Genomic DNA, 56978 nt, shown 5'->3' on the forward strand with positions numbered 1-56978 from the left:
CCGCCGCCCACGCCGCCGCCACACACATCGACAACACACTCGACGACTACCGCAGAGAGATCCAGCAGCGCCTGTTCTCCCCCTCCGGCTGATCCCTGCCGATGCCCGCACTCCGTGCTCCCTGCCGACGCCCGCACTCCGTGCCGACGCGGGGTGGGGCTCAGACGCCGGCGTCGGCCGCGGAAGGCGTCGTCCCGCCCCGGAGACCGCTCGGTGAAGAGCCGCCGGTCACGGCGAGAAGCCGCCGCCCGGCGTGCTCCGGCCGGATGTTGGGGCCCTTGGCGGCCCCGGTGTTCGGCCGGCGCGCGAACGTGTCGATCGCCTGCTCGTCGATCGTGATGCCGAGGCCCGGCGTGTCTCCGAGGACGAAGGCGCCGTTCTCGACGTACAGGTCGAGCGACATCCCGACCGGCGGGTAGAGGTCCTGCAACTCACTCGCCATGTGGTTCGGCACCGACGTCGCGGCGTGCAGCAGCGCGACCGGTGTGGTGCCGATCGGGCTGACCGGCAGCTCATGGGCGTGCGCCAGGGCGGACACCCGGAGGAAGTGGGTCACCCCCCAGACCGCGGCCGTCTGGACGATGTCGACTGCTCCCGCGGCGAGCAACGGACGGAACTGCTCGAGCCCGGTCAGGTTCTCCCCCGAGGCGACGGAGGCCCGGATCCCCCGGCCGACGACGGCCAGACCTTCGGCGTCCCACCGCCGGACCGGCTCTTCGATCCAGGTGAGATCCAAAGTGCGCTCGAGCTCGCAGACGTGCCGAACCGCCTGCTTGCGGGTCCATGCCTCGTTCACGTCGAGCATGAGGCCCGGCCGCAATCCCTGCCCGGCCTCCGTCAGGACATCCCGCACCAGCGTCAGGCGATGCCGGTCGCGTTCGATGTCGAGGCCGCCCTTGAGCTTGGCCGCCCGCAGACCGTGCTGGGCGTAGACCTGGTAGACGGAGACGAGCTCGTCGTCGGTCAGGCCGATGTCGAGGCCCGAGGCGTAGGCGGGAACCCGCCTGTCCCGTCCGCCCAGCAGACGCCAGAGCGGTTCACCGGCCGCCTGTGCCTTGATGTCCCACAGGGCGGTGTCGAGTGCTCCGATCGTGCCGAACACGGCGCCCGCGTGCCCCGCCTTGAAGGTCTGCCGCAGCATCCGGTCGTAGAGCGCCGTCACGCCGCGCGGATCCTCGCCCTCGATGGCGGCGAACACGGCGTCGATTTCCACGTGCGGCCCCAGGCCGACGCCGGTGATCCCCTCGTCGGTGTCCACCATGACGATCGGCGTCGAGACGACTCCGTCGGGGAAGACACCGTTGGCGTCACCGACGGGACGGCCCCATTCCTGGACCGTCGTCATGGTCCGATACCCCGTGATCCGCATGTCAGCCCTTCGTGGAACCGGCGGTGACGCCGTCGGCGATCTGGCGCTGGAGGAAGAGATACAGCATCAGCACGGGTATCGCGGCGATCAGGACTCCCGAGGCGAAGGTGGGAATGTCGTCGGAGTACTGTCCGCGCAGTGAGTTGACACCGATCATGAGGGTCCGATGCTCGGGCGACGGCATCATCAGCAGGGAGATCAGCACATCGTTCCAGCAGAACAGGGTGTCGAGGATTCCTACCGAGAGCAGCGCCGGAACGCCCAGCGGGAGCATGATCCGCCGGTACACCCCGTACACCGTGTTTCCGTCGATCCTGGCCGCGTCGACGATCTCCGCCGGAATGGTCCTGTAGTGGCTCGTCATCAGGAAGATGGTGAACGGGAGGAACTGCGCGACGTAGGCCAGGATCAGTCCCGGGTAGGTGTCGACGAGCCCGCTGTCGGCCATGATCCTGGTGAGCGGCACCATGATCACCTGGAACGGAATGAACAGCCCCGCGAGACAGCCCAGGAAGATCACCGAAGAGCCGCGGAACCGCAACTGGCTCAGCGCGAAGCCGGCCATCGACCCCAACAGCAGCAGCAGGGCCACGGCGAACGACACGACGATGAACGAGTTGGCGAAATACCGCGCCATTCCGGCGCCGGTCCACGCCTCGGCGATGTTGTCCCAGCGCAGGGAATCCGTCGGGGAGAACCGGTCGAGGATGTAGTCGCGCCGGGTCTTCATCGCGACGTTGGCGGTGAAGACGAGAGGATAGATCGTCGCCAGCGCGAGGGCGGCCATCGGGACGGCGGCCACCCATCTGGCCAGACGCCTGCCGGGCATCAGTCCTGCCTCCCCGCGCGGCGGAGCAGAGTGATCTGCAGGAGCCCCACCACGAGCATGACGACGAAGAGAACCGTCGAGGCGGCCGAGGCGAGCGCCGGCCGGTTCATCTGTCCCTGCTGATGCCAGATGTAGTACTCCGGCAGGTAGGTCGATCCCTCCGGTCCCCCGCTGGTCATGACGAAGAGCAGGCCGAACATGGACGTCAGCATCCCGATCATCGTGGTCACGAAGACGAACTGGATGGTGCGCGTCAGACTCGGGATGATCACGTGCCAGATGACCTGGCGGAGCGACGCGCCGTCCACGCGGGCGGCGTCCAGAAGCGAGGCGTCGAGGGTGCTGAACCCGGCGAGGAACACCACCAGCGCCATCCCGAACGTCGCCCAGACGTGCACGCCGACGACCGTGAACATGGAGATGCCCGGATCGCCGAGCCAGTCGACCGGGCCGACGCCGATCGCCCCGAGCGCGGCGTTCAGCGGGCCGTCGAACCCGAGCATGAGGTTGAAGATCGCACCGACGATCACCGGGGAGAGCACAGCCGGGAAGAAGTAGACGCTGCGGTAGACCCGGTGTCCCGGAACGCGCAGATAGATGAAGGTGGCGAGCAGGCCCGGAATCGCCACCGCCACGGGAAGCAGCAGCACCAGCAGCCCGACGTTGCGCAGCGAGGTGTGGAACAACGGGTCGCCGGCCAGCTCCAGGTAGTTGCTCAGGCCGACCGGGGTCCCGTTGAGCTCGCCGTCGCCCGTGAAGGAGAAGTTGACCCCCAGGACGAGCGGCCACAGCCGCAGCAGCACGATGATCAGTACGGCCGGGGCCACCAGGACGTAGGGGGCGAGGCGTTCCGCGCGCGCCCCACGAGAGGCCGGCCGGGTAGCCGCCCCCTCGCGAGGTCCCCGCTGCTTCGTCGTCTCTCCGCCGGCCCGCCCGGAACCTGCCGGTCGGACCAACGGCGACGAACCTCCGAGCGGCACGCGATCAGCCCGCCCGGTCGGAGGCGGCCAGCTGCTCCACCGCCTTGTCCACCGTGGTCGACCCGCTCAGGAGCTGCTGGGACAGCCTTCCCATCAGGTCCAGGGTCTTGGAGGACAGCGCGACGTGCAGGGCGGGCTTGCCTGTTTTGATCTCGGACACGATCGCGGCGACGGCCGGGCCGGCCTGCGAGACGTCGATCGTCGTGTCGGACGCGATCGCACCGGCCTTGGAGTAGAACGCGGTCAAGGCGTCGGTCGAGGTCAGGGAGCGCACCAGATCGGCGGCCAGCCCCGGATCCTTCGTCCACTTCGCGACCGCGTAGCCGATGCCGCCGTCGTACGGAAGGCTCGGGGTGGCCCCGTCGGCGACGACGGGGGCCTGCATGACGCCGATCTTGTCGGGCGGCAGGAACTCGCCGAAGTCCTTCCAGTGCCCGATATCCGACATCAGCCCGATGATGTGGGCGGCCTTCCCGGTCTCGAAGACTCGGAAGATGTCGGTGAACATCGCGGTGGAGTTGGCGCCCTTGTTGTTCAGCCCCTTGTCGTTGGCGTCCTTCCACAACTCGAAGATCCGCTTCACGTGGGGAGAGGTCCAGTCGCGCTTCCCGCCGATCCAGTCGTCGTACTCCTGCGGCGTCAGGATGCCGGATCCGAGGCCCGACATGAAGAACTGGATCCCGAAGCCTTCCTTGTTGCCGAGCGCGAAGCACGACGCCCCGGTCGCCTTCTTGATGGCGGCGCAGTCGCCGGCGAACTCGTCCCATGTCTTGGGCGGGTTCGCCGGGTCGAGACCGGCCTTCTCGTAGAGCGCCTTGTTGTAGTAGATCGGGTGTCCCTGCAGGGTCACCGGCGCGGCGTAGATCTTGCCGTCCTTGCTGAACGCGTCCCAGCCCGCCAACCGGCTCTTGTCCCCGGCCACGTACTGGTCCAGCGGAAGGAGCGCGTCGACCCGGTCACGGATCTGCCCGCCGCCGTTGAAGAGCATGACGTCGGGCCCCTTGTTGGACTGGATGGCCGTGCCCAGCAGGGTGTAGTACTGGTCGAACGGCTGGGCGACGAACTCGACGGTGACCCCGGGATGCCGCTTGGCGAAGTCGGCCTTCGCCTTCTCGATATATGCCGCCGCGGTCGGTTCACTTGATTTCCAGTCCCAGACCACGAGCTTCTGCTGCTTCTGCTGAGAGTCTCCGGACGGGGACTCCGTCCGTGCCGCGCTCCCGCAGCCGGCCACGGTCAGTCCCGCGACCATCACCGCCGACCACAAGGCTCTCTGCTTCATCGCTGCTCTCACTCTCCGAGAGCGGCCGGCGGACCCGGCCGTGTCCGGCGAAAGGTAACTCGTATGACGTCTGACGTCAATAGACGTCGCGTATACTGGCGCGGTGGCGCTCCTTGGCCAGGGCCACCGGAGGGGGATATGACGGCATCGCAGGAAACGGCCGGCGGTACCCCGGCGCCACCGGCCTGGGTACGACGCCCGGCCAGCCTCGCCCGAGCGGTGACCGCCGAGCTGGTGGAGCGTATCGTACGCGGCGTGCACCCGCCGGGGACGCCGCTGCCCCCCGAGCCCGCGCTGTGCGAAGCCTTCTCCGTGAGCCGCACCGTCGTCAGGGAGGCCGTGAAAGTCCTGCAGGAGAAGGGGCTGGTGCAGGTCCGCCAGGGCGCCGGCACGATGGTGACCCCGCCCGCGATGTGGGACATGCTCGACGAGCTCGTCCTCGCCGCGACCATCGCCGAGGACGAGAGCCTGGCGATTCTCGACGACCTCGTCGTGACGCGGCGTGTGCTCGAGTCCGACATGGCGAACGTCGCCGCCCGCCTGGCCGGGCCGGACACGGTCGAGCGGTTGCGCGCGCTGGTGGACCAGATGGACGAGCTCGTGGACGACCCCGCCACGTACGCGGAGAGCGACCGCGCCTTCCACGACACGATCATGCAGGCGTCGGGAAACCGCATCGCCCGAGGCGTCGTACGGGCACTGGAGAGCCAGGTCGTGAACACCGCCCGCTACATGGGCCGGACCGAGCGAGCCCTGTGCGTGGCGTCGAACCTGGGCCACCGGCGCATCTACGAACGCATCGCCGCCCACGATCCCGAGGGCGCCTCCGAGGCGATGTTCAACCACATCACCGAGGCCTGGCTCGTCCGCCGCAGCGGACCGGCCGATCCCGTACGGCTGCGGCGTTAGGCCGCGTCCCCGCGCTACCGCCCACCCCCGCCGGGCAGGGCTGGGGTGGCCGGCCGGCCTGACCGCCCGTTCGCGTCCTCCGGAACGATTCGATCGCCGGGCGGTGAAAGTTTCATCGTGGCACGCCGGTGGTGACCACGGGCGCTCCCCTGGTCAGACGCGGGAGCGACGGCTCGTCTCGGGCAAGGGTCCCGCCGCGCCGGAAAGACCCGATGTTGACAAATCTTGTCACGGTCATATTTGCTCCGCTGCACCACAGGCTCCAGCCTCCCGGAAGAAAGGAGTTTCGATCACGGCGCCTGATGTGAGCGCTAACATGACCTGCGGCGACCGGTCTGTCCCTGGGCGCCAAACCGGCGGTTTCGATAGGCGGAACGCGCGCGCCGGGTCGACCCGCATATTCACCGGTTCACCGACCGGAAAATTCGGCTGACCGACGCGGTCACCCCAGAAAAGGTGCAGGCAAGAATGACTCCCCCATCTACGTGTGTCACCACGGGAACGGCAAAGGAACTTGCGTGATGTCGAGGCACAGGTCCCTCTTCACCGCTGTCGCGACCGCGGCATTGCTCGTTCTGGCCACTGCGCAGACGGCGCTGGGCGACAGCGCGACCACGTCGCTCGCCAGGAAGAGCGCCCTCGCGGCCACCGCGGGATGCGGCAAGACTCCGACGCTGAGAAGCGGTACGCAGTCGATTACCACCAGCGGGAAAAATCGCAGCTACATCCTGAGAATTCCCGACAACTACAACAACACGACCCCCTACCGGTTGATCTTCGGATTCCACTGGAACGGTGGCACCGCAAATGACGTCGACTCGGGTGGAACCAGCGGGTACCCGTGGTCCTATTACGGGCTCAGGGCGTTGTCGAACAATACGGCGATCTTCGTCGCGCCGCAGGGTGTCAACAACGGCTGGGCCAATTCCGGCGGTGAGGACATCACTTTCGTCGACGACATGATCCGGCGGATCGAGGCGGACCTCTGCGTCGACACGACGCAGCGCTTCGCCATGGGTTTCAGCTACGGCGGCGGCATGAGTTACGCGCTCGCCTGCGCCCGGTCGACGGTCTTCCGCGCCGTGGCGGTCTACTCCGGCGCACAACTCAGCGGGTGCAGCGGCGGCACCCAGCCCATCGCCTACATCGGGCTGCACGGCCTCAGGGACCCGGTGCTCAACATCTCTCTGGGCCGAGGGCTGCGTGACACGTTCGTCAGGAACAACGGCTGCACGCCCCAGAACCCGCCGGAGCCGGCGCAGGGCAGCCTGACGCACATCGTCACCTACTACTCGGGGTGCCGAGCCGGGTATCCGGTCGCGTGGGCGGCGTTCGACGCGGGTCACACGCCGAATCCCGTGGACGGGAAGTCCGGCGACCTCGAACCTGGCGAGAACTCCTGGACCAGGCCAGTGGTGTGGAATTTCTTCGCGCAGTTCGCAGGCGACAACCCGCCGGCCTCACCCTCTCCCTCGCCGACGGCTTCTCCTACCGGCAATCCGCCGGCGACGAGCGCACTGAAGGGCGTGGCGTCGGGGCGGTGCCTGGACGTCAACGGCGCATCCCAGGCCAACGGCGCCCAGGCGCAGATCTGGGACTGCAACGGGCAGGCCAACCAGCAGTGGACCTCCACCAGCGCCGGTGAGCTGCGCGTCTACGGCAACAAGTGCCTCGACGTCAACGGCGGCGCCACGGCCGACGGCACCAGCGTGATCATCTGGGACTGCAACGGCCAGAACAACCAGAAGTGGCGCCTCAACACCGACGGCACCATCACCGCCGTCGGCGCGAACAAATGCCTGGACGTGTCCGGCGCCGGCACCGCCAACGGCACCAAGACGCAGATCTGGGCCTGCCACGGCGGCACCAACCAGAAATGGACCCGCACCTGACCCGCAATCCCTTACCGGAGCGGCCTGATCGCCGTCCCGCGCGGGCGAGAGCCTCACACGAGCCGGTCCGCCCGAAATCCGCGCGGACCGGCTCGCCTTTTCCACGTGCCACACGGCCTGGCGCCGCCCAAGCGTCCCGCCCACCCGCCGCCATGCCTCGTCGGTGCCGGCCTCGTGGTCGTACCGGACGAAGGCCGTCCGCCCCGCAACCCATGCGTTTGGAGAACCTCAATGGCTGATGTATCGCGAAGGCAACTGCTGAGACTCGGTGCGATCGGCGCCGGAGCCGCGATGCTGCCGGTGCAGTGGACGGCCACTGCGCGGGCTGCGTCGGCGCCGCCGCCGGAGGTACGCGCCGCCAACGATCTGGCGCTGTGGTACGACGCGAGCGCCGGCACCGATTGGCTGCGTGCGCTGCCGATCGGTAACGGCCGCCTGGGTGCCATGGTGTTCGGCAACGTCGACACCGAGCGGCTGCAGCTCAACGAGGACACGATCTGGGCCGGGGGGCCGTACGACCAGAGCAACACGAAGGGCGCGGCGGCGTTGGGGCAGATCCGGCAACTGGTCTTCCAGAACCAGTGGAGCCAGGCCCAAAGCCTGATCGACCAGAACATGCTGGGCAATCCCTCCGCTCAGCTGGCGTACCAGACCGTGGGCAATCTGCGGCTGACCTTCGGCAGCGCCAGCGGCGTCTCGGAGTACAACCGGTTCCTTGACCTGACCACGGCCACCACGACGACGACGTACTTGCAGAACGGCGTCCGGTATCGGCGAGAGGTGCTCGCGAGCGCGCCGGACCAGGTGATCGCCATCCGCCTCACCGCCGACAAGCCCGGGTCCATCACGTTCTCCGCGACGTTCGACAGCCCCCAGCGGACGACGCGCTCCAGCCCGGACGGCACGACGGTGGCGCTCGACGGCGTCTCCGGCGACCAGCGCGGTCTGTCGGGCAAGGTCAGGTTCCTGGCGCTGGCCCGGGCCGTCGCCGACGGCGGCAGCGTCAGCAGCTCCGGCGGCACCCTCCAGGTACGGGGCGCCAACAGCGTGACCGTGCTGATCTCCATCGGCTCCAGCTACGTGAACTACAAGGACACCAGCGGCGACTACCAGGGCATCGCACGGCGATACCTCGACGCCGCCAACGGCAGGACCTACGACGACCTGCGCGCCCGGCACGTGGCCGACTACCAGCGGCTGTTCGGCCGCACCACGCTCGACCTCGGCCGCACCTCGGCGGCGACCAGCCGACCGACGTGCGGATCGCGCAGCACGCCACCACCAACGACCCGCAGTTCTCGGCGCTGCTGTTCCAGTTCGGCCGCTACCTGCTGATCTCCTCCTCCCGGCCGGGCACCCAGCCGGCCAACCTGCAGGGCATCTGGAACGACTCGCTGACCCCGTCGTGGGACTCGAAGTACACCCTCAACGCCAACCTGCCGATGAACTACTGGCCGGCCGACACGACGAACCTGTCGGAGTGCTACGAGCCGGTGTTCCGGATGATCAACGACCTCACGGTCACCGGCGCCCGCACGGCTCGCGTTCAGTACAACGCCGGGGGCTGGGTGACCCACCACAACACCGACGGGTGGCGGGGCTCGTCGGTCGTCGACGGCGCGACATGGGGTATGTGGCAGACCGGCGGCGCGTGGCTGTCCACCATGATCTGGGACCATTACCTCTTCACCGGCGACCTCGACTTCCTCCGGCAGTACTATCCGGCGATGAAGGGTGCCGCGCAGTTCTTCCTGGAGACGCTCGTCCAGGAGCCAAGCCTGGGGTATCTGGTCACGAACCCGTCGAACTCGCCTGAGCTGACCCACCACTCGGGCGTCAGCGTGTGCGCCGGCCCCACGATGGACAACCAGATCCTGCGTGACCTGTTCAACGGCTGCGCCAAGGCCAGCGAGGTCCTCGGCACGGACGCGAGCTTCCGGAGCCAGGTCCTGGCCGCTCGCGACCGGCTGGCTCCGATGAAGGTCGGCTCGCGCGGCAACATCCAGGAGTGGCTGTACGACTGGGTGGAGACCGAGCAGAACCACCGGCACATCTCGCACCTGTACGGCCTGCACCCCAGCAACCAGATCACCAAGCGCGGCACACCCACCCTGTACAACGCGGCGCGGCGGACGCTCGAACTGCGCGGCGACGACGGCACGGGCTGGTCCCTCGCCTGGAAGATCAACTACTGGGCACGGATGGAGGAGGGCAACCGGGCGCGCAACCTGATCGGCCTGCTGGTGAGGACGGACCGGCTCGCGCCGAACATGTTCGACCTGCACCCGCCGTTCCAGATCGACGGCAACTTCGGCGCCACGTCCGGCATCACCGAGATGCTGTTGCAGAGCCACAACGGCGAGCTGCACGTGCTGCCCGCACTGCCCTCTGCGTGGCCGAGCGGGAAAGTGCAGGGCCTCCGGGGACGTGGCGGCTACACGGTGGACGCGACCTGGAGCTCCGATGGGGCCATCGAGATCCTCGTCAAGTTCGACCGTGACGGCACGGTCAACGTGCGCAGCCGTATCTTCACCGGGACCTACCAGGTGGTCGACGCCGCGACCGGCGGTGCCGTCACCGTCACCAAGCCCGAGGCCGACGTCATCGCGCTGCCCGGCCAGGCCGGCCGCACCTATCGCCTGACCGGGTCCGGGGGAGGCTCCACCCCGACCGGCTACGTGCGGATCGCCAACGTCACCACCGGTCTGGCGCTGGACAGCGGCGGCAACGTGGCGTCGGGGTCGAACCTCAAGCAGTGGAACTGGGACGGCAGCACGAATCTCCAGTGGCAGCTGGTGGACCTCGGCGGCGGGTGGTATCGCATCGTCAACCGCACCAACGGCATGGTGGCCGACAGCTGGGGCAACACCGCCAACGGCGCCAACGCCAGGCAGTCGGCCTGGAACGGTGGCAACAACCAGCAGTGGCGCCTCAATGATCTCGGCAACGGCCGCTACCAGATCGTCAACCGCGGCACCGGGACGTCCCTCGACGGCATGGGCTACACCACCGCCGGCTCCGCCGTCGGCATGTGGACGCCCAACAGCAACACCAACAACCAATGGACCATCACCGCGCTCTGACCGACACGCGGAGACCTTCCTGCGAATCCTCGGCAGCCTGCCCGGATTCGCGGGAAGGCCTCGGCCCACATGTGGCCGCCGGGGAACGTCCTCGATGTCATCGCCGGGCTCACCCCACTTCTGTTGCGAACGCATCAAGTTCTGTTCATTCGTGGCGAAAGTCGTTAGCCTCGACGCGATCGGTCTCACCGGCCCGAGCCGCATCTCCCCATCCAGGGGCCGTACCTCGTGGAGAGCAGAAGTGACGATGGCGCGCTGGCTGGGCCGGTTGCTTCTGCTGGTCGTCGGCGGCGTGCTGGCGATGACGCCCTGGCGGCCCCCGCCTTCGCTCATGGCCAGCTCGCGATGTCGACACCGGTCAAGGACAGTACGGTGCGCGAGCCGATGGAGTCCCTCGCGCTCTACTTCACCGAGGCGCCCGCCCCGAACGCGTATTTCGCGGTCACGCCCCCGGCGGCGCCCGCGTCGACCGGCCCTGGACGCACGGTCAGCCGAAACGCCTCGACAAGCCCGTCCAGGAGTACAACCTCGTCGACGGGGTGTGGGAACCGAGCGTGTACAACACCGGGTACCCCGCGGAGATCCCCGTCGCCTACTGGCCGAAGCAGGGCGAGTACGTAGTGCGCTACCTGTCGATCGCCTCCGACGGCGAGCCGGTGCGGGGAGAACTGCGGTTCACCTACAAGGGCAGGACCTCGGGGCCGCCCAAGGGCTGGCAGGCCCCGGACAACGAACCCGACGCCATCCTGCTCGCCTCGGCCGAGCCCGGGAGCGGCACGCAGGCCCCGGTGCCAGAGGCCGGCGGGAGCCCGGCCCCGGTAACACAGGCCGGCGGGAGCCCGGCCCCGGTGGCACAGGCCGGCGGGAGCCCGGCCCCGGCAACACAGACCGGCGGGAGCCCGGCGGCGATGGGCCCCGCTGTGCCCCAGACCGGCGCCGGCGCGGCCGCGGTTCCCGAAACCGGCGGCAGTCAAGGCGCCGTGCCCGAAACCGGCACACCCGGCACCGCCGCCCGGACAGCGCAGCCGGCCGACTCCGGCACCGGGCTGTCGGTATGGCTGGTGCCCGCGCTCCTCGTCATCGGAGCGGGCGTCCTGGTGGCGCGAGCGGCACGGCGGCCCGTGCCGGCCGCGTCGGCGGCCCGGCCGGCTCCCGGCCGCCCGCAGGCCAAGAAACCCGCACGCCCGTCGGCGTCCCGTACTCCACAGCGCCCCAAGTCCACCAGGCGACGCTGACTTGCCCCACCCCCTTCAGGAGAACTCCCCCCATGACGATCGCCCCCTGCGCGCCTGCGCCCGTTGCTCGCCGCGTTCCCGCTCGGCGTGGCCCTGCTGATGGCCACGTCGGCCTGTGGCGGGTCGGATGCCGCGACCCACGCCCAGTCGGCCCCGGCTCCTGCCGAGTCGGCTCCGCCGCCCCGCCGACTCCGGCCGTGAAGGAGATCACGGTCACCGTCGCCGGTCGGAAGGTCACGCCGCCGCCGGGACGGATCGAGGTGACCAAGGGGCAGACGGTGCGGATCACGGTGACCAGCGACGTCGCCGATGAGGCGCACCTGCACGGGTACGACAAGGAGGCAAGCCTGCAGCCCGGCACGCCCGCGAGCATCGAGTTCGTCGCCGACGAGACCGGGCTGTTCGAGATGGAGACCCACGAGTCGGGACTGCAGCTGTTCCAGCTCGTCGTGCGTTAGGCGGGCGGGATGCTGCTGGCTCACGGCATCGGCGGCCGTCAGGATCTGCCGATCCCGTTCTCGGCCGCGCTGACCGGCGCGATCCTCGCGTTGCTGGTGTCGTTCGTGGCGCTCGGCGCGTTGTGGAGACAACCGCGACTGGGTGGCGCACTCACCGGTGCCCGTTCACTGCCCACCGTCATCCAGACGGCGGTGACCGCACCGGCCTGGCGGTGGGTCTGGCGGATCGCCGGGCTCGTCGCCGCGGCGTACTTCTGCATCGGGCTGATCTTCGGTCCCGATCGGGCCGACAACCCCACGGCCGGGGCGTTCTACGTGCTGTTCTGGGTCGGCCTGGTGCCGCTGTCGCTGCTGTTCGGCCCGGTGTGGCGCGGCCTGAACCCGCTGCGGACGCTGCACCTGCTGGCCTGCAAGGGGCTCGGACGCGACCCCGAGCTCGGCCTGAGGCCGATGCCCGCGGCCCTCGGATACTGGCCCGCCTGCGCCGGCCTGTTCGCCTTCGTCTGGCTGGAACTGGTGGCCCCCGAACGGGCCACCCTGCCGGTCATCGGAGCATGGCTCGCGGCCTACACCGTGCTCATGCTCGCCGGAGCGGTCGTCTTCGGCTCCCGGTGGTTCGACCACGCCGATCCGTTCGAGGTCTACAGCGACCTCGTGGGCAGGCTCGCCCCCGTGCACAGGCGCCGCGACGGCGTCGCGGTCTGGCGCAACTCCCTGGACGGGATGGCCGGGCTACGACCGGCACCGGGACTGACGGCACTGGTGGTCGTGCTCCTGGGCTCCACCATGTACGACAGCCTGTCCAACGCCCCGGTATGGGTGCGCTTCGTACAGGAGAGCGCGGTGCCGGTGCCGGTCACGGGCACCGCCGGCCTGGTCATCGTCATCGGCCTGGTGCTCGCGGCGTACCGGGCCGCGACCGCGCTCGCGGGCCGATGGGGCGCGGCCGAGCCCGGCACGACCGCAGGCGAGATCGCCCACTCGATCGTGCCGATAGCCGTCGGATACGTCGTCGCCCACTACTACACCCTGTTCCTCCTGGAAGGGCAGCGGACGATCGCCCTGCTGTCCGACCCGCTGGACACCGGAGCCGACTGGCTCGGCACCGCCGGATGGACCATCCAGGCGCTCGGCACCACCCCCGCCGGAGTCGCCACCCTCCAGGTCACGGTCATCGTCATCGGCCACGTGCTGGGCACCGTCCTGGCCCACGACCGTGCGCTGGCCCTGTTCCCGCGCCGGACCGCCGTACTCGGGCAGGTTCCCCTGCTCGTGCTGATGGTGGTCTACACCGTGGTGGGCCTGCTCCTCCTGTTCGCCGCCTGAGCGGGAAGGCGAAGGCCGGGAAGGGGAAGGCCGGGAAGGGGAAGGCGCCGTGCGGTCACGCCGACTGCCTGAGCGACATCACCGCCCACGGCGCGAGTTCGACGTCGAGGTCGAGCACACCGGTCTCTGGCACGGTCAGCGTGAACCTGAGGAGCGAGTCGGCGACTCTGCTCAGGTATTCGCTCTCGGTCCGGGACGGGTTGAGAGGGGACCCGAGCCGATACCAGGCCTCGGCGGCGTTGCCGTGCTCCCAGTCCACGATCTCGACGAGGAACGCGGTGCCCGGCTCCAGCCCGCCGATCGAGTGCCGGATCCTCCGGCTCGGCCCCATCTCGGCCAGCGCGCGTGTCGCGGGGTACGAGTTCTCCGACCGGACACCCCGCAAGGCCATGTCCTCCGGGTAGTTGAAGAACACCGCCGACACGGCCGACGTCCGGCTGTCACGGGTCACGACCCCGTCGGACGTCGAGAGGAGCAGCCGGTCACCGAGCCTTTCCAGCATCGTGAACGCGTGGAACGTCGGCTTGTGGATGCCGCTCTCGTTCACCAGGCCGAATCCGCCGTGGAACGGCCCGATCCCGGCGCCTCCCTCCTCGAACACGTCCGTGAAGGTCCAGTAGGAGATCGAGTCGGCGAGGGTGGCGCACTGCAGGTACGACCGCGTGATGAAGGTCGCCGCGAACAGCGTGTCGTGGATGTAGTCACGGGATGACGGCGACGTCGACCACTCCGTGATGTGGATCTCGGCGTCGGGGTACGCGCTGTTGCTCACCAGCTTGCGAAGCAGGGTCAGGTCGTCGAACGTCGCGTCGGCGTACCGGGTGATCTGCACCGCCTCGCCGTCGGCGCCGAACGCGAAGTCGGTGGGGTACGTGTGGGTCGAGATGAAGTCGATCGGCAGTTCGCGCTCCGCACACCAGGCGATGAAGTCCTCGACCCACACCGGCCGCCAGTCGAGCGCGTCCACGTCGGCCGCGCCGGCCGTCGCGTGCGTCGCGGCACGGTCCTCGACTTCGCCCTTGTAGCGGTCGTCCGGCACGAAGACACTCGTGGCGGGCCCGCCCACCTTCAACCCGGGGTCAATCCTCTTGATCGCCGTAACGGTCTGCTCATAAAGCTCGAAGTACTCGGTCTTCGTCCCGGTCCAGAAATGGGGAACCAGGTTCGGCTCGTTCCACACCTCGAATCGCCACTGCCTCACCTCGTCGAGGCCGTACCGGTCGATCCAGTGCTCGACCGACCTCGTGACCAGCTCGACCCAGCGCGCCATGTCCTTGGGCGGGCTGCAGTGCGCGCCCCACCAGAACACCGTCTCGGTCACCGTCGCCAGCTCGCGCGGCATGAAGCCAAGCTCGACGAACGGACGGACACCGCGGTCCACGATGAAGTCGAACACCTTGTCCACGTAGCTGAACGTGTACACGGGCGAGGCGAGGGGCGCGTTCTCGCCGAAACCGCCGCCGTAGCTTTCCCGGTACACGAACATGTCGTCGTGGAAGACGCCGTGGAAGCGGATGTACTGGAATCCGCACGCGTCGACGACCTCGGCGAACTGCCGTTGCCAGTCCGCGCGCAGCGCCTCGTTCGCTCGCCCGGCGCCGATGCACCTGCTCCACACGTGCGGGAACGCACTCTCGTCGCACGGCTTGCCGTCGATCCTCAACCGGGGTTCGGACACACCGTCGCTCGTCATGGTCTCTCTTCTCTTCATGAATGGTTTACGGGTGGGAGATGGCCGGCGGCTAGCCCTTGATGGCGCCCAGTGACAGACCCGACTGCCAGTACCGCTGCAGGCTGAGAAAAGCGACGATCAACGGGACGATCGTCAGCAGCGCGGACGTGATCACGAGATTCTGGACGAGGGCGCCGTTCCCGGCCGACGAGCCCAGCTTGTTCCACTGGTTGATTCCGACGGTCAGCGGATACCACGCGGGGTCCTTGAGCATGATCAACGGCAGGAAGTAGTTGTTCCAGATCGACACGAACGAGAAGAGCAGGACCGTCACACCTGCCGGCGCGAGCATCGGGAGCGCGATCCGGAGAAAGGTCCTGAACTCCCCGGCGCCGTCGATCTTCGCGGCCTCGAGCAGGCCCGTCGGCACGGCTTCGGCGGTGAACACCCACATCAGGTACAGCCCGAACGGGTTGATGAAGGACGGGATGAGAATCGCCCACGGGGTGTTGGTCAGGCCGAGGTGCGCGAACAGCAGGAACTGCGGGATCGCCAGGGCGATGCCGGGGACCGAGATCGATCCCAGTACGACGAAGAGGAACACCCGCTTGCCCGTGAAGTCCAGCTTCGCCAGGGCGTACCCGCCGAGGGCGGCCAGGAAGGTCGACACGGTCGCGCCCACGACCACATAGAGGAGGGTGTTGAGCAGCCACCGGGAGAAGATCCCGTCCTGGTAGCGGAACACCTCCACGATGTTGTCCCAGAGGGCGAACTCGCGACCGGGCGCGAGCCCGAACGACGAGACGAAATCGGCCTGCGACTTGGTCGCGTTGATGACGAGCCACACGAGCGGCAGCAGGCAGTAGAGGGTGAACAGGGCCGTCATCACGGTGAGCGTCGTGCTCTTCCTGGGATTGTCCACCGTGTGGAGCCGGCGGCCGCGACCGGGACGACGGATCGGCGTGCCGGAGGATTCCCCTGCCTCGGCCCGCGGGCTACTGATCGGACGCATTCCTCAACCCTCTGATCTGGACGGCGTAGGCGACGGCGATCGTGATCGCCGCCATGACGAGCGCGAGTGCTGCCGCATAGCCCTGCTGAGACCCGGTGAACGCCAGGTTGTACGCGTACAGGTTGGGCGTGTAGAAGGTCGTGACGCCGCTGCCCGCCACCATGGTGGGCAGGATCTGCGGTTCGTTGAACATCTGGAACGTGCCGATGATCGAGAAGATGATCGTGACGACCAGGGATCCGCGCAGTGCCGGCAGCTTGATCGCGCGGACGACCTGGAACTCGTTCGCCCCGTCGATCGCCGCCGCCTCGTACAGTTCGCGCGGGACGGCCTTGAGCGCGGCGTAGAAGATGAGCATGTTGAAGCCGGTGAACGCCCACGTCACCATCAGCCCGATGGAGATGAGCGTGGTGCCGGGGGCGAAGGGGTCGATGTCCGTGCCCAGGGCGCGGTTGAGGCTGCCGAACAGGCCGTACTTCACCCCGAGCAGGAATCCCCACATGAGAGTCGACACGATCGCCGGCACCGCGTAGGGCAGGAAGATCGTCGCCCGCATGAACCTGGTGCCGTGCACGCGCATGGAGTCCAGCGCCAGCGCCAGTGCCATGGAGAAGAACAGCATGATGGGCACCTGGACCAGCGTGAACCGGACGACGCGTCCCACCCCATCCCAGAACTGCGGATCCCGGAACAGCTTGCCGTAGTTGGCGAACCCGACGAACGTGGTGCCCCCGACCAGCTTGTCCTGGAAGAGGCTGAGGTAGGCGGCGTACAGGATGGGCACGATGAACACGAGCGCGAACAGCGCGCCGAAGGGCGCGATGAACGCCAGTCCGGCCCGTGACTTCCGGCGCTTCCCCGCCGGCGCGGATGCCGTTCCTCATCCGGCGGCGCCATGGCCGAAGGGGTGACGTCGAACCGACGTGCCAGGTCCATGTCCGTGTTCCTTCCGATCCGCCGCGTTGCCCGGCTCGCTTCTTCCGGCGACGGTGTGTCGCGCGCGGCCCCGCCCCCGATGGGAAGCGCTAGTCCACCTCGAAGCCCTGCTCGTTGCCGTACTGGATGCAGCGCTGCTTCCACTGTTCGAGGATCTCGGCGAGCTTGACCTTGCCCGTGGTGTAGAACGGTGACGCGATGTCGCCGTAGATCGAGCGCGCCCATTCGAAGAACGGCGGATACTGCCAGCCGCTCCCGACGGTCTCCGAGGCCTCGGCCAGCACCGCACCGACCTTCTGGCCGCCGAAGTACTTGTTGGCCTTGCTCTGGAAGGCCTCGCTCTCCAGCACGGACGTGTTCGGCACGAAGGCGCCCGCGTCGACACGGGACGACAGGCCGCCGCCGTGCGTGAAGTACTCGAGGAACTTGAACGCCGCGTCCTTGTGCCCCGCCGCGGCCGGGATGCCGAAGGAGCTTCCGCCGTTCTCCGCTCCGACCTTGTCTCCCTGCCGCCACTGCGGCATCAGCGCGACTCTGAAGTCACCGGCGGCCTTCGGTGCGCGCTCGGGCAGCGTCGAGGTCAGCCAGCCGCCCATGGTCTGGGTGGCGAGGGTTCCGTCGTTGAGCGTTCGGTTCCAGTCGTCGGACCATCCCGTGATCTTGGTGTTGACCAGGCCCTCGTCGAGCATCTTCTGCCAGAAGGCCACGGCCCTGGTCGTGCCCTCGTCCGTGAAGTCGATGTGCACCTTGTTGCCGTTCACGGTGAACGGGCGACCGCCGGCCTGCCAGATGAGCGACAGCAGGAAGAAGATGTCCCCCGTGTCCTGGGCGATGTAGTGGTCGCCGCCGAGCGCGCGCACCTTCTTGGCGGCCTCGTAGTACTCGTCCCACGTCGCCGGGGCCTTGTCGATGCCGGCCTTCTTGAGCGTGGCGGAGTTGTAGAACATCGCCGACGGCCCGTAATCGGACGGCAGGGCGTAGACCTTGCCGTTGACCGTCACGTCGCCCCACGCGGTCGGGACGTAGTCGTTCTTGAGCTTCTCGACGCCGAACTCTCCGAGGTCGGTGAGCTTGCCCGGGATGGCGAAGTAGGGCACCGCGAAGTACTCGAACATCACGAGGTCGGGCACACCGGAACCGGCCTGGATGGCGTTGTCGAGCGCCTTGTACTCGTCCTGGGACGAGCCGGCGTTGACGACCTCGACCTTGATGTTCGGGTTCGCGGCCTGGAAGCCGGAAACGGCCCGCTCGACCGTGCCGTCCCAACTCCAGACCGTGAGCTTCACCTGTTCGTCACCGCCGCCGGCCGCCCCGCCCCCGCCGCCGCCCGCGCCGCCCGAGCAGGCGGCCAGCGCGAACATCGGCACGAGCGCTGCGGAAAGGAGCCGTACCTTCCGGGAGAGCCGCATGAGCCTCTCCTCTCATCCCGAGGATGGTTTCGAAACTATTTCGCAACTTGTTCGTTACTGCCAGGGACACTAGGTGGCGCGTCTGTCAGTGTCAACGGGTGGACGGGAGCAAATCGCCCACACCGAACCCGTGGTAGGTTTCGAAATAGTTTCGTAGCCGCGGAAGGAGCCCTGATGCCACGGCGAGGTCGTTCCGAGCGGGCCACCTTGGCTGATGTCGCCCGGCTGGCCGGCGTCTCGCCGACGACAGCGTCGAAGGTCCTCAACGGCCGCAGCGATGTGGGGGCGAAGACGCGTGAGCTCGTCCTCGGAGTCATGGCCGAGATCGGCTACAAGCCGACGGCGGCACGTCACGAGCAGACGCGGGACCGGACCCTCGTCACCATGCTCGACATCGTGGAGTCCCGTTACGCCGGGACGGTGCTCCAGGGGATTCTCGTGGCCGCGACCTCCGCGCAGGCCGAGCTCCTCCTTCGCCTGCCGCCCGGCGAGCCGATCAGCACCAACCGTACGGCGGCCCGCGCCTGGGTGGAGGAGCAGAAGGCGTCCGGCGTCGCCGGTCTCATCGCGCTCGCCGTCGCCGTGCCCGACGCGGTGCTCCTCGCCACGGAGGATCTCGAAGTGCCCGTCGTCACGATCGACCCGATCGATACCACCGAATCACGCGTCGTCAGCATCGGCTCCACCAACTGGGCGGGCGGTCGCTCGGCGACCGAACACGTCATCAAGCTCGGCCACCGCAGGATCGCCTGGGTCGGCGGCCCACTGGGCTCGGCCCCCTCGGTGGAACGCTTCCACGGATACCAGGCCGCGCTCGACTCGGCCGGCATCACGCCGGACCGCGCACTGATCCGCCATGAGGCGTTCTCCGTCGAGGCGGGACTCCGGCACGGCCGTGAGATCCTCTCACTCGACGAGCGGCCGACCGCCGTCGTCGCGGGCAACGACGAGATCGCCGTCGGCGTCCTCGCCGCGGCCAAGGAGCTGCACATCGCCGTCCCCGGCGAGCTGTCGGTCACCGGGTTCGACGACACTCCGCAGACCGAGTGGACCACGCCCCGGCTCACGTCCGTCCGGCAGCCTCTCGTCGGCATGGGCCGGATGGCCGTCGAGACCGTCCTCGGCATGGCGGACGGCGTCCAGCCCGCCTCACGGCACCTCCAGCTGGCGACGACCCTCAGCGTCCGCGACTCGACGGGCCCCGTCCCGTCGTCCTGATCTGCCAGGTGCGGACACCGCGTCGAGGGCGGGAAATCCTCTATGCCTCACGGTCCGCGGCGTCGGCACCCACATCGACAAGTACGGCACCGGCTCCGACACCCGGCTGCTGACGGCGAGCGGCGTGCACTCCAACAACGGCACCAAGTCCACCCCCTCGCTGTCGGGCGACATCCTCGGCGACTGGCGCGAGGAGGTCATCTGGCCCACCACCGACAACCGGGCCCTGCGGATCTACTCCACGCCCGACATCACACGCTGCTGCACGACCCGCAGTACCGGGTCGCCCTGGCCTGGCAGAACACCGCCTACAACCAGCCGCCGCACCCGAGCTTCTTCATCGGCAACGGCATGTCCACCCCACCCCAGCCCAGGGTCTACCTGCGCTGACCACTGTGACCGGTCCCTGGTCCTCCCCCGCGATGCCAGGGACCGGCATCTCTCCCGGCGCGACGGTGCAGACCGTCGACAACGCCGGCGACCGCAACGTCTTCTTCGTCACCACGGACGGGTGGGTGCCGTCCGGCGACCTGTCCGACAGCGTCCACCCCCGACGACACCGGACACCGGGCGATCGCGGCCAAGCCGACCCCGATCGTGGCCGAACACCGCCCCCCGCGCGCGCCACCCACCCTCACCCCGACGCTCCGGTCGGTCGCGGAGCACGGCGAGGTGGGGACGGCCCTCACCGCCGTGCTCGGCGACCGAACGGACCTGAACCGCCGAGGTCAGTTGTTCGCGATGAAGTCGGCGACCAGCCGGTTGAACTCGTCGGCGTGCTCGATCATCGCCCAATGCCCGCAGCGGTTGAGCAACACCAGCCGGCTGTTCGGGATGTTCGCCAGCAGGTACAGCGAGGTTTCGAACGGGACCACGCGGTCGTCGCGGCCGTGGATGAGCAGGGTCGGCACCTGGATCGCCGGCAGCAGCTCCGGCTTGACCCACTTCGGCAGCGGGGCGCCCTTCGGCAGGCCGTCCACGTAGTTGCGCAGGTGGTCCGGGCGGGCGAGCGCGGCGTCCGAACGCGCCCGGCACAGCTCGGGGGTGGCGAACCGGGCCTTGTCGTAGACCATGATCTCGACGAGCCGGCGCATGTTCTCCGGGCTCGCGTCGCGGTAGGCCTCGATCAGCACCTTGAGGCCCTCGGACGGGCCGTCACCGGCACCGAAGAGCGTGGGCATCCGGCCGACCGGCGGACCCATGGTGACCAGATGCGAGATCCGGGAGGGATGCTCCGTGGCCAGGCGCAGCGAAGTCTGACCACCCATCGAGTTGCCGACGAACGCGGCCTTCTCGATGCCGAGGGCGTCCAGGAACTGGATCGCCGCCTCCACGTGGTCGAGCCGGTCGACGGTCGCGGGATCCGACTCGCCCCAGCCGGGCATGTCGACCGCGTATACGTGGAAGTGCTCGGCCAGCGCCTCGATGTTGCCGGCGAAGTTGCTCCACCCCGTCGCGCCCGGTCCGCTGCCGTGCAGCAGCACGACCGGATGGCCGGAGCCCGCCTCGTAGTAGCGGAGCTTCCAGTCCTCGGTCTGGACCGTGCGCGCGATGTCCTTGGCGTCGAGGGTCATCAGTTGGCCTCCCCGTTCGGCGCGGGCGCGGCGGCCAGCAGCCCGGCGACGACGCCCGGGGGGGCGGTGGCCCCAGCTGTGCAGCCTGTCGAGCGTCTTCACCTCCCACGTCTCGTCGTCGATGATCAGCCCGCCCCAGCCGTACTCGACGCTGAAGCCCGAGGGAGTGAAGACGTAGAAGCTGAACATCCGGTCGTTCGGATGCATCCCGAGCGTCATCTCGAACGGCTGCTTGGCGTCCATGCAGCGGTCGTAGGCCAGTCCGACGTCGCGGATGTCGGTCACCTCGACCATGAAGTGATGGGTCTTCTTCGGCGACGGCAGGTCGCCGAAGGCCACGGTGTGGTGACGGCCGTTGCAGTGCAGGAAGATCAGGTCGGCGACCACGCCCGGGGCCAGTTCCTCGACGATGACGTCGCTGATCTTGAAGCCGAGCAGGTCGATGTAGAAGTGCAGGTAGGTCTCTCGCGAGACGCCGTGCGCCAGGAGGACCTGGTGGCCCGCGCCGCCGGCGCCCGTCACGAACCCGCCGAGCAGCTTCGCGGACGCGAACGGCGTGGCGGCGTCGGCCAGGCCGGTGACCAGCTCGACCCGGTTGCCCATGGGGTCCGTGGTGACGAAGATCCGCTCCACCTTGCGGGCGGCGGCGAGGGCGTCGCCGCCTTCGGTGACCTCGATCCCGGCCGCACGGACCTTCTCGACCAGCGCGTCGAGCGTGACGGAGTCCGAGACCTCGTAGCCGGTGGCCACCAGGTCGTCGGCGGGCCCCCTGGTGATGATCCAGCGGTGCGCCTTCTCGTCCGTGCGCAGCGTGAACCCGCCATCGGTCTTCTCTCCGAACTGCATGCCCAGCAGCTCGACGGCGAAGCGCTCCCAGTCAGCGAGGTCGCCGACCTCGTAGACGACGTAACCGAGCTCCTTGACTCCGGACATCTCTCTTCTCCTTCTCAGGTAACCGATCTCAGGCGGGGACGGCGAGGCTGCTGACGTCCGCCGCCGCGACGAACTTGTCCGGACGGAGCGCCACGGCGCGGGCGCCGTACCGGCGCAGCCACGGCAGGAGGACCTCATCGAGGTCGACGATCTCGTCCGGGCCCTGCGTGTACGCGGTCTTCGGCCGTACCGCGACGTAGCGGGCATCGAGCGCGTCCCAGCCCGCCTTCTCCTCCGCCGTCAGCAGGGTCGCGGGGTCGATGTCGTCGCCGAGCAGCACGAAGCCGTCGCCAAGGAGATCGTCCAGGCGTGCCATCCGGCCGGCGGCGTCGCCGGCGGTCGGCTGCGGGACCATCCGGCCGACGATGCTGGCGTCGCCCAGCGGCCCCCTGATCCATCCGCCCTCGAGCACCGGCGGGGCGATGAGCGGCGGCTCGAACGGGGTGACCGTGTCCTGAGGAACCGCGTTCATCGCGGCCTGCTCCTCCTCGGACAGCTCCTGCTTGATGACCCGCCCGAGCTCGACCGCGAGCCGGGTGTAGAAGGCGGCGTTCGGGCGCCGCTCCGCCTCGTAGGTGTCCAGCCAGCTTTCGGGCAGCTCTCCCTTGATCACGCGGGCGAGCTTCCAGCCCAGGTTGTGGGCGTCGCGCATTCCGGTCTGCATCCCGGCTCCGGCCCACGGCGGCATCAGGTGGGCCGCGTCCCCGGCCAGGAACACCCGGCCCTTGCGCCATGTGTCGGCCATCCGGGTGTGGTGCTTGTAGAAGGCGTGCTGGTGGATCTCGACGTCCTCCTCGGTGACACCGAGCGCCTTGAGCAGCGGCCAGACCTCGGCGCTGGTCGGGTAGTTCTCAGGGGACTCGCCGGGTTTGAGCGGGATCTCCCATCGGTGGTTGCCGGCGGAGAGCGCGATGTCGACGACCGGCCGCTCCTTGTCGGACCAGAAGGTCAGGAAGTCCCGGTCGGGCCACCACCTCTTGACGCGGCAGTCGATGATCACCCACATGACGTCGTTGGTGTCGCCCAGCAGGCGGCAGCCCACCACTCCGCGGATCGTGCTGCTGCCGCCGTCGGCACCGATCGCGTATCGGGCGCGGGTGGTGCGGGTCTCGCCGGTCGCGGTGTCCGTCGAGGTGACGGTGACGCCGTCGGCGTCCTGGTCGATCCCGGTGACCTCGGCGCCGTAGTGGACGGCGATGCGGTCGCCGTGCTCCCGCGCGGCCGCGCGCAGCTCGGCCTCCATCGTCGGCTGGTAGATGTTGTAGAAGCGCGGCCTGCGGCCCAGCGTCGAGGGCGGGTGCTCGACCCGCATGATCTCCGTACCGCCGTAGGTCACCCACCGCAGGGCCCGCTGGGGGTCGATCTTCTTCTCGATCCGCTCGTCGACGCCGAGGTCCTGGAAGATCCGCATCGTCCAGTCGTTGACGGTCACGGCCCGTGCCCGGGGATAGATGTCCTTGTCCCGCTCGAGGGCGACGGCGGAGACGCCGTACCTGGCGAGGGTGAGTGCGGCGATCACGCCGGTCGGGCCGTACCCGACGATCGCGACGTCCGCGTCGTAGCTCTCGGTCATGCGCTGACTCCGTTCTCTGCCGCCACGCGCTCGATGCGGCACTTTTGGACGAACGTTCGGTCCAGGCGTGAGGAGAGTAACAATGAGCCGCGGCGACATGTCAAGGGCCGTCGCGAACGGAGCCACCACCCGCGCGGCCGGGCCGTGGGGATGAGCCGCCATCGCCGCATCTCTAGACTTCGGCGCGTGGAGAAACCCGCGCGGGAGGCGCACACCGGAAACCGCCGCGGCCGCAGGTCGCGGCAGGAGATTCTCGACGCGGCCGCCCGGGTGATGTCCGTGCGCGGCTACGCCGGTACGTCGATCTCGACGCTCGTGCAGGAGACGGGCCTGCCGAAGAGCGCCTTCTACCATCATTTCGACTCCAAGGCGGGGCTGCTCTCGGCTGTCATGGCCCAGGGGGCGCAGAACTTCTTCGACGCCATGCGCGAGGCCCACCGGAACCCGCCGGTGGGCGGCACCCCGCGTGAGCGTCTGGGGTGGTACCTGCAGAAGACGGGCGAGGTCTTCGTGCACCGGGAGGAGTTCCTCCGCCTGTTGCTGGTGCTGGTGATGAGCAACGAGGCCGCCGAGGCGCGGGAGGCGATGCGGACCGTGATCGCGGTCCGCGACGAGGGCCGCGACTACATGCGGCACATGATCCGCTCGTCGTTCGCGAGCGAGGGCGAGGACGCCGCGAACGCGGTCGCGGACGCCCTCGCCCACTTCGGCATGGCCGGGTTCGACGGCGCGTTCGTCTCGCTGCAGTCCGAGGACGGCAAGCCGATCTCGGAGTTCATGGAGCAGCTCGCCGACGCCATGGTGGCGATCGGCGAGGCGCTGATCGCCGACCGCTGAGGCGGACCCGGGGCGGCGCGACGGTCAGGCGGGCCGTTTCTCGCGCCCGGCGACGATCGTGAGCGCGATGTCGATGATCATGTCCTCCTGGCCGCCCACGAGCCGGCGGCGCCCGCACTCCATGAGGATGTCGCGGACGTCGACGCCGTACCGTGCGGCGGCGGTCTCCGCGTGGCGGAGGAACGACGAGTAGACGCCGGCGTACCCCAGGGTGAGGGTCTCCCGGTCGACACGAACCGGGCGGTCCTGCAGCGGGCGGACGATGTCGTCGGCGGCGTCCTGGAGCTGGAACAGGTCGCATCGGTGCTCGAAGTCCGAGAGGTTCGCGACCGCGATGAACGCCTCCAGCGGGCAGTTGCCCGCGCCCGCGCCGTGACCGGCCAGCGACGCGTCGACCCGGTAGACGCCGTTCTCGACCGCGACGACGGAGTTGGCGACCGACAGCGAGAGGTTCTCATGGGCGTGGACGCCGATCTCGGTCCCGGCGTCAAGAACGTCGCGGTACGCGCGGACCCGCGCGGCCACGTCGTTCATCGTGAGCCTGCCGCCGGAGTCGGTGACGTAGACGCAGTGCGCGCCGTAGGACTCCATCAGCTTCGCCTGCCGGGCCAGCTCCTCCGGCGGGGCCATGTGGGAGAGCATCAGGAAACCGGACACGTCCATGCCGAGTTCGCGCGCCGCGGCGATGTGCTGGGCGGAGATGTCGGCCTCGGTGCAGTGCGTGGCGACCCGGACGGAGCGGACGCCGAGGTCGTACGCGTGCTTCAGCTCGTGGACGGTGCCGACGCCCGGCAGCAGCAGCGTGGTGAGGCGGGCGTTCACCAGCACCGATGCCGCGGCTTCGATCCACTCCCAGTCCGTGTGCGACCCGGGACCGTAGTTGAGCGACCCTCCGGCAAGGCCGTCACCGTGCGCGACCTCGATCGCGTCGACGCCGGCCCGGTCGAGCGCGGTGACGATGCGCTTGACGTCCTCCAGGGTGATCCGGTGGCGTACGGCGTGCATCCCGTCGCGCAGCGTGACATCCTGGACGAAGATCGGAGTAGCCATCAGTGACCCGCCTTCCCTGCCGCGATGCGCTCCGCGACCCGCAGGCCGGCGGAGGTCATGATGTCGAGGTTGCCGGCGTAGGCCGGGAGGTAGTGTGCGGCGCCCTCGACCTCGAGGAAGACCGACACCTGGTGGGTGGGCCGGGAGGCGCCGCGGGCGAGGAGCGTCCCGACCGGCTGGTCGGCGGGGATCTCGGTGATCTGCACCTGCTGTTTGAGCCGGTAGCCGGGGACGTAGGCGGCGACGTCGGCGACCATCTTCTCGATCGACCGCCGGATCTCCTCCGGTGCGGCCGGGTCCGGTGCCGCGACGAGGCAGAAAACCGTGTCCCGCATGATCATCGGTGGCTCGGCGGGGTTGAGTATGATGATCGCCTTGCCGCGGCGCGCCCCGCCGACCTGCTCGATGGCGGCCGCGGTGGTCTCGGTGAACTCATCGATGTTGGCGCGGGTGCCCGGACCGGCCGACTTCGACGCGATCGACGCGACGATCTCGGCGAACTCGACCGGCACCACACGGGCGACGGCGGCGACGATCGGGATCGTCGCCTGGCCGCCACAGGTGACCATGTTGACGTCGGGTGCGTCGAGGTGCTCGTCGAGGTTGACAGCGGGGATGACGTAGGGCCCGATCGCCGCCGGGGTCAGGTCGATCAGCCGCTTCCCGAGCGGGGTCAGCTTCGCGGCGTTCACCTCGTGCGCCTTCGCCGAGGTGGCGTCGAAGACGATCCCGATCTCGTCGAAGTCCGGCAGCGCGATCAGCCCGTCGACGCCCTCGTGCGTCGTCCGGACGCCGAACCGGGCGGCGCGGGCCAGGCCGTCCGACTCGGGGTCGATGCCGACCATGGCGCCCATCTCGAGGTGGTGCGCGCCGCGCAGCACCTTGATCATCAGGTCGGTGCCGATGTTGCCCGATCCGATGATCGCGACCTTCGTCTTGCTCATGGTGCTGCTCCTTCGACGAAGCGGACCGTCACCGTGCCGAGGCCGGACAGGGTGGCGGCGACGGTGTCACCGGCGGCGACCGGCCGCATCGGGCCGAGCGCGCCGGAGAGGACGACCTGCCCCGCGCGCAGCGGCTCGCCGAGGTCGCGGGCCATGCGGGCCAGCCACACGACGGCCTCGATCGGGTCGCCCAGGCAGGCCGCGCCGGTCCCGGTGGATACCTCCTCACCGTTGATGCTCATCGACATCGCGACGTCCACCGGCTCGAACTCGTCGAGGGAGCGGCGCTCAGTCCCGAGCACGTAGGCACCCGAGGAGGCGTTGTCGGCGACCGTGTCGCCGAAGGCGATGTCCCATCCGGCGATCCGGCTGCCGCAGATCTCGAGCGCGGCGACGCCGTACTCGATCGCCTCCCGGACCTGCGGGGCGTCGAGCGGGCCGTCGGCCACGTCGGAACGGAGCACGAACGCGATCTCCGCCTCGACCCGTGGCTGGAGGACCCGCCCGACCGGGATCGCGTCCCCGTCGGCGTACGCCATGTCGTCGAAGAGGACGCCGAGGTCGGGCTGGTCGACGCCGAGCTGCCGTTGCACGGCCTCCGAGGTCAGGCCGATTTTGCGGCCGGTGATCCGGGCGCCGGCGGCGAGGCGGCGCCCGGTGAGCGCCGCCTGGACGGCATACGCGGCGGCCAGGTCGTCCCGGCCGATCAGGTCCCGCACGGGGGCGCAGGGCACGCCGGACGCGGACGCCCCGGCGAGCCGCTCGACCGCGGCGGCGATGTCGGACTGGCTCGTGGCGGCGAGCCCGGTGGTTTCGGTCACTCTCCCACTGTGCGGGCGGCCTCCGGCGCCGAACCAGCACTTCGTCTCGTTCAGCGATACGCTGCGGAGGTGAAGGAAACGGCCGACCTCGACACCGTGCTGGGCAAGGCGGTGACGATCCTTCGTGCCTTCCGATCCGAGGACCGGGTCGTCAGCCTCGCCGAGCTGGTGCGGCGTACCGGCCTCCACAAGGCGACTGTGCACCGGCTGTCCGGCGACCTGGTCGCCAACCGCCTGCTCGACCGCGCCGACGGCGGCTACCGGCTCAGCGGCGGCCTCTTCGAGCTCGGGATGCTCGCCTCGCTGGAGCGCAGCCTGCTCGAGGTCGCGATGCCGTTCCTTCAGGACCTTTACGAACGCACCCACGAGACCGTCCACCTCGGAGTGCGGGAGGGTCACGACGTCGTCTACGTCGCCAAGATCGGGGGTCACCGCCAAGCCAAGGCGCCCTCGCGCACGGGCGGGCGGATGCCGCTGCACTGCACGGCGATCGGCAAGGCTCTGCTCGCGTACGCCGACGCCGACCTGCGGCGCGAGGTGCTGACCGGGCCGCTCGAGCGGCGCACGCCGCACACCGTCGTCGCGCCGGGCATCCTCCGGCGCCAGTTGCAGCACGTCACCGAGACCGGCGTCGCGTTCGAGCAGGAGGAGTCGGCCGTCGGGCTCGTGTGTGTCGCCGCGCCGGTGCTGGGGGGCGGCGACGAGCCGCTCGCCGCGATCAGCGTGGCCGGCCCCAGGCACAGGTTCCGGCCCGAGGGACACGTGACGGCGGTGCGCGCGGCGGCGGCCGCGCTCGGCAGCACATTGAGTCGGCGCGACCTCCTCCGCTGAACCGGCTTCTCAGCGGGCGCGAGTGATCGCGTCGGCGATGGCCACGAGCGCGGCGATGAGCGGCTTGATCTGCTTCGGGGAGCTGGTTCCTCCGGCGAAGCCGCTCAAGGCCTCGCTCTCCATGGCCCGGTACGCGATGAACATCAGCACCCCGACGTTCGGCTGCTCAATCGTTGAGTTCCTCGGACCAGATTTCCGGTTCGGCAATCCAGCCCGCTGTCAGGATGAGGCGGGTTCGACGGTCCGACGAATGCCTTGGTCGGCTGCCTGTTCTCCACCGCGGTGCGCTTGGTGAACGGCAGCACGAACCGGGACGGGTGGGCGGCGTCGCGGTAGATCTTGTGGGTGACGGGGCGACCGACCGGCAGGTGGAACACGTCCGGCAGCAGCGCGTTGTGCGCGTCGGGCGGCGGTTCGTTGGACATCGGGCGCCACCGAGCTCCGCCCCCGCCGGTCAGGCCGGAGACACCGACAGGGTCCAACGGGTTTCAGTCGACACGGTTCAGTCGAACGGAGTCCAGCGGGATCGGTGAGAACATCGGCGGCTCCTCCTCCGGCGTCAGCGCCGTGGGGCCGTAGATCCAATCGGTGAAGGAGTAGTCGTAGGTGTCGCGGGCCCGCAGGAGCGTGTTGCGCCGGAGGCGGGCGGCGCCGTCCAGGTGCCACAGCTCGCCCCAGGCGCGGGCCGTGGTCAGGACGCGCCGGCAGTGCTCGGGGCGGACGGCTTCGTAGGCCGCCAGGGCGCCCGGCCAGTCGATCGCGCCGTCCTCGGCGCGGCGAACGGCCACGTGCCTGGCCAGCACCCAGCCGTCCTCGACGGCCATGATCGCGCCCTGGGCCATGTACTGCAGCGGCGGGTGGGCGGCGTCGCCGAGCAGCGCGATGTTGCCGTCGACCCAGGTCGTGATCGGGTCGCGGTCGAACATCCGCCACCAGCGGTCGCGCCACATCAGCGGGATGCCGGCCCGGACCTCCGGGCAGGTCTCGGCGAAGGCGGCGTCCAGTTCGTCGGGCGTGCCCCAGTCCGCCTCGCCCGCGAGGGCCTTGGGGGACTCGAAGACCGCGACCTGGTTGAGCATCTCGCCGCCGCGCAGCCCGTACTGGACGAAGTGGCAGCGCGGGCCGACGTGGACCGAGACCTCGCTGAGGTCGACGTCCCGGCCGGCCCGCTCGATGGGCACCGCGGCGCGGTAGGCGACGTAGGAGGAGCTGACCGGCTCGTCCTCGGCCAGAAGCCGGCGCGCGACCGAGTGCAGGCCGTCGGCGGCGATGACGACCCGGGCCTCGTCGGTGCGGCCGTCCGCCAGCAGCACCCGGGCGCCGGACGCCGTGTTCTCGTAGCCGCCGACGCGGGCGTCGGTCACCAGGTCGACTCCCGCGCCCCGGCAGGCGCGAAGGAAGATTCCGTGCAGGTCGCTGCGGTGGATGACCATGTACGGGAAGCCGTACCTGCGTTCCAGGTCGACCAGGTCCAGGCGGGTCAGCTCACGGCCGTCCACGGCGTCGCGCATCACCATGCTCTTCGGCAGCACGCCGAGGCTCTTGGCCTCCTCCAGCAGGCCGTAGTCGTGCAGGATCCGCGTGCAGTTGGGTGCGATCTGGAGGCCGGCGCCGACCTCGCCGAACTCGCGGGCCTGCTCCAGCACGCGTACCCGCAGGCCCTCGCGGGCCAGGGCGAAGGCCGCGCTCAGGCCGCCGATGCCGCCTCCGACGATCAGGACGTCGACGGGGTTCCCGGGGGTGGATGTCGTCACGCTGCTCTCCTCGAAGGCCGGGACGCTTACAGCCACGCCGGCAGGGCCGGCGCGAGGGAGCCGTCAGGGCCGGTCAGGGCGTGCGGGCGTCCGGCGAGGTACGCCGCCACGTCGGCGAGCGGGCCGTCGACGGTGGCGGGCTCGCCCTCGCCGGGCAGCTCCCAGCGGTCGCCGGTGTCGGTGGCCGGCCAGGACGACCGCAGCACCCGCGGCGCCGCCGCGCGGTGTCTGTCCACGCCCACGCTTGGCGGCGATGTCGTCGGCGAGGGCGGTCAGGAATCCGGCGGGCAGGTCGGTGAAGGCGACGCCGGAGGCCAGGTCGACGGCGTGGACGCAGACCTCGCGGGAGCGCAGCCAGGGGATCTCGGTCGCGGGGACGGTGCGGCCCTGGGCGGTGACGACCTCGGCGTTCCACCGGTCGACGTCCAGCCCGGCGATGCCCGCGGCGAGCCGTTCGGCGGACGAGGTCAGCCAGGCGGCCAGCTCGGCGGCCGGCATGCGGGAGCCCGCCTCGATGTCGGCGTCGCGCTGTTGCAGTGAGGAGTACATCGGGGTCGGCTCGCCGGTGGCGGCCCAGCGCACCAGGTTGCTCAGTGCGTCGGCGTTCGCCGCCACGTGGGCCACCAGGTGCTTGCGGGTCCAGCCCGGGAGCCCGGAAGGGGCGAGGTACTGCTCCTCCCCCCATCCGGCGGCGGCGCCGAGGAGCAGCGTGGTGCCCGTCTCGCACCAGCTCAGGACGTCGTCGAAGGTGCGGCGCATCAGGCCGCCCCGTCCTTGGCCACGGTGTTCTCGAGCCGGCCGATGCCCCGGATCTCGGCCACGACGCGCTCGCCGCCGGTCAGGTAGCGCTTGGGGGTGCGGGCGTGGCGACGCCGCCGGGGGTGCCGGTGGCGATGATGTCGCCGGGGTTGAGGCGCACGATGGTCGAGACGTACTCGACCAGTGCGACCGGGTCGAAGAGCAGGTCGCCGGTGTTGTCGTGTTGCATCACCTCGCCGTCGACGCTGAGGCTGACCTCGACCTCGGGGCGTACGCCGCCGGGCAGTTCGTCGGGGGTGACGAGGTAGGGGCCGACGGGGGTGGAGGAGTCCCAGATCTTGCCCTGCAACCACTCACGGGTGCGGAACTGCCAGTCGCGGCAGGTGACGTCGTTGAGTACGGTGAAGCCCGCGATCGCGGCCTCGGCCTCCGCGCCCCGGGCGCGGCGGACCGGCGCACCGATCACCACGGCGAGCTCGACCTCCCAGTCGAACTCCTCGGTCTCCTCGGGGCGGGCGATGTCGTCGCGGGCGCCGACGAGGCAGTCGGCGAACTTCGCGAACAGGGTGGGGTACCGCGGCAGGTCGCGGCCCATCTCCTGGATGTGGTTCTTGTAGTTGAGCCCCACGCAGACGACCTTCGAGGGGCGCGGGACCACCGGCGCGAAGTCCGCACCGTCGGCCGGGTACGTCGTGGCGGTGCCGGCGTCGGCGGCGGCGGCCTTGGCGGCCCAGTCGCCCGAGGCGAGGAGCTCACCGAGGTCGGCGGCGCCGAGGTCGACCAGCCGATCGCCGTCGAGCCGTACGGCCCGGGTCGAGCCGTCGACGCGGAGGGTGGCGAGCTTCATCGGGTGGTCCCTTCGATACGGGTGTCGTACTGAGTGCGGTCGAGCCGGAGAGCCTCGAAGACCGGGGCGTCGCCGAACCGGAACAGGTCCAGCGCGCCGGAGTCGGAGTCGGTGGAGCCGGCCTCGGAACGTGCCGAGAAGGGCTGCCAGGACGGGACGGCGAACAGGTCGCCGCGGGTGACCGTCCAGGTCCTGTCGCCGACGGTCACGGTCCCCGAGCCGTCGAAGACCTGGTAGACCGACGAGCCGGTCTCGCGGACCGGGGCGGTCTCGGCGCCACGCGCGATGCGGTGCATCTCGGCGCGGAGTGTGGGGAGCACGTCGGCGCCGGTGGCGGGGTTGGTGTAGCGGACGGCGGCGTGGCCGGGCTCGACCGTCCCGCCGAAGCCCTCGGCCTCCAGGGCGAGCTGGTCGGCCAGGGCGCGGTCGGTGAACTCCCACTTGTAGGACAGCAGCGGGGTGCCCGGGGTGAGCTCGCCGACCGACAGCGGGCGCAGGCCGGGGTGGCCCCACAGCCGCTCGGAGCGCGACCGCTCGGGGGTGATCCGCTCGGCGTCGCCGATCGCGTCGCGGCCGAACTCGAAGAACTGCGTCTCGGTGAGGTACTGGAAGGGGATGTCCAGGCCGTCGATCCAGGCCATCGGCTCACCGGCCGCGTTGTGGTGGGCGTGCCAGTTCCACCCGGCCTGCGGGAGGAAGTCGCCGCGGCGCATCGGGACCGCGTCGCCGCCGACGACCGTCCACACGCCCTCGCCCTCGACGACGAAGCGGAAGGCGTGCTGGGTGTGGCGATGCTCGGGAGCGTCCTCCCCCGGCATCAGGTACTGGATCGCGGCCCACAGCGTGGGCGTCGCGAAGGGCCGTCCGCCCAGCGCGGGGTTGGCCAGCGCGATCGCCCGCCGCTCTCCCCCGCGGCCGACCGGGACCAGCTCGCCGGCCTGCGCGGCGAGCCGCCGCAGGTTCTCCCAGCGCCACAGGTGCGGAACCGCGCGCGAACGGGGATGCGCCGGCATCAGGTCGCCGATCTCCGTCCACAGCGGCACGAGCAGCTCCTGCTCGAAACCGCGGTAGAGGTCCTCGAGCGCGGGAGTGACGTCGGGCTGGTCCGGCGCGTCGATCGCGCGGAGCCGCACCGGGGAGTTCGGCGTGGTCACAGGGGTGCTCATACGGCTAATGTTGCTGCGGTAGCCCCCTGGAGAAGACGTAATTCTGCTATGCAGAATCGAGGGCCCGTGGGCAAGCCGCTGAAGAATCCGCCGACCTACCTGATCAACAGCGTGGACCACGCGCTGCGGATCGCCGCGATGCTGCAACTGGAGGGCGAGCTGACCGTCTCGGAGGTCGCCGAGCGGCTGGGCGTGGCCCGCTCCACCGCGCACCGGCTGCTCGCGATGCTGGTCTACCGGGACTTCGCGGTGCAGGACGAGCGGCGCCTCTACCGGGCCGGCCCGATCCTGGAGCTCGCGGCCCACTCCCCCTCGGCCGCATCTCGCCTGCGGGCGCGGCCCTGCCGCACCTGCACCGGCTGGTCGGCGTGCTCGACGAGTCCGCCAACCTGACGGTGCGCACCGGGGACACCGTCCGGTTCATCGCCAGCGTCGAGTGTTCCCAGACCCTGCGGGTGGGCTCCCGCGAGGGCATGGTGTTCCCGGCCCACCACACCACGGCGGGGCTGCTGCTGCTGGCGGAGCTGACCGACGAGGAACTCGAGGCGGTCTACCCGGCCGAGCGGTACGCCGACCGGCCTGCTGAGCGGCTTACCGCCCGGCCCGACCTGGACCGGCTGCGGACCGAGCTGGCCCGGGTGCGGCGCAAGGTTTCGCGCTCAACCAGGGCCGCTCGGAGCGCGGCGTGGTGGCGGTCGGCGTGCCGGTCAGGGCCCCGGACGGGACTGCCCTCGCCGGCCTGTCGGTGTCGATGCCGAGCGGACGCTACGACAAGCACCGGCTGCCGTCACTGGTCGGCATCCTTTCTCGTACCGCAGGCGCCGTCGAGGCCGATCTCGCCCGCTGAACGGCCGGCTGCCGCGGCGAGCACGATCAGGCTCCCGTACGCGTCACGCCGCCGCAGCCCCGCGATCTCGGCGCCGGACCGGATCCGGCGCGGCGTCAGGCGAGCTCGCGGCGCATGGACGCGAGCACGGTCTCCTTCGCCCAGAGCGCGTCGTGGCCCGGTATGCCGAGCAGGACGTCGCCGCTGAGGCCGTCCATGAGGCGGCAGTGCCTGACGGCGAAGTCCTCGGCCGCCTCCGCGCCGAGGTCCGACAGCCTGCGCACGATGGCGGCCAGCTCGGCCGCCCACGAGCGGAAGAAGCCGTCGAGCCGGAGCAGGGTCTCCTCGTCATCGGGCGGCCGGGCGATGACCTGCGCCCACAACCGCCAGCGCACGTCCTGTGGCCCTTGCGGCAGGTAGAGCTCGACCAGGCGGTCCAGTGCCGCGCGGGCGTCCAGGCGGGCCAGCTCGGCTCCGCGGCGCTCGTCGAGGTCGGCCTCGCTCATGAGCAGGGTGGAGACGAGGATGCGGTCGCGGCTGCCGAAGTAGTAGAGCACGTGGCTCGTGCTCATCCCGGCCCGGTCGGCGATGTCCTTGACGCGCAACTGGGTGAAGCCGACCTCCTCGATCGCCAGCAGGGCGGCCTTGAGCACGTGTGCCCGCATGTCCGGGCGCTCAAGGGTGATCTTCGACTCCCGCACCATGCGCATCACGGTAGCGCCTTCCCGTCCTGATTCGCGGTCGAACATAGACCTCTGCTCAAACTTTGAGTACGGTTCAAACCTTGTCGCCGCTCCCTGACGCGATCCGGAGGAAGAGTGAGACTGACGCCCACTGAGCGGGATCGGTTGCTGCTGTTCACGGCGGCCGAGCTGGCCCGTTCCCGGCGGGCCAGGGGCCTGCGGCTCAACGTGCCCGAGGCGACGGCGCTGATCGCGGACACCGTCTGCGAGGCGGCCCGCGGGGGCGCCCGGCTCGCCGAGGCGATCGAGGCGGGCCGCAGCGTGCTGGGCCCGGACGACGTGCTGCCCGGCGTGCCGGACGTCGTGACCGAGATCCAGGTCGAGGCGGTCTTCGACGACGGCTCCCGGCTGGCGGTGGTCACCGACCCGTTCGGCGGCGGCTCGCTGGGCCCCGACGCCCCGGGCGCGCTCTTCGCGGCCGACCATCCGGAGGAGGCGCCGGAGACCGTCCAGATCGAGGTCGTCAACACCGCGTCCGTCCCGATCAGCGTCACCTCGCACTTCCACTTCTTCGAGGTCAACCCGCGGCTGCGCTTCGACCGCGCCCTCGCCTACGGCCGCCGCCTGGCCGTGCCCGCGGGCTCGACGGTCCGGTTCGAGCCCGGCGTCGCCCGTACGGTGCCGCTCGTCGCGATCGGCGGCGCGCGGGTGGCCGTCGGCTTCGCGGGACTGGTGGACGGGCCGCTGGACGCGCCGGGCGCGTTCGAGGCGGCGATGGAGCGGGCCCGCGCGTGCGGATATCTGGGGGCGTGATGAGTACGTACGGCTACCGCGAGGGCGACCGGCTGCGGCTCGGCGACTCGGGCCTGGTGGTGGAGGTCGAGCACGATTCGCAGAAGCGGGGCGAGGAGTTCCTGGCCGGGTTCGGCAAGACCGCCAGGGACGGGCTGCACCTGAAGGCCGCCTCCGTACGGGAGACCTGCGACCTGGTGATCAGCAACGTGCTGATCCTGGACCCGGTCCTCGGGGTGCGCAGCGCCTCGATCGGCGTCCGCGAGGGGCGGATCCACGCGATCGGCCGCGCCGGCAACCCCGACACGCTGGACGGCGTCGACGTGGTGGTGGGCACCGGGACCACGATCGTGCCCGGCGAGGGCCTCATCGCGACCGCCGGGGCGATCGACACGCACGTGCACCTGCTGTCGCCCCGGATCATGGAGGCGTCGCTGGCCTCCGGCGTGACGACGATCATCGGGCAGGAGTTCGGCCCGGTGTGGGGGGTCGGGGTGAACTCGCCGTGGGCGCTGCGGCACGCGTTCAACGCCTTCGACGCCTGGCCGGTCAACATCGGCTTCCTGGCCCGCGGCTCCTCCTCCCACCCCGCGCCCCTGGTCGAGGCGCTGGTCGAGGGCGGCGCCTCGGGCTTCAAGGTGCACGAGGACATGGGCGCCCACACCCGCGCCCTGGACACCGCCCTGACCGTCGCCGAGGAGTACGACGTGCAGGTGGCCCTGCACACCGACGGGCTCAACGAGTGCCTGTCGGTGGAGGACACCCTGGCCGTGCTCTCGGGAAGGACGATCCACGCGTTCCACATCGAAGGGTGCGGCGGCGGGCACGTGCCGAACGTGCTCAAGCTGGCCGGGGTGCCCAACGTGATCGGCTCGTCCACCAACCCGACGCTGCCGTTCGGCCGGGACGCCATCGCCGAGCACCACGGGATGATCGTCTCGGTGCACGGGCTCAAGCCCGAACTTCCCGGCGACGCCGCGCTGGCCCGCGACCGGATCAGGGCGGGGACCATGGGCGCCGAGGACGTCCTGCACGACCTGGGCGTCATCGGCATCACCTCGTCCGACGCGCAGGGCATGGGCCGGGCCGGCGAGACTGTCAGGCGCACCTTCGCCATGGCCGGGAAGATGAAGGCAGAGCGGGGCGCCCCCGGACGGCACGACAACGAGCGCGTCCTGCGCTACCTGGCCAAGCTCACCGTCAACCCCGCCATCGCGCACGGCCTGTCGCACGAGGTCGGCACGCTGGAGGTGGGCAAGCTCGCCGACATCGTCCTGTGGCAACCGGCCTATTTCGGCGCCAAGCCGCAACTCGTGCTGAAGGCGGGCTTCCCCGCCTACGGCGTGACCGGCGACCCGAACGCCTCCACCGACACCTGCGAGCCGCTCGTGCTCGGTCCGCAGTTCGGCGCGCACGGCGCGACCGCCGCCGACCTGTCGGTCGCCTTCGTGGCGCAGGCCGCCGCGTCCGGCGACCGCCTGCCCACCCGCAGGCGCCGGGTCGGCGTGCGCGGCACCCGCGGCATCGGTCCCGCCTCCATGGTCCGCAACGCCCGCCTCGGCCACGTGGACGTCGATCGGCACGGCCGCGTCTCGCTCGACGGCGAGCCCGTCGAGTCCGGACCGTCCGACTCCGTCTCGCTGAACCGCCTCTACTTCCTCTGAGGCGATCTGGCTTCCCCGCGGGCTGAGCGCCGACTACGGCGGCTACGGGACGAACGGGCATGTCGATCTGCGTCACCCGGCAACAGCCCGCCCGCGGATTGGCCGGGTGCCGCGAGTCGACCTGATTCGCCTGTTGACGGAGGGTGCGCCATTTCGTACGTTCCGCGTAGGCCGTCCCCCGGGCGCCCCGAACCGGAAGGGGTTGCAGTGACCAGCGAGCCGGATTCGAACGGGACTGCGCCCAACATCGGGCCGCATATCGGGCCGGATGTAGTGCCGGGACCACTTGCCACGCCACCACCGGAGTTCGCCCGCAGACGCGAGTCGGGACCGCTGGAGCCGGCGACCATGCCCAGCGGCGACCGCGTCCCGATGGCCGTCCGGTACGAGGACGTCCGCGCCCTGCTGGCCTCGCCCACGTCCAGCCGCAATCTACGCCTTCCCGGGTTGCCGCGGTTCGTGAGCGGCGTCGGCATCGACGACGACCCGGACGCGCTGGTCAATCAGGATCCGCCGGAACACACGCGCTACCGCCGGATCATGCAGGGCACCTTCACCCCGCGCCAGATCGAACCGTGGCGTCCCCGCATCGCGAGGATCGCCCAGGAACTCCTCGACGGCCTGGGCGACCGCTTCGACCTGGTCCAGGGATACGCGCTGCGGCTACCGGCCCATGTCATCTGCGAGATGCTCGGCGTGCCGATGGACCACTACGAGCAGTTCGTCCGATGGACGGATATGTTCCTCACCACCTCCACGGCCACCGAGCAGGCGCGTTACGAGGGCCACGCCGACTTCATGGCCTATGCCGCCGAGCTGGTCGCCCAGCATCGCCTCTCCCCCGGCGAGGACCTCATCGTACCGCCGGTTACGAGACGACAGCCTCGATGATCGCCCGTGGCGTGTTCCGGTTGCTTCTCCACCGGAGCCAGTGGGACGAGTTGGTCACGGACCCGGCCCTGACGGCTACCGCGGTCGAGGAGATCCTGCGCTACGACGGGCCGCCGGCCAGCGCCTTCATGCGTCGCATCACGGAGGACACCGACCTGCCCAGTGGCTCGCTGAGGGCGGGGACGGTCGTCATGCCGAACCTGAACGCGGCCAACCACGACCCGCAGGCGTTCCCCGAGCCCGGCCGGTTCGACATCCACCGTTTCACCGGCCATCCCCCCAACCCGCATGTCGCGTTCGGTTACGGTCCGCACCGCTGCCTGGCCGCCAGTCTCGCCAGGGTCGAGCTCACCGAGGCGATCAGAGCCCTGGTCACCCGGCGGCCCGCCCTCCGCCTGACCACCTCGCCCGAGTCGGTGACGTGGAGCGACGGCCTGGTCCTGCGGCCGGTCGCCATGCACGTCACCTCGGCTGGATGACGCTGACGGGGCCTCCACCCGCGGTGCCGGACGCCGGAGTAGCCGCCACTTCAGTCGGACGTGGCGTCGGCTGGCCGTGAGCCGGCGGCGTCCAGCGCGGCCGGCGTGGTGGCGTCGAGCGCAATCGATCCGGCGGCGATGTTCGCCTCTATTGCCCCGATCGCAGAGGAACCTCCGGTTCGACTTCAACACAAGGCCGACCAGATCGCTCATCGCGAGAGGCGGCCGAAACTGCCCTATCCGTTTGAGCAGGATTTTGGACTTGCTGGTCCATTTTTCGCTCGTTAGCTTGTGACCGCCCGGCCCCCGAGGCCGGACGGTGTCACGCATGGCGACGAGAGACTGGAGTTTCCCATGCATGCGATTCGTATCAGCGAGTACGGCGGTGCCGAGGTCATGCACTGGACCGAATTGCCCGATCCCACGCCTCGGCAGGGAGAGGTGCTCGTCCGGCTCGGCGTGGCCGGGGTGAACTACATGGATGTCGGCGTACGGACGGGGCCGGCTCCCGGCTGGACCCTTCCCGCGATCCTGGGAATCGAGGGCATGGGGTATGTCACCGCCCTCGGCGACGGCGTACGGGAGTTCACCATCGGTGACAGGGTCGCCTGGTATTACCACCGGGGCAGCTACGCGCAGCAGATCGCCATCCCGGCGGAGTCGCTGGTGCGTGTTCCCGAAGACGTGGACGACGAGACGGCGGCGTCGGTGATGATGCAGGGACTCACCGCCAACCACCTCACCACCGAGACCTACCAGATCAAGCCGGGCGACACGGCGGTGGTGCACGCCGCCGCCGGAGGAGTGGGGCTCATGGTGACCCAGATGGTCAAGGCGAGAGGCGGCGTCGTCATCGGCCTGGTCTCGCGGGAGGAGAAGACGCCGGTCGCGAAGGAGGCCGGAGCCGACCACGTCATCGTCTCCAGCGGCGGCGGCTTCGAGGATCGAGTGCGGGAGCTGACCGGCGGCGAGGGCGCGCACGTGGTGTACGACGGAGGGGGAACGCCGACGTTCCGGTCGTCGCAGTCGGCCCTGCGCCGACACGGTGTGCACGCCTACTACGGCCCCCTCATGGGCGTCCCCTCGCTCACCCCGACGGAACTGCCCAACAGCATCCTGTTGTCCCATCCGCTCGTCCGCGATCACGTGCCGACCCGGGAGGCGCTGCTCACGCGTACGGCGGAGGTGTTCGACTTCGTCAGGAAGGGGCTGCTCAGGCCGATCGTCGGCGGGCGCTACGCCCTCGCGGACGCGGCGCGGGCGCACGCGGACCTCGAATCCCGCCGCACCGTGGGGAAGCTGCTGCTCCTGCCCTGAACGGATGACCCGGCCGTACGCGAGGGTCAGTCGGCCACGGGGATCGCCGCCCGCAACCGCGTGATCCACCAGTCGAGCGCGGCGCGCAGATGGGTGGACTCCCCGGTGGACAGCATGATCGCCACGCCTCCCTGGATGGCGGTGAGCAGCGCGGCGGCGCTCTCGTCGGCGTCGACGGACATGGGGAGCAGGCCATTTCGCTGCAATGCCCTGACTCCGCCGGCCAGACTCTGCTGCCAGCGTCTCATGAACTCGGCGACGATCGCCCGTGCGCCTGGCGTGGTGCGTCCCACCTGCAGGAACAGCGAATACAGCGGGCACTGGTCGCCCTGCGACTCGTAGCGCTCCACGAGGGTGTCCCGCCAGCGGTACCAGGCGTCCCAGGTATCGAGCCGGCGCAGCTGCGGCAGCTGCTCGTTCAGTGCCTGGTCCGCCTCGTACTCCGCGACCGCGAGCAGCAAGGCGTCCTTGCCTTCCGGGAAGTAGTGGAAGAGCTGGCTCTTGCTCGTGCCGGTTCGCGATCGGATGTCGTCCAGGGTGACGTCGGCGACCCCCTTCTCCCGGAGGACCTCGGCGGCACCCTCGACGATCCGCGCCCGGGTCGCCCGCCCCTTCGGCGTCAGCACATGTTGCATGGCCTCGCTCCTCGCCCCGCTGGACGTGGCGGCCACTTTAGTACACCCCTGTCGACTGGCGATCTACGTACCCCGGGCGTGCGGCTGTGCGGTCGAGCGTGGCGCAGACGGAGTTCCACCGGATCGCGCCTCGCCACGTTCACGATCGGGAGGCCGGGCGGAGGTGATCGAGGTCACCGCCCGGCCGCCGCACCCTGTTTCGAAAGCAGTACGGTTCGAACAACGGAGTACGGCGGCCGCCGCGAGATCGACGCCTGCCGATCAGGCGATGGAGAAGTCGTCGGCGTAGACGTTGCCCTGGCCGTACCAGCCGTTGACGTAGACGGTCACGGCGCCGGACGAGCCGGTGGTGAAGGACAGGGACAGTTCCTTCCAGCCGCCCGACGAGGCCCAGGTGGAGCCGGTCGCGCCGCCGGACACGCCGAGGAAGGCGAAGTTGCCCTGCACCCAGGCCTTCAGCGTGTACCGGTGGTTGGGCTCGAGCGTCAGCGACTGGGTGCACTGGCCGTTCTGGCTCTGCGTCGGGGTGACCTGCAGGGCGTGCGACCCGGAGTGCGCCGGAGTGCCGACGACCGTGCTGCCCGGCTGGCAGACCCACGGGCTGAGGCCGCCGGACTCGAAGCCGGGGTTGCCGACCGTACCGCCGCCGGACGACCCGTTGATCTTCAGGTTGAAGGTCGTGGTGTGGCTTCCGGACGGCGAGGTGCCGGTGACGGTGATCGGGTACGTGCCCGGCTGGACGGCCGAGGTGGTCGCCAGGGTCAGCGTCGAGCTACCGCCGGCCGTGACGGAGGCGGGGTTGAGCGTCGCGGTCACCCCGGAGGCGCCCCGGCCGTGGTGAGATTGATGGTCTGCGCGTCGCCGTTGGTCACCGCGGTGCTCACGGTGGCCGTCGCCGTCCCGCCGGGGTCGACAGAGCCGGACGAGGGCGACACGGAGATCGAGAAGTCGTTGTCCGGGGGCTGCTGGCCGCCCCCGGAGAACGGGGCGAACGTCTGGCTGAAGAACCAGGTGCTCTGTTCGATGCCCGAGCAGCTGTCCGAACCGCCGGTGCCGGGACAGCCGCCGTTGTCGCGCTGGAGCGCCCAGAACGAGATCATCGCGAGGCCCTTGCCGGTGGCCCAGTTCAGCACGGGCGCGGCGTCCGCGGTGCGGAACGTCTCGGCCGGGCCGTAGTCGTCGATGCCGATCATCTCGGTGACGCCGATCATGTTCCAGACCTGGTCGGACGTCTTGTCCGGGTAGAGGGCGGCAAGCTGGTCGTGGAGCCCGGTCGCCGCGGTCTGGGTGTCGGTCGCCATGTTGTGACTGGCGCCGTCGTAGTAGTCGAACGTCATGATGTTGACGACGTCGATCCTGGCGTTGTTGGTCTTGGCGTTCCGCAGCACGGCCAGGCCGCTGTCGGCGAGGCCGTGGGTGGTCGTCGGCAGCGTGTACGAGAACTGGACGGTCTTGCCGTTGGCGGCGGCCCAGTCCTCGGTCAGCTTGATCGCCTTGTTGCGGCGGTCGATCCCGGCGCTGTTGTTCAGCGAGTTGTCCTCGATGTCGAGGTCGATCCGGGTGACCCCGTACGTGTTGATCACGCTCTGGAAGACGGCCGCGATCGAGTTGACGTTGGTGCAGCTGTCGGCGATCTCGGTGCCGGTGTTGGTCGCCGTGTAACCGCCGAAGGACGGGATGACGTCACCGCCGGCGTTCCGGATCTTCGTGATCGACGCGCCGAACGTCGAGGAGGCGATCGGCATGCCGGTGTCGCCGTTCCAGTAGGCCGTGCACGAGCCCTTCGTCGCGGCCTGGAGGAACGCCATGGACAGATACTTCGCCCCGGACTGCTGGGAGAGCGTCGCGGGGTCCTCGCCGGTCCACGCCTCGAAGTACGGCGCGAACACGTGCGCGGGCAGGGCTGCCGCCGCCTGTGCGGCGGTCGCCCGTGTGGTCGCCGCCTGCGCGGTGGCGGTCTGGGTCGCGGTGAGGCCGAGCGTCGCGGTGGCGGTGGCGATCAGAGCCACGGCGGCGCGCAGCAACGTGCGTGGTCGCATGAAATCTCCTGCACCAGGAGTGATCGGCGCCTTGACGCCGATCGCGGGGGGTGATGGTGCACCGGCGAGACCGTCGGTGGATTTGCTACAGCAGCGAACTGCTGGACGAGCACACGGATCCGCGCATCCCATGGTCGGGACCGGCGAGCCTATTTGTCAAGGTTCTTAACAATTAACCGCTCCACCAGGGAAGACGCCGCACGCACCGGAAGGAGCAGGCGCGGGCGTGTCCCGGGCGCGACGTCGGCGGCGTCCCAATGGGCGAAGGCCGCTCCCGACAGCAGGGAGCGGCCTTCGCGCTCGTTCGGCGGCGTCAGCCTGGTCCAGGTCCGGTCCGCTCTAACGGCCCTGGAGCGACCTGGCGTTGTCGCCGAAGGTCCAGCCCTTCGACCCGTCCCAGTTGATGGACCAGGTCATCAGACCCTTGAGCTGGCCGTTGAAGCTGTTCCAGCTCTGGCTCACCAGGGACGGCGCCATGTAGCCGCCTCCGGCGCCGGGCTGGGCGGGCAGGCCGGGGACCTGCTTGTCGTACGGGACCCTGATCGTGGTGCCCTGGATGACCAGGCCCTTGTCCAGGCAGGTGGTCTGGGCGACGAATCCCTGGACCGTCCCGGCGGAGTAGGAGTCACCCGAGCAGCCGTACATGCTTCCGTTGTAGTACTGCATGTTCAGCCACCACAGGCGGCCGTTGTCCACGTACTTCTTGATGATCGGCAGGTAGGCGCCCCAGATCGAGCCGTAGGTGACGCTGCCTCCGGTGACGTACGCCGTCTCGGGGGCCATGGTCAGGCCGAAGTTGGACGGCATCTGGGCGAGCACGCCGTCGATGATGCGGATGAGGTTGGACTGGGAGGCGGACAGCTGGTTGATGTTCCCGCTGCCGCTGAGGCCGGTCTCGATGTCGATGTCGATGCCGTCGAAGTTGTACTTCTTCAGGATCGGCACGATGGTCTCGACGAAGCGGTCGGCGACGGTGCTGGAGCTGAGGTCGATGCCGGCGGTGGCTCCGCCGATGGACATCAGGATCGTCGCGCCGTCGGCCTTGGCCTGGCACATCTCGGCCGGCGTGGAGACCTTGACCGTGCTGTCCATGCCGTCTTCCCACAGGACCGTGCCATCCGAGCGGATGACCGGGAACGCCGCGTTGATCACGTTGTAGCCGTGCTGGCGGATGCGGGCGTCGTTGATCGGCGTCCAGCCGAACGGCGGGTGCACGCCGTTGGACGAGCCGTCCCAGTTCTCCCAGTACCCCTGGACGACCTTGCCGGCCGGCCGCCCCTTCACCGGGCACGTCGTGTCGCCGGGCGACGGCGAGGGCGAGGGGGAAGACGACGGAGACGGAGACGGCGACGGCGAGGGGGAAGACGACGGAGAGGGTGACGCGGACGGCGACGGAGACGGCGACGGTCCGCCGGGACCGTCGAAGCTGATGTCGTCGGCGTAGTAGGTGCCCTGGCCGTACCAGCCGTGCAGGTAGACCACCGCGCTCGTCTGTCCGGCACCGGTGGTGAAGGACACGCGCAGTTGCGTGTAGGCGGACGGCGACGAGGTCCAGGTGGACGATCCGCCGTTCACGCCGAAGTACACGTAGCTTCCGCGGACCCATGCGCTCAGTGTGTAGGCGGTGTTCGGCTTCACGGACACGGTCTGGGTGCACTGTGCGTTGTCCGAGCCGCTGGCCGCGCCGGCCAGCGCCTTGCCGCCGGTGTGGACCGGGGAGCTGACCACCGATCCCAGGCCGCCGGTGCAGGACCACGGGGAAAGGCTGCCGGTCTCGAAGTCGGAGTTCACGAGCAGATTGGCCGCGTTGGCCGATGTCTGCGTGAGGACGGCGCCCGCGGCCGCCAGCAGCAGCGATGCTGCCAGCGTCAGCAGGCGGGGTGTGCGCTTTCGCATGAAGGTCTCCTGAACCAGGAGTGATCGGAGCCAAGGCGCCGATCGCAGGGGGTGATGGCGCGCCGGCGACCTCACCGGTGGGCCGGTTCACCAGCGAGCCACTGGACAGTACGGATCCGTGGGTCCCATGGTCGGGACCCACGCTCTCACTGTCAAGGTTGTTTACAGATAACTCGCTCACCAGCGAGGATTCCCGCACGACCAGGGGATCGAGCGAGATCGAAGGCTTGGTCACCCCTCGCGCCAGAGGTCCGCCGGCCCGGCCCTGGTCGTCTCCGTCGCGGGTCAAGGGAAGCCGGGTTGCGGGTCGCCGAGGGCGTCCGTCCCTTGGATGTGCACCGGCACGATCTACTCGGCGGAGTCCTTTACGAATACGAAAACGCCGCCCGAATGGCACGGACGGCGCTTCCGGCACCCGCGAGTGCCGCGCCCGTTTGAGCGGGATTACGACCTGCGCCGCGATCGCCGAGGCGAACTCCCTCGCTCGGACAGCAGGAGGATCTGGGCTCTCTACATGACTGCGGCGGGCTCGGCCTTGCGCCGAGCCCGCCGCTCCGGCTCGATTCGGTCCTGGTCGCGCTCGCTGACAGGGCTCACAGGTCAGGAACGCCCGAGCCGGACCCGCGTCATGCCGTCAGCGCTGCAGTGTCAGCAGACCCGGCCGGTAGGGCAGGAGTCCGTAGTCACCGCCGGAGCTGGGGCTACGGCCCTGGTAGAGCAGCTGCAGGTTGCAAGGGTCGACGGTCTTGGTCTGATCGGGGTTGCTGCGGACCAGGTCACCGTGGCTGATGTCGTTGGTCCAGGTGGCGCCGCTGTTGGCCTTGCCGGCGAAGGGATTGCTCTCGGTCGCGGCATTCGGGGTCCACGTCCCGTCCAGGCTGTTGGCCGTGAACGAGCGGAAGTAGCGGCCCTGCGAGCCGATCGCCTCGACGAGCATGAGGTACTTGTTCTGGCCCTGGAGCTTGTAGACCTCGACCGCCTCGAACAGGTTGTTCGTCGAGTCGCTCATGACCGTCGTGTAGTTCGAGCCGAAGCTGCCCGGGAAGTTCCCGATGGGCATGCTCTGCCGGTAGATCTTGCCGTTGTCGCCGGCGAAGAACAGGTACATGTTCTGGCCGTCACCGATCAGCGTCTGGTCGATCGGCCCGGTGCCCGAGCCGGAGATGCTCGCGGTGGACAGCGTCTGCTGCGCCCCCCAGCCATTGGGGTTGGTGGGGTCGGTCGAGGTCCGGTAGGAGAAGGCGGTCCCGCCCCACTGGTAGGCCAGCACCCAGATGTTCTTGGGCGCGAAGTAGAACAAGGTGGGCGCGACGGTGGAGAAGTTCATCTTGGTCTGGGTGGCCGAGGCCATGTCGGACCAGTTCGTGAACGGGCTGAAGGCCATCGAACCCCAGGACGATCCGGTGTCGTGCGTCGTCGCGTAGACGATGTGCTTGCCGTTGTAGACGACGTTGGTGAAGTCCTTGAGCGAGACCCACCCCGACTTCGGAGTCGCCAGCGCGCCCGTCGACGTCCAGCGGTACGTCGACGGCAGACTGCACGTACCGGTCGGCGTCACCGACGGGGACGGAGACGGAGTCGGGGAGGGAGACGGGGAACGCGTCGGCGACACGCTGGGCGACTGCGTCGGGGAGGGGCTGGGCGTGCCCGGGCTGCCGGTGCAGGCCACACCGTTCAGAGAGAACGAGGTGGGCACCGGGGTGGAGCCGTTCGAGGAACCGTTGAACCCGAAGTTGACGCTGCCTCCGGAGGGAATGGAGGCGTTGTAGGAGACGTTGGAGGCGGTCACCGACGCGCCGGACTGGGTGTGGGTGGCGTTCCAGATCTGCGTGATCTGCTCGCCGGCGCCGAACGACCAGGTCAGCCGCCAGCCGTCGACCGCGTCACCGAGGTTGTTGATGGTGACGCTGGCGTTGAAGCCGCCCGGCCAGCTCGAACTGACGGTGTAGTCGACCCGGCAGGCGACGGCGGCCTGGGCGGGCTGTGTGGCCACCAGGCCGCCGGCTGCGGCCAGCAGCACCGGGATGGAGCCGATCACGAGGCCGCGGCGCGAGGCCCGCCGGGGCGGCGCCGCGGTCGTGCCGGCGGAGGGGCGCGGTGACCGCGCTCGCCAGGGCAGACGCATCTGTGTTCTCCTCATCATCATGTCCGGCCGCCGTCAGGGGCTGTGCGGGTAGCGGTCGGGGTGGCCGCGGTGCCGTTCGCGGTGAACCCGAAAGTCGTGGAGCCGCCGACGGCGACGGAGCCGTTGCAGGAAAAGCGGACACGCGGGGGTCACCCGCGCGATCGACGCCGCGCTCCGTGATCGGGGAACGCACACCACCAGGGCGTCGCGAACGGCGGTCCTCACCGCGCACCACCACATGGCAGGAGGAGGCCGCCTCTGGGACAGAGTTTGGGAAACCACGCCGAAATGTGTCAAGCCCCGTAAGAAAGTTTCAGAGCCGTCGCGGCGGAGACCTCCGATAACGCCTGATGAGCCGCACGCCCGTCCGCCGCCCCTCAGGGGTGCGAGGCGCGACCCTTGACATCGCCTCTTGGTCTTGTATTGGCTCCGACCTGTCACCACGGCCATCTGACAGAGAAGGAATCGCGCCAGGAAATTGTTAGCGCTAACAGCCGACCCGTGGCCACCACCCGGCGGCATGGTGCGGGCGGTCCGGCGGACAGACACCACGTCCCTGGAGCCGCTCTCTCGGAGAATCACCGATGAGGAGGTTCACGACGCCAAAGACGAACGTTACGGACGGTCGCCTTCGTCGCGTCGATCATCACCAGCGCAGCCGCGGGCCGTCCGGTGCCCGCGCGCGGACAACGTGCCTGGTACCCGGCCCCACGCCGGCGGCGTACGGTCGCGGGGCGCGCCCCGCATGGCCCGCGGAGCCGGTCGCGCTCCCTACCGCGTCCTCGCGCCGGTTCGGCCCTTGCCGCGGACCGCGAGGGGCGCCACAAGCACAGTGACGAGGGCGTTGCCGGTTACGCGGAGGGCCGGGGCCCCGCGGCGCGGCGGAGCCGGTTGGCGATCGCCAATCCCAGCCCCTCCTCCACCGGCAAGGACGCGACGATGAGGTCGCACCCCCGCTGGTCGAGCTCGCGCAGGAACCCGTACAGCCCGCGCGCGTAGGCGGCCATCGAACCGGGGACCGCCAGCACGGCGTGCGCCTTCACCGGAGCGTCGGCGAAGGAAGGAGGAAGAAGGACACCCACCTGGTGACCTAGCTCCTGCGCGAACTCCGCTTCGGCGACGACCTTCTCGGGCTCGACGAGGACAACCCGCGCACGCGGCGCGTAGTGTGACGGATGCTGGCCAGGCACCCGAATGCGGCTCGTCGCGGGGACCGCAAGCGGGAATCCCAACACCGCTTCGAGGTCCTCGCGCGTCACCCCACCGGGCCGAAGAACACTCGGGATCTCACCCGTGGCGTCCACGATGGTCGACTCGACGCCGACCTCGCAGGGGCCGCCGTCCAGCACGAAGTCGACGGCGTCACCGAGCTCCGTACGGACGTGGTTCGCCGTCGTGGGGCTGACCGAGCCGAAGCGGTTGGCGGACGGGGCCGCGACGCCTCCGCCGAAGGCCGACAGCAGCGCGAGCGCGACGGGGTGATCGGGCACCCGTACGGCCACCGTCTCCAGGCCACCGGTCGTTTCGAGGGGCACGCGGGGACCGCGTCGCAGGACCAGCGTGAGCGGCCCCGGCCAGAACCGTTCGGCCAGCAGGCGCGCCGTCTCGGGCACGTCCTCGACCCAGTCGCCGAGGTGCTGCGCGCCGGCGATGTGGACGATCAGGGGGTGGGAGGGCGGGCGCCCCTTGACCTGGAAGACGCGTGCGACGGCGGCGGGGTTCTCGGCGTCGGCGCCAAGACCGTAGACGGTTTCGGTCGGGAAGGCCACGAGGCCTCCGGCGCGCAGCACACCGGCCGCGTTCTCGATGTCACTGGTTCTTGCCGTCACCCTCGCAATCCTCTCACTGTTCCGCTCTCCGCATGTCGTGGTCTCGTCGGCGCATGACGGCCGGGCCAAGGCCGCAGGCACCGGGTGAGCACCCGGCGCACGAAATCCGTCACAGCTTAGAACCGTGTACGCGGTGGTGGCCCACAGGACCAGGCGGGCCGAGGCGGGTCCGTGGCGTAGCCGTGCACGGCGGCCTGTCGACGCCGCGCACCGCCTCCCGCTCGCCGTATCGCTTGGTCAGCCCCCGCGCCTCCAGGACGATCTCGTCCCGGATCGGCGTGTGCTCGGTCATGGCCCTTCCGGTTCTCTTCCGAACGCCCGGAGGCGTTGGCGAACATGATCGAGACAGCGCTCGTCTCGGCGACCCCCGATGCCCCCGAAATCGCAAGGCCTCACCTTGTGATTCATCGTCACTCGCTTACGAAAGCTTGTCAATGTACAAGCCAAGGCGGTGATGGAGGCTACGCGAGCCGCGGCACGCCGTTCATCATCGGCCCGATCACCGCCTGCCAGCCGGGGAAGAACCGGATCCGGCTCGCATTCCCACGAACGTAACAAGGTTTCCGTATCGCAGGAAAGACCCTTGTGATATGGCAAGTGTTCTGGTCTCATGTGGATCGCCGGGCGGAGGCCCTTCGGGCACCCCCCAACGCCTGTGCCGTCCTTTCCCCGGAGGGGATACATGAGACGCAGACTCTCGACGCTTCTGCTCACGATGACAGCCGTGCTGCTCGCCGCGACCAGCGCCATTGCCGCGGCGGGCCCGCCACCCCGCCCGCCCGCCGGTCCGGGTCCGGACCCGAGCCTCGCCACCCACACCTACACGTACGCCGACGCGCCGGTCGGCCAGCCCCTCAAAGGCTTCGCCCCCTACCTCTTCCCGGGTGACAACTACACCGCCAAGTTCCCGGGCGGCCTGATGTGGAGTTACTTCGCGCTCAACGAGGTGATGAAGGACCCCTCGGACTGCTCGGCCTTCGACTGGAGCGTGTTCGACAGGGCGCTGGACGAGGCCGCGGTGTGGGGCCGCCAGCTCGCCTTCCGGTTCTACGTGGAGTATCCCGGCGGCTCCGGGACGCATCCCGGCAACGGCATCCCGCCCTGCCTCGCCGGCAAGGCGGCGCTGCGCACCAACGGTCAGTGGGGCACGGTCAGCCCGGACTACGACGATCCTGACGTGATCAGCGCGTTCACCGGCTTCATCAACGCCTTCGCCGACCGGTACGACCACGCCGCGCCGGCGGCACCGCCGACCCGCGGATCGGCTTCATGTCCCTGGGCTTGGTCGGGCTCTGGGGCGAGTGGCACACCTGGCCGTACGACCGGGACACCTCGGACGGCTACCCGGACCTGATGCCCACCGACGCCACGATCGCCACGATCATCCACGCCTACGACGCGGCCTTCGACAACATCCAGCTCGAGGTGCGGTACCCGCTGGCCGGGGCGGAGACGCCGGGCATCGGCTTCCACGACGACTCCTGGCCCTACCGCGAGTGGCGGGGCGGCCGGCTCAAGAGCATGACGCTGCCGGTGTCGATGGGCGGCTGGGACGACGCGTTCACCCAGCTCCTGCTGAACCGGAACCTGGAGAACCGGTGGACCACCCAGTCGATCGGCGGCGAGGCCCGGCCGGAGATCCAGGGCACCCTGTACGCCAACTGGCCGGACGGCGGCGGGCAGGTGGACGACGTGCTGGCCGCCACCGAGCTCACCCACATCACCTGGATGATCAACCAGACCGGCGCGAGCGGCTACAGCCCGGCCGACCCGAAGGTCGCGGCCGGTGTCCGCAAGATGGGCTACAACCTGCACATCCCACAGGCCCAGTTCAACCCCACTGCGTCCGGCCCGTTCCGGGTCGGCGTGACCGTGCAGAACGACGGCGTGGCTCCCTTCTACTACCCGTGGACCGTCGTCCTCGGGCTGAAGGACGGCTCGGGCGCCGTGGTGAAGACCTGGGACACCGACTGGGACCTGCGCACGGTCCAGCCGCTGCGGATCCGTGCGTTCCCGGACTGGAACCTGCCCGGCGCCCCCGCCCAGATCGATTTCGGGCGGCCGGTGAACTTCTCCGCCGACCTCAGCACCGCGGGAGTCCCGGCCGGCACCTACAGCCTGGTGCTGAAGGTCCGCAACCCGCTCGAGGCGGTCACCCCCGACGTGCTGCGGTCCCGCCCGGCGGCGTCCCGGCTCACCGACTGGGTGATCGACCAGCACAGGCCGCCGTACCCGCTGTCGTTCGCCAACGCCGAGCAGAGCACCGACGGGTGGATGAACCTGGGCACGCTGTCCACCTCGGGCACCTGCCCCGGCGACTGCGCCGCGCCCAGCACCCCCGGCGGCCTGACGGTCACCGGTGTGACCGACACCAGCGTCTCGCTGTCCTGGTCGGCGGCGACGGACACCGGCGGCAGCGGGCTGCGCGGTTACGACGTCTACCGGGATGGCACGAAGATCACCTCAAGCCCGGTAACCGGCACCTCGTACACCGACACCGGGCGTACGGCCGGGCAGACGTACCGGTACGCGGTGCGGGCGGTGGACAACGCGGGCAACGCCTCCGGCCTGTCGGCGAGCGTGCCCGCGACCACCACCGGATGCGCCGGGGACTGCTCGGCGCCGACGGCGCCGACCTTGACGAGCACCGGCAAGACGGACACCAGCGTGTCGCTGTCCTGGAGCGGGGCCACCGACAACGTCGGGGTCACCGGGTACGAGGTGTTCCGCGACGGCGCGCTCGTCGGCTCCCCGGCGGGCACCACGTTCACCGACACCGGGCTCACCCCGTCCACCGCGTACGCCTACACCGTCAAGGCCCGGGACGCGGCCGGCAACCGGTCGGCGCCCGGCAACACCGTGACGGTCACCACCGACCCGCCCGCGCCGGCCACCGGCCTGGTGCTGGACGACTTCGACGGCTCGCCCGCCTACCCGTCGGCGCCCAGAACGACCTGGGCAAGTGGACCGGCGGCAACTGCTTCCTGGACGGCGGAGGATCCGGCACCATCACATCCGGCGCGCTGCAACTGCGCTACAACAACTGCGGCTGGTTCGGCAGCGACGTCGGAACCGACCTGACCACCAAGACCCACCTGGTGATCCGGATCAAGGGCGCCAACGGCGGCGAACAAAACCACTTCAACCTCAGCCTCGGCGGCACCACCAAGCTGTTCGCCGAATACACCCTCGACGGCGGCACACACCCCCAGATCACCACCTCCTACCAGAACATCCGCATCCCGATGGCCCCCAACGGCATCAACCGCACCAACCCCGGCCAGCTCGCCATGGGCTTCTGGTACGGCGGCAACTCCACCATCACCATCGACGAGATCCACTTCGAGTAAGCCGTCACCGGTCCGGGAGCCCGGCTCCCGGACCGGCGACCGACCTCGCACCGGCTCCTGATGAAGTGACGCTTTCCAAACGATAAGCTCCTTCTTCCAGGAGGTTCGAATGGCAAAGGTGGCCTTCGTCGGCGCGGGGAACGTCGAACTGACCCGCAAGATCCTCTCCGACCTGATGTCCAGCCCCGAGCTCGCGGGCAGCCTGCGGGTGGCACTGCACGACATCGATCACGACCGCCTGGCCACCGCCGAGACGCTGTCCCGCCGCCTGAACGCCGAAACGGGCGCGGGCGCGGTGATCGAGACCAGCGCCGACCGTGAGGCGGCGCTGGCCGGCGCCGACTTCGTGATCTGTCAGATCGACGTGGGCGGGTACGACGCGGCGCTGGCGGACTTCGAAATCCCCCACCGGTACGGCGTGCGCCAGACCGTCGGCGACACGCTCGGCCTCGGCGGCATCTTCCGTGGGCTGCGCGCCATCCCCATACTGCTCGGCCTGGCCCGCGACATGGTTCGGCTCTGCTCGCAGGCCTGGCTGCTCAACTACACCGACCCGCTGGCCACGCTGTGCGGGGCCGTGCTCGCGGGCACGCCGCTGCGCCGGGTGGCCGGGCTGTGCCACTCGGTCCGGGACACCCACGCGCTGCTCGCCGATCTGATCGGCCGCGAACTCGGCGAAATCGACTTTCTCACCGCCGGGCTGAACCACCAGGCGTTCGTGCTCCGTTTCGAAAGCGGCGGCCGATCCCTCTACGACGACCTCGACCTCGTGATGGCCGACGACCCCGAGCTGCGCGGGCACGCCCGCGCAGAGATCTACCGGCGGTTCGGCTACTTCCCGACCGAGTCCAGCGAGCACGCGGCCGAGTACGTGCCCTGGTTCCTGCCGCACGAGAAGGAGGTGCTCCGGCTGAACCCGCCGCTCAACGAGGGCCTGCGGCGCCGGGTCCGCAAGCTCGACGCCTATGAGCGTCTGCGCGGCACGCTGGCCGCCGGGGAGCCGGTGCTGGCCCGGTGGAAGCACTTCGAAATGGCCTCCGAGGTGATCCACTCGATGCTCACCGGCACGCCGCGCGAGGTGCAGCTCACCCTGCCCAACGACGGGCTGATCGACAACCTGCCGCCCGGCGCCTGTGTGGAGGTGCCGGCCCTGGTGGACGGCGCGGGAATCCACCCGAAGCCGGTCGGCGCGCTGCCCGTTCAGCTCGCGGCGCTCAACCGGACGTTTCTGAACGTGGTGGAATTGACCACGGCAGCGGTTCTGGAGGAGCGACGATCTGCGGTGTACCAGGCGGCCATGCTCGACCCCAACACCTCGGCGACCCTCACACTGGCGGACATCGAGGCGGTGTGCGACGACCTCATCCGGGCTCACGCGACGTACCTGCCCGCCGGCATCACGGACGACGAGGCGGGCCGATGAAGGACGCGGTGCCCCCGGCGTCCCCCGCCACCGACGCCGGGGCCACGCTACGGCGCGACCGCATCGTGGCGCTGGTGCTGGAGCACGAGTTCGTCCGGGTCACCGACCTGGCCGAGATCTTCGGCGTGTCCAGCGTCACGATCCGCGCTGACCTGGAACTCCTCGACCGTCAGGGCGCGCTCCGCCGGGTCCGCGGCGGTGCGATGCACGTCAAAGCCGCGCCGCCGCCAGACGAGCCGTCGTACGAGGCCGCGCTGGGCAGCTCGGCGATCGAGAAGGCTCAGCTCGCCCGGCACGCCGCCGCGCTGGTGACCGACGGCGAGAGCGTCATCATCGACGCCGGCACCACCACCACGTTCCTGGCCCGCGCGCTGGTGGCCCGCAGCGACCTTTCCGATGTCGTGATCTTCACCAACAGTCTGCGGGTGGCTGCGGAGCTGGAGCCGGCCATTCCCCGGTTCTCCGTTCTGGTCACCGGCGGAACGTTGCGTCCGGCCACGCACGCGCTGGTGGACCCGCTGGGCGCACCCATGCTGGAGCGCATCCACGCCGACACGGTGTTCCTCGGCTGCCACGGCGTGCACCTGGAATCCGGTGTCACCGGCGCGAACCTGCTGGAGGCCGAGCTGAAACGGCGTATGATCAACGCCTCGCAGCGCCGGATCGTCCTGGCGGACTCCACGAAACTGGACCGGGTCGGGCTGGCGCCGATCTGTGAGCTGTCCGAAGTGAACCTCCTCATCAGCGACGCCGACGCGCCGCCCGGCTTCGTGAGCGCCGTCCGAGAGCGAGGCGTCGGCGTCGAGCTGGCGAAATGACGGCCCGCGCCGCCCCTCGGCGGCGGAGCCGTTGACCGTCCGGTTCGCCGCACCCGGCACGGCCGCCCTCCTCGCGCAATACGCACCCCGAAATGCGTGCCGTACGCACTTCCGCTGATGTCAGGGACGTGAGCGATCGCGAGAATCGTCGTCATCGCGGTGATATGCGCCGATTCCAGGAGCACCTCAGGCAGCCGTGCGCGGGGAGACGAATGAGATACGAATTGCTCGGGCCACTACGCGTGGTGGACGAGGAGACGCACACGATCAGCGCGCCCAAGGTCGAGACGCTGCTGGCCGCGCTGCTGATCCGGGCGAACCAGCCGGTGTCGACCGACGAGCTGCTCGACGAGCTGTGGGGCAACGAGCCCCCGAAGCGCGCTCGCGCCGCCCTGCACGTGTACATCTCGCATCTGCGCAAGAACTACGTACAGCCCGCGGTGGACGGGGCCGCCATCCGGACGCACGCCCAGGGCTACCTGCTGGAGACGGACCGCGCATCGGTTGACGTGTTCCGCCTGCAGTGTCTGCACGCCGCGGGCCGGGACGAGGCGGACCGCGACCCGGAGCGGGCGCTGGAGTCCTTCGCCGCCGCCGCTGCCCTGTTCCGCGGGCCCGTGCTCGCCGGGATCGACAACGGGCTCATCGTCGGAACGTTCGCCCGCTGGGCCGAGGAGGTCCGGCTGGAGTGCCTGGAGGCGATCGCGATGTGCTCGCTGCGGCTCGGGCGGCACCGCGAGGTGATCGGCGATCTGTCGCGGTGGGTCGAGCAGTACCCGTTGAACGAGAACCTGCGCGAGCAGCTCATGCTGGCGCTCTACCGCTCCGGGCGGCGGGCCGAGGCGCTGGAGGTCTTCCAGTCGGCCCGGCAGGTGCTGCGGGAGGAGCTGGGGCTCGACCCCCGCGTGACAATGCGCCGGCTCCAGTACGCGATCCTCTCCGCCGACGCGGATCTCGCCATCGCCGGATGAGCCGTGGTCCACGGCACGGATACGACGCGGAGAAACGACACGAGGGGCGAGCCGGCTGCGGACGGCTCGCCCCTCGCCATGGGGCGCGGGAGGGACGGCCCCTTCAGCCCCCGGCGGCGGGTGTGGCCCCCCGCGCGCCGGGGCGATACCAGAAGACCAGCGCGACGAGCAGGGCGATCACCAGGGCGCCGCAGGCCCAGAGGAACACCGACGAGATGGTCCCGGCGAGACCACCCGTGCCCTGCGAGAGCGGGATCAGCATCGCGGCCAGGCCGAGCGAGCCGCCGATCGTGAGCGCCGTCTGCAGCACCCCCGCGGCGACCCCGGCGTACTCCTGCGGCGCGGTGGTCAGGACGATCATGTTGAAGGGGATGATCGCCACGCCGACGCCGAGCCCCATGACGATGAGGGCGGGGAGCACGCCGCCGGCGTAGGTGCTGCCGCCGTCGAGACGGGTCAGCCAGGCCACCCCGGCCAGCACCACGAGCAGGCCGACGACGGCACGCGTCTTGAGACCGATCGTGGCGATGTACTTGGTGAGGATCTGGGTGCTGACGAGCAGCGCCAGGCCGAAGGGCAGGATGGCCAAGCCGCTCTGCAGCGCGTTGAGGTGCAGCACGCCCTGGAGGTACTGGACCAGGTAGATCAGGAAGCTCGTGAGCACGGCCGCGAGCAGCAGCAGGGCGAGGAAGGCGCCGGCCCGCTCGCGGCCGGAGAAGAGGGCCAGGGGCAGCAGCGGCTCGGCGGCCCGCCGGTCCACCAGCAGGAGAACCACGGCCAGCACGACCGCGGCGCCGAGGGCGGTCAGCGTCCAGCGGTCGCCCCAGCCCTTCTCCGCGGCGTGGACGAGGCCGTACACGGCGGCGGCGAGGGTGGCGGTGCTGAGCAGCGCGCTCGGCAGGCCGAGCGGGCGGGACCGGGTCGCCTCGTCCCGCAGGCCGAGGGCCCGGGCGGCGACCGCGATGATGACCAGGCCGATGGGCACGTTCACCAGCAGGCTCCAGCGCCAGTCCCCCGCCCACGTGAGCACGCCGCCGAGGACCATGCCGGCGGAGGCGCCGAGTCCGGTCACCGTGGAGTAGAGGCCGAAGGCCCGCTGCTGCCGTTCCCCCTGGAAGACGATCGCCAGCAGCGCCAGCCCGGTGGGACCGGCGATCGCCGCGCCGGCGCCCTGCAGGACCCGGCCCGCGAGCAGCACCTCCACGTTCGGCGCGAGCCCGGCGACCAGCGACGCCACCACGACCAGCCCGATCCCGGAGAGGAAGACCTTGCGGTGCCCGAGCACGTCGCCTAGGCGGCCGGCGAACAGCAGGAGGCCGCCGAAGGCGAGGAAGAAGCCGTTCGGCACCCACGATCCCCCGGCCACCGACAGGTGGAGGTCGGACTGGAGGGTCGGGAGCGCGACGTTCACGATCGTGCCGTCGAGCTGGAGCATGAACTCCGCCCCGACGATCGCCGCGAGCACGAGGGCCCAGGCGCGGTCGGCCCGCGGCACGCCGGCCGAGACGTCGCCGGAGACGCTTTCGGTGGTCATGGAACCTCCACGGTCCGCTGACAGGGGGAATCAGGGTGAGGCGACCTCAGGTTAGTGGGCACATTTATACTGAGGTCGTCTCAGGTTAAGTGAGAGGATTTAACCTGAGGCAACCTCAGGATGTCAAGCGGGAGGTACCGGTGGACGGCAAGCCCTACATCGCCCAGCGCCCCAAGCGGGCCGACGGCCGGCGCAACTACGACGCGATCCTGGCCGCGGCCCGCAAGGCGTTCGAGAGCGCCGGGGCCGACGCCTCCCTGGAGGACATCGCGAGCCAGGCCGGCGTGGCGATCGGCACGCTGTACCGGCACTTTCCCACGCGGGCCTCGCTCGTGGAGGCCGCGACCCGGGACGGCCTGGAGAACCTGGTCGCCCACGCGGAGCGGCTGACCGCCGGGCCCGACCCGCTCGGCGCGCTGGTCGCCTGGATGCGTGAGGCGGTGGTCCACTTCAGCACCTTCCGCGGCCTGGTGGGCATCCTCGCGCAGAGCATGTACGACGAGGGCACGCCCTCCCACACGATGTGCAGCGCGATGCACCGCAGCGGCGCGGACCTGCTGCGCGCCGCCCAGGCGGCCGGCAGGGTGCGGCCCGACCTGACCCCCGACGAGCTGTTCGACCTCCTCAGCGGCGCCGCCTGGGTGCGCGAGCAGGCGACCCCCGACCGGGACGGCAGCGCCCGCTTCCTCGAACTGGTGCTGGAGGGCATCACCACACGGGACTGACTCTCCGCACAATCGCACCAGCCCTTCGTGAGACGTACGTCACAAAACCAACTAAGCAGCTAGGTAATGTAGAGTAAAAGGACATCCCGTCCCGCACAGCCGGATCGACGAAGACCGGCGCCCGAACCTCCGCCCTCTGCTCCCACGGGAAGTTTCGGCCCAGATGCGAGAAAGGAGCGCAATTAGGGCCGTAAAGCTCTTTTCGGTCACCAAATGCCTGGGGTCGTCACAGAAGATGAGCGTGTACGAAGACAGACTGACCGACACCGCGTCGACCAGGGT

52 protein-coding genes and 2 pseudogenes (1 of these 54 running past the window's edge) are annotated in these 56978 nt (G+C 69.9%); 26 read left to right on the forward strand and 28 right to left on the reverse strand.

The window, feature by feature from the left end; all coding sequences use genetic code 11:
- Positions 1-160 precede the first annotated feature (160 nt).
- The 4 genes from B1L11_RS26055 to B1L11_RS26070 form a co-directional block, all read right to left on the reverse strand.
- Positions 161-1345: a mandelate racemase/muconate lactonizing enzyme family protein gene (locus tag B1L11_RS26055; RefSeq protein ID WP_204052760.1), complete on the reverse strand. Its 1185-nt coding sequence runs from the start codon at positions 1343-1345 to the stop codon at positions 161-163.
- 25 nt (positions 1346-1370) lie between these two features.
- The gene (locus B1L11_RS26060; protein ID WP_079317010.1) at positions 1371-2198 is read right to left on the reverse strand and encodes a carbohydrate ABC transporter permease; all 828 of its coding nucleotides are present in this window, start codon (positions 2196-2198) and stop codon (positions 1371-1373) included.
- Positions 2198-3025 carry a carbohydrate ABC transporter permease gene (locus tag B1L11_RS26065; protein ID WP_218671305.1) on the reverse strand — a complete coding sequence of 276 codons (828 nt, stop codon included), beginning with the start codon at positions 3023-3025 and terminating at the stop codon, positions 2198-2200. The genes B1L11_RS26060 and B1L11_RS26065 overlap by 1 nt, the downstream gene beginning before the upstream one ends.
- A gap of 157 nt (positions 3026-3182) precedes the next feature.
- On the reverse strand, positions 3183-4460 hold the full coding sequence (locus tag B1L11_RS26070) for an ABC transporter substrate-binding protein (RefSeq protein ID WP_079317014.1): 1278 nt from the start codon (positions 4458-4460) through the stop codon (positions 3183-3185).
- A 219-nt stretch (positions 4461-4679) separates the two neighbouring features.
- Here B1L11_RS26070 and B1L11_RS26075 point away from each other — a divergent pair, with 219 nt between their 5' ends.
- From B1L11_RS26075 to B1L11_RS26100, 7 genes are all read left to right on the forward strand, one after another.
- The gene (locus tag B1L11_RS26075) at positions 4680-5369 is read left to right on the forward strand and encodes a FadR/GntR family transcriptional regulator (RefSeq protein ID WP_218671306.1); all 690 of its coding nucleotides are present in this window, start codon (positions 4680-4682) and stop codon (positions 5367-5369) included.
- A 521-nt stretch (positions 5370-5890) separates the two neighbouring features.
- Positions 5891-7261, forward strand: coding sequence for a lectin (locus B1L11_RS26080; RefSeq protein WP_079317018.1), 1371 nt, complete (start codon positions 5891-5893; stop codon positions 7259-7261).
- A gap of 231 nt (positions 7262-7492) precedes the next feature.
- The gene (locus tag B1L11_RS48605; protein WP_218671307.1) at positions 7493-8596 is read left to right on the forward strand and encodes a glycoside hydrolase N-terminal domain-containing protein; all 1104 of its coding nucleotides are present in this window, start codon (positions 7493-7495) and stop codon (positions 8594-8596) included.
- A complete protein-coding gene (locus B1L11_RS48610) occupies positions 8518-10344 on the forward strand; it encodes an RICIN domain-containing protein (protein WP_218671308.1) in 1827 nt (608 codons plus the stop codon). The genes B1L11_RS48605 and B1L11_RS48610 overlap by 79 nt, the downstream gene beginning before the upstream one ends.
- A 554-nt stretch (positions 10345-10898) precedes the next feature.
- Positions 10899-11579, forward strand: coding sequence for a hypothetical protein (locus B1L11_RS26090; RefSeq protein WP_143737560.1), 681 nt, complete (start codon positions 10899-10901; stop codon positions 11577-11579).
- Between the two features lie 197 nt (positions 11580-11776).
- Positions 11777-12037, forward strand: coding sequence for a hypothetical protein (locus B1L11_RS26095; protein ID WP_143737561.1), 261 nt, complete (start codon positions 11777-11779; stop codon positions 12035-12037).
- A gap of 9 nt (positions 12038-12046) precedes the next feature.
- Positions 12047-13363, forward strand: coding sequence for a hypothetical protein (locus B1L11_RS26100; RefSeq protein ID WP_079317022.1), 1317 nt, complete (start codon positions 12047-12049; stop codon positions 13361-13363).
- A gap of 55 nt (positions 13364-13418) precedes the next feature.
- On the opposite strand, the gene B1L11_RS26105 is transcribed toward B1L11_RS26100, so the two are convergent.
- The 4 genes from B1L11_RS26105 to B1L11_RS26120 all read right to left on the reverse strand — a co-directional run bounded on the left by B1L11_RS26105 (position 13419) and on the right by B1L11_RS26120 (position 18392).
- Positions 13419-15056: a beta-xylosidase gene (locus tag B1L11_RS26105; protein ID WP_079317024.1), complete on the reverse strand. Its 1638-nt coding sequence runs from the start codon at positions 15054-15056 to the stop codon at positions 13419-13421.
- Positions 15057-15105: 49 nt separating this feature from the next.
- On the reverse strand, positions 15106-15957 hold the full coding sequence (locus B1L11_RS26110) for a carbohydrate ABC transporter permease (RefSeq protein ID WP_256862899.1): 852 nt from the start codon (positions 15955-15957) through the stop codon (positions 15106-15108).
- Between the two features lie 73 nt (positions 15958-16030).
- Positions 16031-16840, reverse strand: coding sequence for a carbohydrate ABC transporter permease (locus B1L11_RS26115; RefSeq protein WP_256862900.1), 810 nt, complete (start codon positions 16838-16840; stop codon positions 16031-16033).
- A gap of 232 nt (positions 16841-17072) precedes the next feature.
- Entirely contained in the window at positions 17073-18392 is a 1320-nt protein-coding gene (locus B1L11_RS26120; RefSeq protein WP_079317030.1) for an ABC transporter substrate-binding protein, read from the reverse strand.
- Positions 18393-18566: 174 nt separating this feature from the next.
- Here B1L11_RS26120 and B1L11_RS26125 point away from each other — a divergent pair, with 174 nt between their 5' ends.
- Together B1L11_RS26125 and B1L11_RS51995 are read left to right on the forward strand one after the other, a co-directional pair.
- Positions 18567-19610, forward strand: coding sequence for a LacI family DNA-binding transcriptional regulator (locus tag B1L11_RS26125; protein ID WP_079317032.1), 1044 nt, complete (start codon positions 18567-18569; stop codon positions 19608-19610).
- A gap of 73 nt (positions 19611-19683) precedes the next feature.
- Positions 19684-20000, forward strand: a pseudogene (locus B1L11_RS51995) (hypothetical protein).
- A 338-nt stretch (positions 20001-20338) separates the two neighbouring features.
- On the opposite strand, the gene B1L11_RS48615 reads toward B1L11_RS51995, so the two are convergent.
- Together B1L11_RS48615 and B1L11_RS26145 are read right to left on the reverse strand one after the other, a co-directional pair.
- Positions 20339-22117, reverse strand: a complete 1779-nt coding sequence (locus tag B1L11_RS48615) for an alpha/beta fold hydrolase (RefSeq protein ID WP_218671309.1) — start codon at positions 22115-22117, stop codon at positions 20339-20341.
- Between the two features lie 28 nt (positions 22118-22145).
- Positions 22146-23690 carry a bifunctional 3-(3-hydroxy-phenyl)propionate/3-hydroxycinnamic acid hydroxylase gene (locus B1L11_RS26145; RefSeq protein WP_079317036.1) on the reverse strand — a complete coding sequence of 515 codons (1545 nt, stop codon included), beginning with the start codon at positions 23688-23690 and terminating at the stop codon, positions 22146-22148.
- 186 nt (positions 23691-23876) lie between these two features.
- Between B1L11_RS26145 and B1L11_RS26150 the strand changes: the two genes are divergently transcribed.
- Entirely contained in the window at positions 23877-24527 is a 651-nt protein-coding gene (locus B1L11_RS26150; protein WP_204052746.1) for a TetR/AcrR family transcriptional regulator, read from the forward strand.
- 24 nt (positions 24528-24551) lie between these two features.
- Here the strand turns inward: B1L11_RS26150 and dmpG are convergent, their stop codons facing one another.
- The 3 genes from dmpG to B1L11_RS26165 are packed head-to-tail and all read right to left on the reverse strand — an operon-like array spanning position 24552 to position 27342.
- Positions 24552-25577, reverse strand: coding sequence for a 4-hydroxy-2-oxovalerate aldolase (gene dmpG / locus B1L11_RS26155; protein WP_079317039.1), 1026 nt, complete (start codon positions 25575-25577; stop codon positions 24552-24554).
- Positions 25577-26521, reverse strand: a complete 945-nt coding sequence (locus B1L11_RS26160; RefSeq protein ID WP_079317041.1) for an acetaldehyde dehydrogenase (acetylating) — start codon at positions 26519-26521, stop codon at positions 25577-25579. Before B1L11_RS26160 ends, dmpG begins: the two co-directional genes overlap by 1 nt.
- Positions 26518-27342 (reverse strand): 2-keto-4-pentenoate hydratase, encoded by an 825-nt coding sequence (locus B1L11_RS26165; RefSeq protein WP_079317043.1) that lies wholly within the window; start codon positions 27340-27342, stop codon positions 26518-26520. The genes B1L11_RS26160 and B1L11_RS26165 overlap by 4 nt, the downstream gene beginning before the upstream one ends.
- A 69-nt stretch (positions 27343-27411) precedes the next feature.
- Between B1L11_RS26165 and B1L11_RS26170 the strand changes: the two genes are divergently transcribed.
- On the forward strand, positions 27412-28173 hold the full coding sequence (locus B1L11_RS26170) for an IclR family transcriptional regulator (RefSeq protein WP_079317045.1): 762 nt from the start codon (positions 27412-27414) through the stop codon (positions 28171-28173).
- A 9-nt stretch (positions 28174-28182) separates the two neighbouring features.
- Here B1L11_RS26170 and B1L11_RS52000 read toward each other — a convergent pair whose 3' ends face one another.
- From B1L11_RS52000 to B1L11_RS26195, 6 genes are all read right to left on the reverse strand, one after another.
- Positions 28183-28317 carry a hypothetical protein gene (locus B1L11_RS52000; protein ID WP_256862901.1) on the reverse strand — a complete coding sequence of 45 codons (135 nt, stop codon included), beginning with the start codon at positions 28315-28317 and terminating at the stop codon, positions 28183-28185.
- On the reverse strand, positions 28317-28598 hold the full coding sequence (locus tag B1L11_RS48620; protein WP_218671310.1) for a hypothetical protein: 282 nt from the start codon (positions 28596-28598) through the stop codon (positions 28317-28319). The genes B1L11_RS52000 and B1L11_RS48620 overlap by 1 nt, the downstream gene beginning before the upstream one ends.
- A 63-nt stretch (positions 28599-28661) precedes the next feature.
- The gene (locus tag B1L11_RS26180; RefSeq protein WP_218671311.1) at positions 28662-29927 is read right to left on the reverse strand and encodes an FAD-dependent oxidoreductase; all 1266 of its coding nucleotides are present in this window, start codon (positions 29925-29927) and stop codon (positions 28662-28664) included.
- 63 nt (positions 29928-29990) lie between these two features.
- On the reverse strand, positions 29991-30686 hold the full coding sequence (locus tag B1L11_RS26185; RefSeq protein WP_218671312.1) for a maleylpyruvate isomerase N-terminal domain-containing protein: 696 nt from the start codon (positions 30684-30686) through the stop codon (positions 29991-29993).
- A 79-nt stretch (positions 30687-30765) separates the two neighbouring features.
- The gene (locus B1L11_RS26190; protein ID WP_218671313.1) at positions 30766-31533 is read right to left on the reverse strand and encodes a fumarylacetoacetate hydrolase family protein; all 768 of its coding nucleotides are present in this window, start codon (positions 31531-31533) and stop codon (positions 30766-30768) included.
- On the reverse strand, positions 31530-32699 hold the full coding sequence (locus tag B1L11_RS26195; protein WP_079317047.1) for a cupin domain-containing protein: 1170 nt from the start codon (positions 32697-32699) through the stop codon (positions 31530-31532). The genes B1L11_RS26190 and B1L11_RS26195 overlap by 4 nt, the downstream gene beginning before the upstream one ends.
- Before the next feature lie 66 nt (positions 32700-32765).
- Here B1L11_RS26195 and B1L11_RS48625 point away from each other — a divergent pair, with 66 nt between their 5' ends.
- A complete protein-coding gene (locus B1L11_RS48625; RefSeq protein WP_218671314.1) occupies positions 32766-33092 on the forward strand; it encodes a helix-turn-helix domain-containing protein in 327 nt (108 codons plus the stop codon).
- A 292-nt stretch (positions 33093-33384) separates the two neighbouring features.
- Positions 33385-33546 (forward strand): IclR family transcriptional regulator C-terminal domain-containing protein, encoded by a 162-nt coding sequence (locus B1L11_RS55170; protein WP_372974727.1) that lies wholly within the window; start codon positions 33385-33387, stop codon positions 33544-33546.
- A 95-nt stretch (positions 33547-33641) separates the two neighbouring features.
- Here B1L11_RS55170 and B1L11_RS26205 read toward each other — a convergent pair whose 3' ends face one another.
- The gene (locus B1L11_RS26205) at positions 33642-34229 is read right to left on the reverse strand and encodes a TetR/AcrR family transcriptional regulator (protein ID WP_179155328.1); all 588 of its coding nucleotides are present in this window, start codon (positions 34227-34229) and stop codon (positions 33642-33644) included.
- Between the two features lie 114 nt (positions 34230-34343).
- Here B1L11_RS26205 and ureA point away from each other — a divergent pair, with 114 nt between their 5' ends.
- From ureA to B1L11_RS26225, 5 genes are all read left to right on the forward strand, one after another.
- On the forward strand, positions 34344-35021 hold the full coding sequence (ureA, locus tag B1L11_RS26210; protein ID WP_079317051.1) for an urease subunit gamma: 678 nt from the start codon (positions 34344-34346) through the stop codon (positions 35019-35021).
- Entirely contained in the window at positions 35021-36664 is a 1644-nt protein-coding gene (locus B1L11_RS26215) for an urease subunit alpha (RefSeq protein WP_079317053.1), read from the forward strand. The genes ureA and B1L11_RS26215 overlap by 1 nt, the downstream gene beginning before the upstream one ends.
- A 348-nt stretch (positions 36665-37012) precedes the next feature.
- Positions 37013-37555 (forward strand): hypothetical protein, encoded by a 543-nt coding sequence (locus B1L11_RS52010; protein ID WP_256862902.1) that lies wholly within the window; start codon positions 37013-37015, stop codon positions 37553-37555.
- Complete coding sequence (locus tag B1L11_RS52015; RefSeq protein ID WP_256862903.1) at positions 37552-38034, forward strand: cytochrome P450; 483 nt, start codon at positions 37552-37554, stop codon at positions 38032-38034. The genes B1L11_RS52010 and B1L11_RS52015 overlap by 4 nt, the downstream gene beginning before the upstream one ends.
- 354 nt (positions 38035-38388) lie before the next feature.
- Positions 38389-39351: a quinone oxidoreductase gene (locus B1L11_RS26225; RefSeq protein WP_079317055.1), complete on the forward strand. Its 963-nt coding sequence runs from the start codon at positions 38389-38391 to the stop codon at positions 39349-39351.
- Positions 39352-39377: 26 nt separating this feature from the next.
- Here B1L11_RS26225 and B1L11_RS26230 read toward each other — a convergent pair whose 3' ends face one another.
- The 7 genes from B1L11_RS26230 to B1L11_RS26255 all read right to left on the reverse strand — a co-directional run bounded on the left by B1L11_RS26230 (position 39378) and on the right by B1L11_RS26255 (position 48167).
- Positions 39378-39986 carry a TetR/AcrR family transcriptional regulator gene (locus B1L11_RS26230; RefSeq protein WP_079317057.1) on the reverse strand — a complete coding sequence of 203 codons (609 nt, stop codon included), beginning with the start codon at positions 39984-39986 and terminating at the stop codon, positions 39378-39380.
- Positions 39987-40247: 261 nt separating this feature from the next.
- Entirely contained in the window at positions 40248-40802 is a 555-nt protein-coding gene (locus B1L11_RS48635; protein ID WP_218671316.1) for a carbohydrate binding domain-containing protein, read from the reverse strand.
- Positions 40799-42025, reverse strand: a complete 1227-nt coding sequence (locus B1L11_RS26235) for a chitinase (protein ID WP_218671317.1) — start codon at positions 42023-42025, stop codon at positions 40799-40801. The genes B1L11_RS48635 and B1L11_RS26235 overlap by 4 nt, the downstream gene beginning before the upstream one ends.
- A 339-nt stretch (positions 42026-42364) precedes the next feature.
- Positions 42365-43921, reverse strand: coding sequence for a glycosyl hydrolase family 18 protein (locus B1L11_RS26240; protein ID WP_079317059.1), 1557 nt, complete (start codon positions 43919-43921; stop codon positions 42365-42367).
- Between the two features lie 634 nt (positions 43922-44555).
- Positions 44556-46046, reverse strand: a complete 1491-nt coding sequence (locus B1L11_RS26245) for a non-reducing end alpha-L-arabinofuranosidase family hydrolase (protein WP_079317061.1) — start codon at positions 46044-46046, stop codon at positions 44556-44558.
- 851 nt (positions 46047-46897) lie between these two features.
- A complete protein-coding gene (locus tag B1L11_RS26250; RefSeq protein ID WP_079317063.1) occupies positions 46898-47875 on the reverse strand; it encodes an L-threonylcarbamoyladenylate synthase in 978 nt (325 codons plus the stop codon).
- A gap of 109 nt (positions 47876-47984) precedes the next feature.
- Positions 47985-48167, reverse strand: a complete 183-nt coding sequence (locus B1L11_RS26255) for a hypothetical protein (protein ID WP_079317065.1) — start codon at positions 48165-48167, stop codon at positions 47985-47987.
- A 390-nt stretch (positions 48168-48557) separates the two neighbouring features.
- Here B1L11_RS26255 and B1L11_RS26260 point away from each other — a divergent pair, with 390 nt between their 5' ends.
- From B1L11_RS26260 to B1L11_RS26285, 6 genes are all read left to right on the forward strand, one after another.
- Entirely contained in the window at positions 48558-49229 is a 672-nt protein-coding gene (locus B1L11_RS26260; protein ID WP_143737562.1) for a hypothetical protein, read from the forward strand.
- Entirely contained in the window at positions 49145-50956 is a 1812-nt protein-coding gene (locus B1L11_RS26265; protein WP_079317069.1) for a fibronectin type III domain-containing protein, read from the forward strand. Before B1L11_RS26260 ends, B1L11_RS26265 begins: the two co-directional genes overlap by 85 nt.
- 17 nt (positions 50957-50973) lie before the next feature.
- Complete coding sequence (locus B1L11_RS26270) at positions 50974-51225, forward strand: hypothetical protein (RefSeq protein ID WP_079317071.1); 252 nt, start codon at positions 50974-50976, stop codon at positions 51223-51225.
- A gap of 109 nt (positions 51226-51334) precedes the next feature.
- Entirely contained in the window at positions 51335-52648 is a 1314-nt protein-coding gene (gene melA, locus B1L11_RS26275) for an alpha-galactosidase (RefSeq protein WP_079317073.1), read from the forward strand.
- On the forward strand, positions 52645-53466 hold the full coding sequence (locus tag B1L11_RS26280) for a DeoR/GlpR family DNA-binding transcription regulator (protein ID WP_079317075.1): 822 nt from the start codon (positions 52645-52647) through the stop codon (positions 53464-53466). The genes melA and B1L11_RS26280 overlap by 4 nt, the downstream gene beginning before the upstream one ends.
- A gap of 212 nt (positions 53467-53678) precedes the next feature.
- Complete coding sequence (locus tag B1L11_RS26285; RefSeq protein ID WP_079317077.1) at positions 53679-54437, forward strand: AfsR/SARP family transcriptional regulator; 759 nt, start codon at positions 53679-53681, stop codon at positions 54435-54437.
- Between the two features lie 103 nt (positions 54438-54540).
- Here B1L11_RS26285 and B1L11_RS26290 read toward each other — a convergent pair whose 3' ends face one another.
- On the reverse strand, positions 54541-55971 hold the full coding sequence (locus tag B1L11_RS26290; RefSeq protein WP_079317079.1) for an MFS transporter: 1431 nt from the start codon (positions 55969-55971) through the stop codon (positions 54541-54543).
- 140 nt (positions 55972-56111) lie between these two features.
- On the opposite strand from B1L11_RS26290, the gene B1L11_RS26295 reads away from it, so the two are divergent.
- Both B1L11_RS26295 and B1L11_RS55175 read left to right on the forward strand, forming a co-directional pair.
- A complete protein-coding gene (locus B1L11_RS26295) occupies positions 56112-56696 on the forward strand; it encodes a TetR/AcrR family transcriptional regulator (protein ID WP_079317081.1) in 585 nt (194 codons plus the stop codon).
- 235 nt (positions 56697-56931) lie between these two features.
- Positions 56932-56978, forward strand: a pseudogene (locus B1L11_RS55175) (ATP-binding protein) (its annotated part continues 352 nt past the right edge of the window); the annotation flags it as partial.

The organism is Microbispora sp. GKU 823, assembly GCF_002027145.1.
Lineage (GTDB): Bacteria > Actinomycetota > Actinomycetes > Streptosporangiales > Streptosporangiaceae > Microbispora > Microbispora siamensis.

What these genes read in the sequence shown, in the direction of transcription:
- B1L11_RS26055 (WP_204052760.1), bottom strand. Translation starts at nt 1,345, where the DNA reads ATGACGACGGTCCAGGAATGGGGCCGTCCCGTCGGTGACGCCAACGGT.
- B1L11_RS26060 (WP_079317010.1), bottom strand. Translation starts at nt 2,198, where the DNA reads ATGCCCGGCAGGCGTCTGGCCAGATGGGTGGCCGCCGTCCCGATGGCC.
- B1L11_RS26070 (WP_079317014.1), bottom strand. Translation starts at nt 4,460, where the DNA reads ATGAAGCAGAGAGCCTTGTGGTCGGCGGTGATGGTCGCGGGACTGACC.
- B1L11_RS26080 (WP_079317018.1), top strand. Translation starts at nt 5,891, where the DNA reads ATGTCGAGGCACAGGTCCCTCTTCACCGCTGTCGCGACCGCGGCATTG.
- B1L11_RS48605 (WP_218671307.1), top strand. Translation starts at nt 7,493, where the DNA reads ATGGCTGATGTATCGCGAAGGCAACTGCTGAGACTCGGTGCGATCGGC.
- B1L11_RS26100 (WP_079317022.1), top strand. Translation starts at nt 12,047, where the DNA reads ATGCTGCTGGCTCACGGCATCGGCGGCCGTCAGGATCTGCCGATCCCG.
- B1L11_RS26105 (WP_079317024.1), bottom strand. Translation starts at nt 15,056, where the DNA reads ATGACGAGCGACGGTGTGTCCGAACCCCGGTTGAGGATCGACGGCAAG.
- B1L11_RS26120 (WP_079317030.1), bottom strand. Translation starts at nt 18,392, where the DNA reads ATGCGGCTCTCCCGGAAGGTACGGCTCCTTTCCGCAGCGCTCGTGCCG.
- B1L11_RS26125 (WP_079317032.1), top strand. Translation starts at nt 18,567, where the DNA reads ATGCCACGGCGAGGTCGTTCCGAGCGGGCCACCTTGGCTGATGTCGCC.
- B1L11_RS48615 (WP_218671309.1), bottom strand. Translation starts at nt 22,117, where the DNA reads ATGTCCGGAGTCAAGGAGCTCGGTTACGTCGTCTACGAGGTCGGCGAC.
- B1L11_RS26145 (WP_079317036.1), bottom strand. Translation starts at nt 23,690, where the DNA reads ATGACCGAGAGCTACGACGCGGACGTCGCGATCGTCGGGTACGGCCCG.
- dmpG (WP_079317039.1), bottom strand. Translation starts at nt 25,577, where the DNA reads ATGGCTACTCCGATCTTCGTCCAGGATGTCACGCTGCGCGACGGGATG.
- B1L11_RS26160 (WP_079317041.1), bottom strand. Translation starts at nt 26,521, where the DNA reads ATGAGCAAGACGAAGGTCGCGATCATCGGATCGGGCAACATCGGCACC.
- B1L11_RS52000 (WP_256862901.1), bottom strand. Translation starts at nt 28,317, where the DNA reads ATGTTCATCGCGTACCGGGCCATGGAGAGCGAGGCCTTGAGCGGCTTC.
- B1L11_RS48620 (WP_218671310.1), bottom strand. Translation starts at nt 28,598, where the DNA reads ATGTCCAACGAACCGCCGCCCGACGCGCACAACGCGCTGCTGCCGGAC.
- B1L11_RS26185 (WP_218671312.1), bottom strand. Translation starts at nt 30,686, where the DNA reads ATGCGCCGCACCTTCGACGACGTCCTGAGCTGGTGCGAGACGGGCACC.
- B1L11_RS26190 (WP_218671313.1), bottom strand. Translation starts at nt 31,533, where the DNA reads ATGAAGCTCGCCACCCTCCGCGTCGACGGCTCGACCCGGGCCGTACGG.
- B1L11_RS26195 (WP_079317047.1), bottom strand. Translation starts at nt 32,699, where the DNA reads ATGAGCACCCCTGTGACCACGCCGAACTCCCCGGTGCGGCTCCGCGCG.
- B1L11_RS26205 (WP_179155328.1), bottom strand. Translation starts at nt 34,229, where the DNA reads ATGGTGCGGGAGTCGAAGATCACCCTTGAGCGCCCGGACATGCGGGCA.
- B1L11_RS26215 (WP_079317053.1), top strand. Translation starts at nt 35,021, where the DNA reads ATGAGTACGTACGGCTACCGCGAGGGCGACCGGCTGCGGCTCGGCGAC.
- B1L11_RS52010 (WP_256862902.1), top strand. Translation starts at nt 37,013, where the DNA reads ATGCCCAGCGGCGACCGCGTCCCGATGGCCGTCCGGTACGAGGACGTC.
- B1L11_RS52015 (WP_256862903.1), top strand. Translation starts at nt 37,552, where the DNA reads ATGATCGCCCGTGGCGTGTTCCGGTTGCTTCTCCACCGGAGCCAGTGG.
- B1L11_RS26225 (WP_079317055.1), top strand. Translation starts at nt 38,389, where the DNA reads ATGCATGCGATTCGTATCAGCGAGTACGGCGGTGCCGAGGTCATGCAC.
- B1L11_RS26230 (WP_079317057.1), bottom strand. Translation starts at nt 39,986, where the DNA reads ATGCAACATGTGCTGACGCCGAAGGGGCGGGCGACCCGGGCGCGGATC.
- B1L11_RS26235 (WP_218671317.1), bottom strand. Translation starts at nt 42,025, where the DNA reads ATGCGACCACGCACGTTGCTGCGCGCCGCCGTGGCTCTGATCGCCACC.
- B1L11_RS26240 (WP_079317059.1), bottom strand. Translation starts at nt 43,921, where the DNA reads ATGCGAAAGCGCACACCCCGCCTGCTGACGCTGGCAGCATCGCTGCTG.
- B1L11_RS26245 (WP_079317061.1), bottom strand. Translation starts at nt 46,046, where the DNA reads ATGCGTCTGCCCTGGCGAGCGCGGTCACCGCGCCCCTCCGCCGGCACG.
- B1L11_RS26255 (WP_079317065.1), bottom strand. Translation starts at nt 48,167, where the DNA reads ATGACCGAGCACACGCCGATCCGGGACGAGATCGTCCTGGAGGCGCGG.
- B1L11_RS26260 (WP_143737562.1), top strand. Translation starts at nt 48,558, where the DNA reads ATGAGACGCAGACTCTCGACGCTTCTGCTCACGATGACAGCCGTGCTG.
- B1L11_RS26265 (WP_079317069.1), top strand. Translation starts at nt 49,145, where the DNA reads ATGTCCCTGGGCTTGGTCGGGCTCTGGGGCGAGTGGCACACCTGGCCG.
- melA (WP_079317073.1), top strand. Translation starts at nt 51,335, where the DNA reads ATGGCAAAGGTGGCCTTCGTCGGCGCGGGGAACGTCGAACTGACCCGC.
- B1L11_RS26280 (WP_079317075.1), top strand. Translation starts at nt 52,645, where the DNA reads ATGAAGGACGCGGTGCCCCCGGCGTCCCCCGCCACCGACGCCGGGGCC.
- B1L11_RS26285 (WP_079317077.1), top strand. Translation starts at nt 53,679, where the DNA reads ATGAGATACGAATTGCTCGGGCCACTACGCGTGGTGGACGAGGAGACG.
- B1L11_RS26290 (WP_079317079.1), bottom strand. Translation starts at nt 55,971, where the DNA reads ATGACCACCGAAAGCGTCTCCGGCGACGTCTCGGCCGGCGTGCCGCGG.